Below are 57,671 nucleotides of genomic sequence, written 5' to 3' on the forward strand. Positions count from 1 at the left end.
CGCTGGCGCCGCTCAATGTCACAGCGCTGCCGGAGGCGATGTAATAGTCGCCACCATAGTTCAGCACCAGCCCGGCACTGGTCCCGGTGGCATTGATGGATGAATTGATGTTGATGTCGTTGGTGGCAGTCAGCGTCAGCGACGTATTTGCCGACCAGCTGACTGCGGCATTGACGTTGATGTCGCCGTCGGTGCCGCTGCCGTTGGTGGATTCGATGACCACGTTGGTGGTGTTGAGCAGCGTGCTCAGTTTCTTTGCGCTGATGTCGCCGCCGTTGAAGCCGGACCATGTGCCCAGCGCTCCCAGCGAGAAGCCGTATTTGCCAATGGTGAAGCCATCGGGATCGATCAGCCACGTGCCGGTGCTGCCGGCGCTGGCAAGGGTGGTGATGGTGGCCCTGTCGTCGATCTTCACCGTGTTGCCGGAAGTTTCGATGGTGCCGCCGTCGCCGCCATTGGGGGCCGAGGCGTCCAGCGTGCCGGAGACCCTGGTGGTTCCCCCCGTGGCCTTCAGCGTGATGGAGCCCTTCTTGTAGGTGGTCGCGCCGCCGCCGGTGAGCGAGGCCAGGGTGCGGGCCTGGATGATGCCGGAATTGTTCACCTGGGCCGACAGCACGCTGTCCGCCGCCTTGGCGGTCATGATCACCTTGCCGCCGTCGGCCTTGATGAGCTGCCTGTTCTCCACCAGGGCGTTCAGCACGCCCTCGTCGATGCTCACGTCCACGAGGGAATTGCCCTCGAAGTTGAGCGTCATCCTGGAGCCGGCATTGAGCGAGACGGTGCCCAGGGTCGCGGTGATGACGCCCTGGTTGGACACGGTCTTGCCCATCAGCGAGACATAGCCCCCGCTTGCCGCCGTGAGCGCCCCCTTGTTCACCACCGAAGCGGTGGAGGAGCCGGAGAAGACGTAGTTCCCGGCGAGAAAGTCCGCGTTGGAGATGTCGAGCGTGGAGGCAACGAGGCCGCCGACATTCACCTGCGAGGTGCCGGTGAAGAGAATGCCCGCGGAATTGACGATGAACACCTGCCCGTTGGCGTTGATGGCGCCGGCGATGATCGAGCTCTCGTTCCCGATGACGCGGTTCAGCGTCACCGAGGAGCTCGATGGCTGGTTGAAGTTCACGGTCTCGTTGGAGCTGACCGAGAAGCTCGTCCAGTTGATGATGGCCTTGTTGCTGGACTGATCAATATTCGTGACGGTGCCTGATGTGGAGATGGAGGCCGAGCCGGAGACCACCGAGCCGCCCTTGGGCGCGGCAAGGGCTGGATGCAGGTGGAGCAGCATCGCGAGGGCGGTAGAGGTGGCGAGGACCGCCCCAAGGCCAGCAAGGGTCCCGCGCCCCTGCCCGGGTACTCCGGCCTTCTGCGACGATGTGCTGGAAATGCAAGCAACAGAACGCCTCCGCCTCCCGGGGGCGGTGCCGGCAATGGTCATCGGAGCAATCCTTAGGTAAGCAACATAAAAGCTATATCCATTTGGATATAACATGATGCAGCAACGCTCTACCGCCGGCGTCACGGTTCAATCAAAAATGGGCAAAAGAGACAAAAAAGTCACACTCAGCCGTCCAGCCGGTAAGCGCGGCGTGGCAGGCAAGGATCGAACTCGCGGGCTTTGCGCCGAAACGCACCGCCGCATCGGTCCACATGCACCATTCGTCCGGATGGGCCATGGTGTGAAGCAGCCGCGCATGGCGCAGGCCCGAAAGCTCCCTGAGCCCGTTCTCTAGGGCCTAGGTCTCGGGCCCAGAGAACGTCATGATCCGCGCGGTTGAAAAGGCTTTGGCGATCTTCGATGCGTTCGACACGCCACCGAACAGCGGCTTCCTGGTCCGTCTCGGAGACCAGGGCTACGGCCTCTGGCTGAAGATCCTGCGGCTGGCCGGGCGGGTGAAACGCGCGCGCGACATTCGCGACTCCGCACGACACGTCATGCACGAGGAGTGTCGCGCCACCGGCCCCAGCGTTCGCATGGATGCGCGTCTGTCACCGCAGCGAAAGCGGGCCGTCCGCCACCGTGATGCCGCGCAGGGTCAATGCGGTGAGGAAGTGTTGCAACCACTCCGCTGATCTGCTGGCGGGCCATCCGCCCGGGTACATCCAGATGAATGTAGACCGTCAATGTTCGCGAATGAGGTCCGGAGAGCGGCCGCGCTTTCGCGCGACAGCGCAAGAGTCGGCGGGCGACGACCGCCTTTTGCATGGCGGGCGCCACCTGCCTGCGACAGGATATGTGAAGCGGAGGAAGGTGGCGCCTCAGGCGGCGCAGGTCGGATGCGCCCGGTGCCGCGCGTGGAGCTGCTCGATCTCCGCAACGAAACGCTCGCCTGCCGGGGGCTCGGCCCGCAGGGCCTCGGCCATTCGACGGGCGTTGATCGTGAAGTCCGGCTCGTGGATCAGGCGGGCGATGGCAGCGGCGAGGGCTGCTTCTTCGCTTGCCAGATCAAGCCGGAGGCCGGCGCCGTGATAGGCCACCCGCGCGGCATTCTCGTTCTGGTCACGCCCCATGGGCAGGATCAGGAGTGGCACCCCGTGCCAGAGCGCGCGCAAGGTCGTGCCGTGGCCGCCGTGGGTGATGGCCAGGGCGGCATGGGGCAGGATCGCCTCGTGCGACGCCGAATCCACGATCCGCACATTGGCCGGGACCGGGACGTCGAAGCCGTCCAGCACGTTGCCGAGCGTCACCACGGCCTCGACGGGCAGTCGGCCGAGCGCCTCGACGACGCCGCGCAGCACGGCGCTCTGCCCCTGGTCCGTGGTGCTGAACGACACCAGCACGAGAGGGCGGTCCGGGCTGCCGGGGCGCGCCCCGCCTGCGTCGATCCAACTCGGCTCGCCGAGCAGGGGGCCCACATAGCGCACGCCCTCGGGGAGGCCGGCGGTGGGATAGTCGAAGACGCGGCTCGTCGCCAGGAGGTGAAGATCCCCCGCATGCAGCTGGTCGAGCACGCGCGCGAGCGGCTTTCGTCCCAGCGCCTGCCGGGCGGCATTGAGGTTCGGCAGGAAGCCGTTCCACATCTCCTCCGCCCAGGCCGCCGTCGAGCGGTCGCGCTCGTGGTCCGCCGCGCTCACGGCCGGCAGGAAGCCCGGGCCGAACGGCGGATGCCCCGGCAGCGGACAGATGGAGACGTTGGTCGCGAGAATCGCGGTCGGAAGCCCCGCCACCTCTCCTGCCAGCACGCTGCCGAACAGCAGGTCGCTCGCCACCAGGACATCGGTGGGCTCAACCGTCATCACGTCGATGAGATCGCGCGCATAGGCCTCGGACGGGCCGACGAAGATGCGCTCGCACCAGGCCGCGAAGGCGGTGAAGGGATCGGCCAACTCCGCATCGCGGACGAAGCAGCTCGCCGCCGAGCGGTCGGGACGGTTCGGCGCGCGCTTCCATCCCACGAAGCGCGCCCCGACGGCGCGGGCATCGCGGGCGACGGAATCGTCCGCGACCACCGTCACCTCGTGGCCGCGCGCGCAGAGCGCCGCGACAGCGGAAATCGTCGGCGGCACGTTGCCGCCGCCCTCCCATCCGGCCACGACGATGCGCAGCCGGCCCGCGTGAGCCGGTTTCGGTTCCATCACCATTCTCCTCATGTGCCGGTGTTCGGGCGCCGGCGCCCTTCAATCCTCGCGGAGCAGCCGCTCCACGATCTCGGTCATCAGGCGCGCGGTACGCTCGGCCGTGTGGCCCTGCCGGCGACGCATCAGGTGCCAGACCCAGACGTCCGTCGTCGCCAGGAGCTCGGCGAGGAGATCATCCCGCCGCGCGCCCGCGCGCCGCTCCAGCCAGGGGCGGAACATGTCCTCGATCCATTCCCGGTGGCCGCGCCGGCCCTGCTCCAGGACCGCGCCGAACTCGGGGATGCGGTCCTCCTGGTTCAAGGTGCGCACCACCAGGTCGCCGCTGCGCTCATAATCGGCCATTAGGACGGCGATGATCCCGGAAACGTCGGCGGGCCGGCCTTGCCAGCGCTGGGCGCGGATGGCGCTGTCCTGTCGCGCCGCCATGGCGCTCAGCACCCCGGCCTTGTTGCCGAACCGGCGGATGACCGTCTGCCGCGTGGTGCCGGCCGCGGCGGCGATCTCGTCGAGGGTCACCTCGTCGAACCACCGCGTCTCCATCAGCGTGACGAGCGCATCGACGATCTGCTGCTCGGTGTCGCGCACTGCACTTTCGCGCGCCACCTGTCGATACGGCCTCGCCGCCATAGTCACCTCCAATTTGACGTTACAGATAGTAACTCTAAATTGGAGCGTGTCAACGGCCTCGGCCTGCGACGGGCCCTGCCGAGGTGGAGAGCCCATCGCCCGGAGCATGCGAAATGGCGGCGGCCGGTGTGAGCCGGCGCGGGGCAGGATACCGGATTGCCATCAAAGCTCCTCCCTCGCGGACAGGCGAAGTCGAGCGGGTGGCGTTCGGCGCCACCTCGTTACGGGTTCCGGCGGGCGCGGCAGGGGCGCGAAGCTCAGGAGCCGATGCCGGGGTCCGGCGCGTGGCTGCCGATCTCCTTCAGGATGATCTCGCGGATCGCCTTCTTGGAAAGCTTGCCAGTGGCAGTGTGGGGCAGTTCCTGGACGACGATGACATCATCGGGAACGCACCATTTGGAGGTCTTGCCCTCATAGTGGCCGCGCATGTCGGCGCGGGAGAAGCTGGCGCCCGGCTTCAGCACCACCACCAGCACCGGGCGCTCGCCCCAGCGCTGGTCCGGACGGGCGACGATGGCTGCCTCCTTGATGGCCGGGTGGGCCTGCGCGATGTTCTCCAGCTCGATGGAGGAGATCCACTCGCCGCCGGACTTCACCACGTCCTTGGTGCGATCCACGATCTGGATGAAGCCCTCGGCGTCCATGGTCACCACGTCGCCGGTGTCGAACCAGCCGGGGTTGTCCGCATGGGCGGGACCGGTGGGGGTGTTGAAATAGCCGCTCGCCACCCACGGCCCGCGCACCAGCATGGAGCCGAAGCTCCTGCCGTCGTGCGGCATCTCGCGGCCCTCGGCGCCGGCGATGCGGAACTCCATGCCGAACAGGGGCCGGCCCTGCTTGCATTCGAGCGCGAGGCGGGCCTCGGGATCGAGCGCGCGGTGCTTGGGCTTGAGGGCCGCGGAGAGGCCCACCGGGCTCGTCTCCGTCATGCCCCAGGCCTGGCGCACCTCCACCCCCTTGTGGTGGAACCGGCTGACCATGACGGGAGGCACGGCCGAACCGCCGATGACCACCCGCTTCAGGCGGCTGAACTCGCGCGCGTGGCCGTCCATCCAGTCGAGCAGGCCCAGCCACACGGTGGGCACGCCGGCCGTGAAGGAGACGCCCTCGCCCTCGAACAGGGCATGCAGGCTCGCGCCGTCGAGATTGGCGCCGGGCAGCACCAGCTTGGCCCCCACCATGGGGGCGGCGAACGGCAGGCCCCAGGCGTTCACATGGAACATGGGCACAATGGGGCAGATCACGTCGTTGGAGGACAGCCCCAGCGCGTCGGGCATGGCGATGGCCAGCGCATGGAGCACGCAGGAGCGGTGCGAGTAGAGCACGCCCTTGGGATCGCCCGTAGTGCCGGAGGTATAGCACAGGCCCGAGGCGGTGTTCTCGTCGAAGGTCGGCCAGTCGAAGCTGTCCGGCTCGCCGGCGATCAGCGTCTCATAGCACAGGAGGCCGGGCAGCTTCTCGGCGAGGATGTCGGACTTGGGCATGTGCGCCGCGTCCGTCATGGCCACCACCGCCTTCAGCCCCTTCAGCTGGTCCGCCAGTTCCTCCACGATGGGCAGGAAGGTGAGGTCGAAGAACAGCGCGCTGTCGCCGGCATGCGCGACGATGTAGGCGATCTGCTCGCGGAACAGACGCGGGTTGATGGTGTGGCACACGAGGCCCGAGCCCGAGACCCCGTAGTACAGCTCCATGTGCCGGTAGCCGTTCCACGCCAGCGTGCCGACCCGGTCGCCGGCCTTGAGGCCGAGGCGGGCGAGCGCGTTGGCGAGCTTCTGGCTGCGCTGCGACATGTCGGCATAGGTGTAGCGGTGAAGGCCGCCTTCCACCGTGGCCGACACCACCTCCCCGTCGCCGTGGTAGGCGGCGGCATGCCTCAGGATCGAGGACAACAGCAGCGGGACATCCATCATCGTGCCGAGCATCGCTTTCCTCCGTCTTTGCTTTTGTGTTGGGCGCAAATTTCCAGTCGGACAGAACTTCAGAAGGCTTCGGCGTCGAGCGCCATGAGCGCGGGCGCGCTGGAGGCGAGGGCGGCGTCGAGGCCCAGCGTCTGCGGCAGCATGCGCTGGACGAAGAACGCAGCAAGGGCGCCCTTGCGCCGCTCCACCGGCGTCGCCTCCGCCGCCGGCACGGCCGCCGCCATGCGCGCCCACATCCAGCCGAAGGCGACGAGGGCGAACAGGCGCAGGTAGTCGGTGGCGGCGGCGCCGGCCTCGACGGCCCCGCCCTGGGCGGTGAGGCGCACCGTCGCCCCTTCGAGGCGCGCGAGCGCCTCGGCCACAGGCGTCACCAGCGCCGCGCCGGCCACGGGCAAGGCGGCGTCGAGATCCGCCTGGATGAGGGCGAAGAAGCGCGCGGGCAGGCGCCCGCCGTCCAGGGCAAGCTTGCGGCCCACGAGGTCCATGGCCTGCACGCCGTTGGTGCCCTCGTAGATCTGGGCGATGCGCGCGTCGCGCACATACTGCTCCATGCCCCATTCGCGAATGTAGCCGTGCCCGCCCAGCACCTGCTGGGAGGCCACCGCCGTCTCGAAGCCGAAATCGGTGAAGGCGGCCTTCACCACCGGGGTCAGGAGCGCCACCAGCAGGTCCGCCTCCTTGCGGACCGCCTCGTCCGGATGCCGGTCGGCGATGTCCATCTGGAGCGCCGTCCACACCGCGAGCGCCCGCGCCGCCTCGGCGAAGGCGCGTCCCGTGAGCAGCATCTTGCGCACGTCCGGATGGTGGATGATGGCGACAGGGCCGGGCGTGCCGTCCGCGCCGTGGCCCTGGAGGCGCTCCTTGGCGTAGGCGACGGCCTTCTGGTTGGCCGCCTCGGCGATGCCGAGGCCCTGGATGCCGACGAACAGGCGTTCCGCGTTCATCATGGTGAACATGGCGTTGAGCCCCCGGCCCGGCTCGCCCACCAGCCAGCCGGTGGCGCCATCATAGTTCATCACGCAGGTGGGCTGGGCATGGATGCCCATCTTGTGCTCCAGCGCGCCGACGCTCATGCCGTTGCGCGCGCCGAGGCTGCCGTCCGCGTTCACCAGGACCTTCGGCGACAGGAACAGGCTGATGCCCTTCACGCCCTTCGGCGCATCCGGCAGGCGGGCGAGCACGAGATGGATGATGTTGCCGCCGAAATCCTGGTCGCCGGAGGAAATGAAGATCTTGGTGCCGGTGATGGCATAGCTCCCGTCGCCGTTCGGCACGGCGCGGGTGGAGAGCAGGCCGAGGTCGGTGCCGGCGGAGGCCTCGGTGAGGGCCATGGCGCCGGTCCATTCGCCGGAGATCATCTTCGGCAGATAGGCGGCCTTCAGCTCGGCCGAGGCATGGTTGCCGATGGCCTCCACCGCGCCGCGGGTGAGGCCGGGGAACAGGCCGAAGGAGAGGTTCGCCGAGGACAGCATCTCGTCCAGCAGGATCTGCAACGCCCGCGGCAGGCCCTGGCCGCCATGCTCCGGATCACCGGAAAGGGAGCACCAGCCGGCGTCAGCGAACGCGCGGTAGGCCTCGGCCACGCCCTTGGGCGTGGTGACGACGCCGTTCTCCAGGGTGCACCCCGCCTCGTCGCCGGGGCGGTTGAGGGGCTCCAGCACGCCGGAGGCGAACTTGCCGGCTTCCTCGAGCACGCTCACGGCGAGCTCGGCGTTCACGTCCTCGAAGCCCGGCAGGCCGGCCATGATGGCGTCGAAGTCGAACACCCGCTTGAGCAGGAAGGCAATGTCGTCAACGGGAGCCGCATAGGTGGCCATGGGTGTTTCCTCGACAATTAGTTTCGCAGGGGCTTGCCCGTGGCGAGCATGTGGCGGATGCGCTCCAGCGTAGCCGGCTCGCCCAGCAGGGCAATGAAGGCGGCCCGCTCCACCGCCGTCACGTCGTCCTCGGTGACGGGGCGGGCGGGATCGGCATCGGGGCCGCCCGTGAGCACAGTGACGAGGGCCTCGCCGACCACCCGGTCATGGGGGGAGATGCGGCCGGCGAGCGTCTCGGTGTCCAGCACGTTGCGCAGCGCCGACGCGCCGGAGGGGCCGGAGAGGGTCACGGCCGGCGGGGCGGGCGGCGCGTAGCCCTCCGCGAGAGCGAGCGCCTTCGCCTTGGCGTCGGCCAGCAGGCGGTCGCGGTTCATGGTGATGCCGTCGGTGGGACGCAGATAGCCGAGCCGCCGCGCATCGAACGCGCTGGCGGAGACCTTCGCCGGAGCGATGAGGCCGAACGCGGCGAGCGCCGGCGCGACCGGCCCCTTCGCCCCCGCATGGCCTTCGGCGAACCGCAGCAGCATCTCCTTGCAGCCGCCCCACCCGGGCACCACGCCGATGCGCGTCTCCACGAGGCCGATGGACAGCTCCGCGTGGGCCTGGATGGCGGCGCAGTGCAACAAAATTTCGCAGCCGCCGCCGTAAGCGAGGCCGTTCGCCGCGCCCACCACCGGGAAGGGGGCATATTTCACCGCCCTGAACAACCGATGGCCGCGGTCGATGTTGGCGCCGAAACCTGCGGGACCTTCCTTCTCCACGGTTTCGAGGAACACCCGGATGTCCGCGCCGGCGCTGAACAGCAACGCGTCGGAGCCGATGACGAGGCCTTTGAAGTCCTGCGCCACCCGGGCGAGCGCCGCCTCCAGCGCATCCAGCACCGGGGTGCCGAAGGTGTTCATCTTGCTGCGGATCTCGAAGCAGGCGATGCCGTCGCCCAGATCCCAGAGGGTGGCAGCGCCCCAATCCTCCACGGGCTTGGAGGCGAGACGCACCGCGGCGAGGGTGATGATGCCTTCCGGCTGCGCCACCTTGCGGCGTGTGCCATCCGGCAGCAGGCACAGGCGTGCGCCGTCCGCGACGCTGTAGAAGCCGCCGGCCTCCGCCGCCTGCGCCAGATAGTCCGGCACCGGCAGGCCGCGCTGCTCCAGCCGGCCGGCGAGCCAGCCGGCGCCCAGCTGGTCGATCAACTCGAACGGCCCTTTGGCCCAGCCATAACCGCCGCGCATGGCGGCATCCACCGCATCCGGTCCGTCGGCGATTTCCGGTGCGACGCGGGCGGCATAAGCGAGGGACTTCTCCATCACCGCAGCGGCATAGCACCCGGCGGCGCCCGCATGCTCCATCAGCGCGCGGGCGTCGCCCTTGGCGTCGTCGAGGCTGTCGCTGGAAACCTGCTTCTGCGGCCGGTATTCGCCGGTGATAAGATCGGTTACCGCGCGGCTCCTGCGGTCGGCAGAGAGCTTCACGAAGCCCGCCCCGCTTTTGCGCCCGAGCCGCTTCTCGCCGACCATGCGGGCAAGGAGCGGCGGCTCCACGGGATAGTCCTGCATCGCATCGCTGGCCGGCAGGGCGTCGTGCATGGAGCGCAGCACCATGGCCATCAGGTCGATGCCCACGAGGTCCATCAGGCCGAAGATACCGGTCCTGGGAATGCCGAAGGGCTTGGAGATGGCGGCATCCGCCACTTCCACGTCGAGGCCGAGGGCGATGGCCTCGTTCACCGCGGCGGCCATCCAGTAGTTACCGATGCGGTTGGCGATGAAGCCGGGCGTGTCGCGGCACACCACCACGCTCTTGCCCAGCTGCCGGTCGCCGAAATCGCGGATCGCCGCCAGCGCCTGCGGCCGCGTCGCCGGGCCGGCCACCAGCTCCAGCAGCGGCATGGTGCGGGGCGGATTGAAGAAGTGGGTGACGAGGAAGTCCGCAGCGAACGCCTCCGGCAGCCCGGTCACCAGATCGGCGAGGGGAATGGTGGAGGTGTTGGAGCTGACGATGGAGCCCGGCTTGCGCACGGATTCAATGCGCGCGTAAAGCCCCTGCTTGATGTCGAGGCGCTCGGCCACCGCCTCGATGATCCAGTCCGCGTCGGCCAGCAGCGGCATCTCGTCATCGACCGAGCCGGTGGCGATGCGCCCGGCGAAGGCGGGATCCATGAAGCCGCCGGCCTTCAGCTGGCGCGCCACGGCGGCGGTGGCGGTGGCCGCCTCCACGTCGAGGAGCACCACCTCCAGGCCGGCATTGGCGAGATGGGCGGCGATGCCGGAGCCCATGACCCCGGCGCCGATGACGCCGGCCTTGCGGAAATGGGCCATCACGCGGCCTCCACCACGAGGGCGATGCCCTGACCGCCGCCGATGCACTGGGTGGCGAGGCCGTAGCGCCCGCCGTCGCGCCTCAACAGTTGCGCCGCCTTGCCCACGAGGCGGGCCCCCGTGGCGCCCAGGGGATGGCCCAGCGCGATGGCGCCACCGTCACGATTGAGGCGGGCGGGATCGATATCGAGGTCGGCGCAGCAGGCCAGCACCTGCACCGCGAACGCCTCGTTCATCTCGATGACGTCGAGGTCGGCGCTGGTGATGCCGGCGCGCTTCAGCGCCTTGCGGGTGGCCTCCACCGGGCCGATGCCCATGATCTCCGGCGCGCAGCCGGACACTGCATAGCCGGCCACCCGCGCCAGTGGGGTCAGGTCGTGGCGGCGAACGAAATCCTCGGAGACCACGAGGGTGGCGGAGGCGCCGTCGGTGAGGGGGGAGGAGTTGCCGGCTGTCACCGAGCCCCCTGCCCGGAACACCGCCTTCAGCGCGCCGAGCTTCTCGACGCTGGTGCCGCCGCGCACGCAGCCGTCCTGCCCCACCGTGCCGGCCGGCGTTTCCACCGGGACGATCTCGGCGGCGAGGCGCCCGTCCGCCTGGGCGGCGGCGGCCTTGTCCTGACTGGCAGCGGCATAGGCGTCCTGCGCCTCGCGACTGATGCCGTAGCGGGCGACAAGGTTCTCCGCGGTGAGGCCCATGTTGAGGAAGGCGGCGCGCCGGCCGTCGTCCCAGCGCGGGTTGGGCATGGGGTTGAAGCCCATCATGGGCACGCGGGTCATGCACTCGACGCCGCCGGCCACGAACGCCTCGCCGGCACCCATGGCGATGGCGCCGGCCGCCATCTGCACCGCCTGCATGGAGGAGCCGCACCAGCGGTTCACCGTGGAGCCGCCCACGCCGAGCGGCAGGCCGGCGATGACGGAGACGCAGCGGGCGATGTTCAGCCCCTGCTCGCCCTCGGCGAAGGCGCAGCCGAGGATCACGTCCTCCAGCGCGGCCGGATCAAGGCCGGAGCGGCCGACCAGCGCGGCGACGACCCCGGCGGCGAGGTCGTCCGGGCGAGTGCCGGACAAGGCGCCCTTGTAGGCCGGAGCGAAGGGGCTGCGCGCATAATCGACGATAAAGGCTTCGGGCATGCTTCTTCCTTCACCGGCCAGGGCCGGCACGGGTTCTGAGGCGGCGACGCGAAACAAGCTCATCCGACGAGAGGTGGCCGTCCGGCGGCATCCGGCGGCGGGTCGAAGGCCGCCCTCCAGTTTCCGTCGCCCTCCCCGGCGATTTATGTATCAAACGATCGATACAATTTGCAACCCGGCGGCGGCTCCCTCATACAGGGACAGGCGCTCCGCTTCCCTCGAAGGGATCGCCGCTCTAAGAGAAGAAGAGGAAAGAAGGCGCCGCCGGTCGCCTTTTCTCCGCTCAGGCTCGGCCGTCAGGCCCTAGAGATCGGACAGCAGGACGACACGGATGGCGCGCAAGGCCGCCGCAAGGGGCGAGGAGACGCAGCGGAACAAGGTCGCCAGCGAGATCTTCAAGGGCGAGATCAGCCCGCGCCACAGGGAGGTGCTGGAAGCTGCGGCCGCCCTGTTCGCCGAACGCGGCTATGCCGGCACCTCCGTGCGCGACATCGGCGAGCGGGTCGGCCTGCTCGGCGGATCGCTCTACCACTACATCAAATCGAAGGAAGCCCTCTTCGCCAAGATCCACAACACGGCGCTGGAGGTGTCCGGAGCACGCATCCGTGCTGCGATTGAGGTCCAGGACGACCCGTGGGCGCGGCTCGAGGCCGCGTGCGTGACCATGCTTGGCATCCAGCTCGATCCCCAGTCCATCACCATGCCATTGATGAGGGATCTGCAGTCGGTGCCGCCGGAGGTGCGCGCGGAGCTCATCGCGAACCGCGACGCCTTCGAGAAGATCTTCGTCGACCTCGTCGCCGACCTGCCCCTGGACCCCCGCGTCGATCGCAGCATCTATCGGCTTCTTCTCCTCACGCTGCTCAACAATGTGAGCCAGTGGTACCGCGAGGGCCGCCTGACGCCCGAGGATATCGCCCGGCAAATGGTCTTCATTTTTCGCCAGCACGGGCGGTGACGCGAAGACAGCGGTGGCGCGAGGAACACGGAGACGACAATCTCGCCTTCCGAACGCCGCTTATTTCACGCGAAGGCTGTTCCCTGGCAAGGGTCCGCACGACCGCGGCCACGATGGACGAACCGATCGCCTCCGACTTCTTTTAGGCGGCGAAGCCGCGGAACGCGGCTCCGCGCCTTGTCGGCATGGCAGACACCCTCGACGGCAAGGTGACGGCTGCACGCTCTCCCCGGCATGGCGCATGTGAGCCGAAGGGGGTACAATACCTCGGAGATCTCCAGCGGCTTCGATTACAGCATCGATACGCATAACGCCGTGTCCCTGATGATCGAACGTGACTGGTCGAACGGCAAGGCGAGCTTCACAGGCATCGAGATCGGTTACCGCTATCGCTTGTGAGACCGCTTGCGGACCTGCTCGACGGTGCCGCGGACATTGTCGCTTTGGCGTGCTCGGGCGCAAGCGCGGTTGCTCCGTCGTGGCCCACCGCACGCTGACCGGAAGGCAAATCCGCTCGCCTGACGCAAAATGATAATTGGAATCGAGAGCCGTTGGGTATCATGATCATGATGAAAGATGCCGGGCAGATTACTAAAAATATATATGCCATGATGTTGTGCGGATACTTGGGTCGCGAAAAGCGGGAAAATTGACAAATACGTGCGATTCCAATGTATAAATCGCACGTATTGGCACAATTTAGATGGTCCGAGAGCGCTCCAATCGGTCGTCCATTGGGCCGACAAATGGAAAGAAGATCCCCGGATGCCCCGTGGTATCCAGGCGGGGAGCGTAGGAGGGCGAGATGCGCATTCCACTGAATGTCGCGCGCTATGCTGTCTCGGTAATCGCGGCCGTCGCCCTTGCATTTCCGGTCTTGGCCCAGAACGTCCTGGCTCAGGAGGTCGTGGCCCAGAACGTGGTGGCCCAGGACGATCCGTTGCCGTCTTGGAACGCAGGGGTCAATAAGAGCGCGATCATCGCGTTCGTCAGATCCGCGACGGATGCCTCCAACTCGAATTACGTGCCACCTGCCGAGCGCATCGCGACCTTCGACAACGACGGGACGCTTTGGGTCGAGCACCCGATGTACACGCAGCTCGCCTTCGCGCTCGATCGTTTGAAAACGCTCGCGCCCGAGCACCCCGAATGGAAGACAGCCCAACCCTTCAAGGCCGCCCTTGAAGGCGATATGAGAACCCTCGGGGCGCTGGGTGAGGAGGGTCTTCTGAAGATCGTCATGGAAACCCATGCCGGCATGAGCACGGCAGATTTCGAGAAGATTGTCAGCGGGTGGATCGCCGAGGCGCGGCACCCCAGATTTGATCGCCCCTATACGGATCTGACCTATCAACCGATGGTCGAGGTCATTCACTACCTGCAGGAGAATGAATTCAAGACGTTCATCGTCTCAGGGGGTGGAATTGAATTCATGCGCCCCTGGACGGCGCGCGTCTACAACATCCCGCCCGAGAATGTCGTCGGCTCCTCCATCAAAACCGAATACAAGATCATCAATGGCAAGCACGAGCTGATGCGGCTGGGCGAGATTTCTTTCATCGATGACAAGGCGGGCAAGCCCGTCGGCATCAACGCCCATATCGGGCTACGACCCATCGCGGCATTCGGCAATTCCGACGGCGATGCGCAAATGCTGCAATGGACCGCAGAGGGTCCGCGACCTCATCTCATGATGCTCGTTTTTCATGACGATTCCGCTCGGGAGTACGCCTACGGGCCGGCAGGTGGCCTGCCGGACACCGCTTTCGGGACATTCTCTCCGTGGCTGATGGAGGAGGCGCAAAAGGGAGGGTGGCACGTGATCAGCATGAAGAATGACTGGTCCACCATCTTCTCTCCTCCCTGAACGCGCAACAGGCAAGACCGTCGCGAAAGCGGAACGCGGGAGGGAACGGCACGTGTGGTATCGCGCGGAGCACAGGCTGTGCGCGCGAAGCGGAGCAAGGTGGGACGGATAGACATGTTCCGCGCGCGGAAGACCGACAGCGGCCCTCGAAAGCCATCACAGGACGATGTCCGTGCCCAGCTTGAGCGCATTCTCGCGAGCCCCGGATTTACCGCAAGCGCGCAACGGCGGAATTTGCTCCGCTACCTGGTGGACGAGGCCCTGGCTGGACAGGGCGACCGCCTGAAGGGGTTTGTGATTGCGGTCGCTGTCTTCGGACGCGACGAAAGCTTCGATGCCCAGGCCGATCCCCTGGTCCGCGTCGAAGCCATGCGGCTACGTCGCGAGCTCGACATGTATTACGGGACCTCCGGAACAGGCGATCCGGTGCGGATCAGTATTCCCAAGGGCGCGTATGTGCCGGCCTTCGCATGGTGCGAGGGCCATGGAAAGCCCGCCGCAGGCATGACGGAGACGGAGGCCGCGACAGCCGAGGCCAAGCCACCCGCCGGCCCCTCCGGGACGCCGCCGGGCCCGTCGGCCCCGGAACAGCGGCATGCTCGCTCGTGGCTTGGCCTTGCCCTTGCCGGCTTCGCCCTTGCACTGGCGCTGATGGCCGGAGGCGTCGTGGCTCAGCATCTGCCGCAGCACTGGATGGCACCCTTTTCATCGGGCGCGGTAAAGCAGAAGCATGGGATCACCGTGGTCGTGCTGCCGTTCCGGCCGTCCGGCGGCTCCAAGGAAGAGGAATATCTCGCGTTCGGCTTCGCCCAGCAGCTCACCACCGCATTGACGCGCTTTGCGGGGCTGGACCTTTATTCGGCCCCCCTCGACCTCCAGCACGGCACAGCGGTGGATCCGGTGAAGGCGAGCCAAGGCCTGCCCATCGCATATCTGGTCGAGGGCAGAGTCAGATCCGGGGAAGGCCGCACGCAGGTCGACGTCGAGCTCCTGGACGCCAAGACCGGCCGCGTCCTGTGGGGTAACACCTTTGATCGCCAGCTCGCATCGGACGGACTGCTGGAAATGCGGGAAGGCCTGGCCGGCCTCATCTCCACAGAGCTCGGTCAGCCCTACGGTATCATCCGCGGCGTTGCGATGGAGCAACTCGCCGATCATCTGCCCCCGTCGATGGTGGCTTATGGCTGCGTGCTGCGCGCCTATGCCTATCGCCGAACCTTCTCGCACCAGGCGCGCGCTCAGGTGCGCGGCTGCCTGGAGGAGACGGTGCGGCTGGACCCGCGCTATGCCGACGCTTTCGCTCTCCTGTCCCTGGTGCAGATCGACACGGCCCGCTTCGAGAATCTCGCACCGGATGAGATGGCGCGGGAGCTTCAACTGGCCTTTGAGGACGCGCGAAGAAGCGTCGAGCTTGCGCCGCGAAGCGCTCTGGGTCTCCAGGCGTTGGGCGCGGCGGCGCGCTACCGCGGACGGCACGACGAGGCGGAACGGCGTCTGAGGCAGGCGGTGGAATTGAGCCCCGACGACCCGGAGGCGTTGGCGCAGCTGGGCTGGCACCTCGTCCTCCGTGGCAAGGGCGATGAAGGACGGGCCCATCTCGCCCGCGCGATCGGGCGCAGTCTCGATCCGCCGCCGTGGTACTATTTTGCGCTTGCGCTGGAAGACTACATGCGCGGGGAGTTCGACGCGGCCCTCGATGCCGCTGGCAGAGCGAGGGCAGACGACTTCGGCGGCGGGTGGTCGCTGTATACGATCATCCAGGCTGCCCGCGGGAATCGCGATGAAGCCGCCAATGCGCTCTCCATGATGACCGCCCGCGCGCCCGATCTGGCCCGCGATGCCGATGCTTGGTGCGTGAAGCACGGCTTCAGCGATGCAACCCGCGAGCGTTTCGTGGCCGGCTTGCGGCAGGCCGGCTGGAAGAGCGAGCCGGATCGCCAGGCCCGAGCCGAATGAGGCGGGACAGCGGTGCCGGAAACCTTGAGGAACCGACGTCCGATGACGAAGTCTGCTCCCCTGTGGAGGCTCACGGTGCACTCGGCGTGGTGGAGGAAGCGAGCTTGAGCCGGATCCATGGTACCCTTGCCCCGCTGGCCATCGGGCTCGCGTCGGCGCTCGCGATCCTGGCGGGCGGATTCCTGAGCGCGGGCGCGAACACCCCTCCGGCCATGGCCGGCTCGCAGTCCTGCGCGGGCTGCCACGCGGCCGAAGCCGAGAGCTGGCGCAAGTCCCAGCACGCTGCAGCCATGCAGCACGCCCGCGAAGACACCGTTCTCGGGGACTTCGGCGGCGTCGACGTCGACTATTTCGGGATCCGCTCCCGGTTTTTCCGCGAGGACGGAAAATTCCTGGTGACGACGGACGGCCCGGACGGCGCCATGGGGACCTTCGAGGTCAAATATACCTTCGGCGTGGACCCGCTCCAGCAATATCTGGTCGAGTTTCCCGACGGCCGCATTCAGGCCCTGCCCTTCGCGTGGGACAGCCGGCCGAAGGCGAAGGGCGGGCAGCGCTGGTTCCATCTTTATCCCGGCGAGCAGGTTCGCCACGACGATTCCCTGCACTGGACCAAGCTCGGCCAGAACTGGAACTTCATGTGCGCGGAATGCCATTCGACCGGCGTGCGCAAGAATTACGAAGCGGCCTCGGACACGTTCCACACCACCTTCTCGGAAATCAGCGTGGGGTGCGAATCCTGCCACGGCGCGGCATCCGGGCACATCGCCTGGGCCAAGGGGGGCGCCGACCCCAGGCTCGCCGGGAAAGGCTTCGCGTCGATGGCGCCCAGGCGTCCGCCACCGGACTGGACCATCAATCCTGCGACCGGCAGCCCCGCCCATGGCACGTCGCGGCCGGCGGGGGATGAGGTGGAGACCTGCGCCCGTTGCCACGGCCGGCGCGGGGCCATATCCGAGAACTGGCAGCCCGGGCACCCGATCACGGACACGCATATGCCGGCCCTCCTGTCGGCCGACCTGTTCGAGGACGACGGGCAGATGCGGGACGAGGTCTTCAACGACCAGAGCTTCAAGCAGAGCCTGATGTATGCCAAAGGCGTGGTTTGCAGCGACTGCCACGATCCTCACTCGGGCAAGCTTAAGGCCGAGGGGGCCGAGGTGTGCGGGCAGTGCCACGCGCCAGAGCGTTTCGCGAGCACGGCCCACACCGGCCACGCGCCCGGGCCGGGCGCTCCGGACTGCATCTCGTGCCACATGCCTGCGCGGACTTATATGGGGGTGGACGCGCGCCACGACCATTCCTTCCGCGTGCCCCGCCCGGACCTCTCCGAGACGTTCAACACCCCCAACGCCTGTACCGGTTGCCACGCCGACAAGCCGCCGCGTTGGGCCGCCGAGGCGGTGGAGCGCTGGCACGGCCCCGTGCGCAAGGGCTTCCAGAGCTGGACCGAGGCCTTCCACAAGGCGCGGGCGGCCGAGCCGGCCGCGCGGGAGTTGCTGCTGAAGCTTGCAGCCAATCCCGAAATACCCGGCATCGCCCGCGCGACCGCTCTGTCGGAGGCGCAGCGCTTCCCCTCGAACGCCACGTCAGAGGCGACGGCCAAGGCCCTGTCGGATGCCGATCCCATGGTGCGCGTCGTGGCCCTTCGGGCCCTTGCGGGCGCGCCGCTGCCGCGCCGATGGGAGCTGGCGGCGCCGCTTCTCGGCGATCCGGTCCTGGCCGTGCGCACGGAGGCTGCGCTGCTGCTGGCGGATCAGCCGCTGGGCGATCTGGCCGAGGCGGACAGGATACGCCTCACCGCAGCCATGGCGGAATACGAGGCGGCCCAGCGGTTGAACGCAGACCGGCCCGACGCGCGCGCGAACCTGGCGCGCTTCCTCGCCAGCCGGGGCGATCCCGTTGCCGCGGAGGCCGAGCTGCTCGCCGGTCTGCGCCTTTATCCCGGATCGACAACCCTTTCGGTGAACCTGGCCGATATCTATCGGGCGCTCGGGCGGGAGGCCGATGCCGAGGCGGTGTTGCGCGAAGCCATCGCCAGAGCGCCGGAAGCGGGCGCGGCTCACCATGCGCTCGGCCTTTCCCTGGTGCGCCAGAAACGCTACGCGGAAGCGTTGGCCGAGCTCAGGCGCGGGACGGAACTCGCTCCGGACGAGCCGCGCTTCGCCTACGTCTATGCCGTCGCGCTGCAGTCGACTGGTCAGAGCGATCAGGTCAAGGCAGTGGTGGCGGAGGCATTGCGCCGGCATCCCTATGACGGCGCGCTGCTGACCCTTGCCCTGAAGGATGCGCTGCGCCAGTCGAACGTCGAAACCGCGGCGGATCTCGCCGGCCGCCTGTCCCAGATGCAGCCGGATGATGCCAGCCTTTCGCGGCTCGCCGACCGGCTGAAGGGGCGCTGATGCGCACGCAACCTCGCCCCTTGGGATTGACCCAAGTCCGCCGAACCAGCGGACCTGCAGGAGGCGTTGCCTAAACAGGTTCAAACCCGTTGGCACCTCACCTCCGGTCTTCGTCCAGGCAAGTCTGGGCGGCGGGATTGAGACGTCCAGGGCCATGAAGAGTGGGACGCGCAACACCATGACCACTGGATTTACAGGCGCCATCCCGTCTACACCCAGGTGGTGTTCTGTCTCGACCGCGTGCCCGCGCTGGTCGCCCAGCGGCCGGACCTGAAGGAGCGCGCGCCCTTCAAGGCGGTCCTGTCCGGCGGCCGCGAGGCGATCGCGCATCTGTCGATGCGGGAACTGTTCGAGATCGTCATCGCGTGCAGAGTGGAATGACCATGGAGGTCTTTCGCGCGGAGGTCCTAAATGGCTCGCCACCGCCAAAGACCCGCACTGGGGCCGGCCCTATACGGATCTCGTCTATCAGCCCATGCTCGAGGTGCTGAGCCATCTGCGCGCCAACGGCTACAGGACCTTCATCGCCACGGGCGGCAGTGCCGGCTTCATGCGGGAATACTCCGACAAGGTGTACGGATTCCCCCCCCGGAGCAGGTGCGCGGCACCGAGCAGGCCTTCAAATTCGAGCATGACAACCAGCAGCGCCCGGTGCTCATCCGCGAGCCGAAGCTGGTGCTGGACAATCTCGGCGCCGGCAAGATCGAGAACTTCTGGCTGCTGTACGGACGCCGGCCCCAGGCCGCCTTCGGCAACTCCTCCGACGACGATCAGCAGATGCTGGAATATGTGAAGGCGGGCGGCGCGGGGCGCCTGTCCGTCGCTGTGCTGCACGACGATGCCGCGCGCGAATATGCCTACGGCCCGGCGACCGGCCTGCCCGCGACCTCCGTGGGGACGTTCAGCCAGGAGATGCACGATCTCGCGGTCCGCCAGCACTGGACCATCATCAGCATGAAGAACGACTGGCGGTGGATTTTTCCCTTCGAGGGGTGAGCGGCCGGCGAAGGCGAGCTCCAAGCGCGCCATCTCGTCGGTACCGACGGTATGCGAACGGCCGTCCGGTCCGGCTCCGTCATCGGGTGCCCCGGCTTCGCAGGTCCCGTCGCCGGCATGAATCGTGAGGTTCGAACAGGTGCGAACCCGTTGGAACCTCACACGTGGATCGAAGCGCGATTAGCTTTGATCAACCGCCAACGCGGCGGGGCCTGCCAGGGCAATATCCGATGCGAGGGGCGTAGATGGACCTCAGGCCGCAACGAAGACAAGCCGCCGTCCCACCCCTTCCTTGACCAGCTTTGCGCGCAACGGAGGCCGAGTTCATGAAGCCACTCTCGTTAATATCCATGTGCGCGCTGGGGGTCGTTACATCCCTGGCGTCAGGCGGGCTTGCCTTCGCGCAGGACGCCAAGCGGCCGAACATTGTCATGCTGATGACCGACGACACTGGCTGGAACGATTTCGGCGCCTATTCGGGCGGTGGGACCGCGCTCGGCCATCCGACGCCGAACGTCGATCAGCTGGCGCAGGAGGGCGCGGTCTTCACCAACTGGTATGGTCAGGCGAGTTGCACCGCCGGCCGCGCCTCCTTCATCACGGGGCGGATTCCGATCCGTTCGGCGCTGTCGATCGTGGTGGCGCCTGGCGACGAGAACCGGCTGCGCAAGGAGACGCCGACGATCGCCCAGTTCTTCAAGAAGAACGGCTACACGACCTATTTCTCCGGTAAGTGGCACCTCGGCGACAAGCCCGACTCGTACCCCATCGAGCACGGTTTCGACGAGATGAAGAACTTCGCCGCCTACTATCCCGGCGTCTACGCCTATAACGACACCAGCAAGTGGTTCCACCCCTGGTTCCCGTCGTACAATGCACCGTTCAACAAGATGTACAACGAGGTGGTGAATCTGAGCGAATGGGAGGGCAAGGCCGGGGAGCCGGCCAAGCGCATCGCCACCATCACCTATGATTACCTCGCCGATTTCGACGTGCGGCAGGCGAAGAACGCGGTCGATTACATCAAGTCGCATGCGAAGTCCGACAAGCCATTCTTCATGGACGTCAACTTCATGAAGATGCACAACCCCACCAATGCAGCGGCTGCGTTCCGCGGCCGCTCGCACCTCGGGGACTATTCCGACTCGCTGATGGAGCTGGACGACAATATCGGCCAGATCATGAAGACGATCCGCGAGGAGGCGCCGAACACCATCGTCATCCTGACCGCCGACAACGGCGCGTGGCTCGATGCCTATCCAGATGCTGGCACGACACCGTTCCGCGGCGAGAAGGGCTCGGCCTTCGAAGGCGGCTGGCGCGTGCCCGGCATCATGTGGTGGCCCGGCAAGATTCCGGCCGGCGCGAAATATCATGAGATGATGTCGCACATCGATGCCTGGTCGACGCTGGCGGGCATGGTGGGAGTGACGCCGCCGCCGCAGGAATGGACCGGAAACGACGGCAAGCCGATCTACTTCGACAGCATCGACAACAGCGCCTACATCCTCGGAAAGTCCCAGCACTCCGCCCGCAAGTCGTGGGTCTATATCGACGGTGAGGTCTTCCAGGGGGCCCGGGCCGACGTTGGGGATGACCCGAAGGAGCCATGGGTCAATATTGCGTGGAAGTACCTTTACACGGCGAAGGATTCCTGGCTCGGCCCGAACCAGAACCTTGGCAGCATCGGCGCGACCTACAACCTCACCATGGATCCGTACGAAAAGTACGACATGACCTTCAACGGTGCAGCGCCGATGCGCGTGATGACCACCTCGCCCGGCCGGTATGCCGGACAGGACAATGGCTGGGTTCTGGCACTGATCGAGCCGGTCATCGCGGAGTTCGACAAGACGATCATCAAGTTCCCGAGCATCCCGCGGTATCTCGGCGGGGCGTCCAACGATCTGGTTCCGAATCTGCAGCAGCCCAACAATCCGATCCCGCTGCTGAATAACCAGCAGCTCGACAAGATCCGCACCGGCGGCAGCGGGGGCTGATTGCGGACGCGTTACAACGCAGGGTGCGGGGCGGCTTCGGCCGCCCCGTTCAATTGCAGGAGAGCCCGGAGTGAGGCGTTTCACGATACGACTGCTTCTAGCCTTGGCCATGGCCTGCAGCACGGCTGCGCAGGCCGACCCCGTCCCTGCCGCCACTGCGGCCACGGGCGAGCCGATCGCCAAGCTCGCCCTTGAATGGTTCGGGCGCATGAAGACCGGCCAGATCAATCGCTCCGAGCTCAGCGCCGAATATAGCGCGCAGCTGACCGCTGAAGCGGTGCAGACGTTGTCGCAATATCTGAATTTTCGCGATTACGGCGCGGCGCCGGAAAAGGCGGAAATCATGGAACAGCGCAGCGGCGAAGGTCAGATTGTATATTTGGTACGACTAACATTTCCGCGCGGCGATACAGGCAGCATGCTGCTCGGTCTAAGTACGAATGGCCAGATTACGGGCATCATGATCCTGGCTTTGCCCGGAGATTAGACCACTTTGACTGGCGCGCGACCATGGGCTGGCAGAACGGCGTGCTGCTTGGGCAACCACGGGGCCGAAACGAGGTGCATGCGTGTGATGGTCTGGCCGAGCGCTGATCTGTGACACTCCGGCCTCGCGTCGCCGCAATCGGAGATGGAAACAGGGCCCTCGGCCCGGATCGACATGCGATGCGGTTCTGCTACGGCAGGTCCTGGCCGTTCATCCTGCGAAACTCCGACGGCGAACATTGCTGCCAGCGCCCGAAGGCGCGCGTGAAATTCGCATGCTCCTCATAGCCCAGGGAGGCGGCGATATCGGCGATGGACATATGGGTCCTAGTCAAAAGGTAAACCGCCCGTTTGCGCCGCGCAATTTCCAGGAGTTCCCTGTAGAAATAACCGGCTCTCCGAAGGCAAATGCAAGCTCTTTCTGATGGTCGAGGGTGTCGTAAAAAACGAGTGAAACCAAGCGATTGGCGAAACTCGAAGGAAGCACGAAAATCGCATTCGAGGTCGCGGAAGCACCACGGAAGCAAACCGAAAGGAGGTTGTGGAGTACGAATGGCGATGATCGGCGAGGCTTTAGCCCGCGTCGTTTGAGCCATGTCGATTCTAGAATTCGCGATTGACCGTGGTCGATCTCGGACACTATCTGAATATCGATGCGCCCGTAGCTCAGCTGGATAGAGCGCCACCCTCCGAAGGTGGAGGCCACACGTTCGAATCGTGTCGGGCGCGCCAACTTAATATTAGGTTGATATCTTGCATATTTGCGGAGCGCCGTTGCAGAGCAATTCGCCGTATTGACCTCCAGATATTTCAGAGGTCATTCAAGTTGGCAGCGCCGCAGAGCGCGATGTTCAATTCTTGCAGGACGATTTCTTCCGGATAGCGGCTCCTCGTTGCCCTCCCGTGACCGAGTCCGGATCCATCCCGTCCCGTCGATTGCCGCTGCTAGTACATCAAACACCGCTGATGTCTTCATGCTACCAGACTGAGGCTTAGTCCGGGAGTCTTGGATCTGTCCCTGTCGGATGGCACGCACGGCGCTCGCTTGGTAATCTCTATAGCACTCGACGGGTGTACTCTCGTTCGGGAAGCGACCAGATCGGATGTCTCAAACGTCGATTGTCAGGGAAAATTCAGACAGGATTGTTAGAGAACAAACTGGGAATAATATAATGCACGTACTTGAGGCTACTCTTTGCTCATTTGCATTACGCCGCTGTATACGAGAACACGAACTGCATCGATCCTAGCGCGAACCACCCGCTGGAAGCGTTGTGCTCTTACGTTATTGAGCACAACGATATTTATTGCGTACTTTGCAATTAACTCGTCGCCCACATCAGCTTTGAGCGACGAGGATTGGGACTCGTGCGTGCATGCGGCCGAAATCGTACCCGATCGCTCGATCCGGGGATGCACAGCGGTTATCCAGGCAGGCGAGCGGATGATCACCCAGTTGGCGGCGGCTTATAACAATCGCGGTGTCGCGCTGCGGTCGAGTGGAGATATCGACCGTGCCATGGAGGATTACGATCGAGCACTTCGTTTGTCCCCCGACTACTATGTCGCGCTCAACAACCGAGGCGTTGCTTTAATGAGCAAGGGAGAGCTTGATCGCGCGATTTCTGATTTCGATCGCGCCGTACAACTGAGGACTGACTACCTCGGTGCCTATTATAATCGCGGGAAGGCACTCGGGCGTAAAGGACTCTTTGATCGTGCCATCGCGGATTATGATCTGGTCATCAAGGCTGATCCGAAGAATCCGACCTTCTTGTTCGAACGCGGAACGATGAAAGCGAACGCTGGAGATCAGAGCGGCGCGGATGCTGATTTCGAGCGCGCCGAATCGCTCAGGTCGAATGGTGCGCGGACGACGCGGCCACGATGAAACTCGCCCAACCTAGACGCCGTTGAACTTGTCAGGCTGATGGGAGCCGCAACTCCGCGTGAAGGCCTCCATTTCTGCCATTGGATAGTTCGACAGAGCCGCCGTGCAGTGTGGCGAGATCGCGGACGATTGCGAGTCCGAGCCCGCTTCCCGGTTTGGCCTCGTCGAGCCGCTCGCCTGGGGCGAACGCGCGGTTTAGTGCATCAGCCGGGATGCCTGGCCCGTCATCAACGATCGTAATAAGGAGCTGCCCCGTCGGGGTATCGCGCGTAGCCTTGATCGAGACAACACCACGAGCCCACTTGCAGGCATTATCGACCAGGTTGGCGACCATCTCGTCAAGGTCGTTGGGATCGACGGCGGCAAGCAATTCCGTCTCGGCTGTATGGACGATCGTCAGCTCACGATGAGCATAGAGCCGCCGCATCGCCGCGGCTATTGATGCGAAGGCAGGTTCGACCTGCGTGATGACGCCAGGCAGGCCGGCGTTGGCTGCGGCACGGGCTCGGGCAAGCTGGAAATCAATCTGGCGCTGCATCCGCCCTGTTTGCTGAGTCAGGACCGCGGCGCCCTCGGTATCACCTCTCGCGAGCAGCCGGCGCGCTTCGTCCGTCAGCACGGCCAATGGTGTCTTCAGGCCATGCGCGAGATTGCCCGCCTGCGTGCGGGCGCGGCGAACCATCTGGGTATTGGCGTCGATCAGAGCGTTGAGATCATCGACCAGCGGCCGAACTTCGGACGGGAAGTCACCAGGCAGGGTTTCTGCTTTGCCCGCGCGAATGTCGCCCAGCGCGTCGCGCAGACGGCGCATGGGACGCAGACCAAACCAGGCCTGCAACGTGCCGGCCCCAATTAGGGCTATTGCCAGTGTGCCGAGTGACAGGGCCAGCGCCTGATTAAAATGTCTCAGTACATCATCGACGATCCGCTGGTCGGCGCCAATTTGAAGCACGTAACCGTTTTCAGCGGTCTGCCACGGTCGCTCATATGCGATCATCGGCTCACCAGCCGGGCCAGCTTCGACTGAGCGAGTAAGCTGCCGATCCGCCCCCCGCGCGGGTGGCGGAAAACGCCGTTGCGGTTCGAGGGAGGCTGATTGTAGGACGATGCCGTTGCGATCGCTCACCTGCCAGTAATAGCCAGTCCCGGGCTGCGCGAAGCGCGGATCACTGAGCCTTTGTGCCAGAGCGAAATGTCCGTCGGCCGTGCGGGCCAACAGACCTTCGAGCTCGTCGAGATGACCGATCAGCTCGGCATTGACAAGCTCCGTGACGTGCGCCCGGAACAGCGCGGAAATCGAAACGCCAGCGACAGCGATACCTGTCACGGTCGTGAGAATAACGCCAACCAGCAGCCGGGCGCGCAGACTTCTGACCATCAGCCGAACCTGTAGCCCAGACCGCGCAGGGTCCTGATGGTATCGCGGCCGATTTTGCGTCGCAGCCGACCGACATAGACCTCGATCGTATTCGAGCTGCGTTCCTCATTCAGGCCGTAGAGATGGTCGAGCAACTCGGCTTGCGTCACGACGCGGCCGACGCGATGCAGGAAGAGGTGGAGCAGGCGAAATTCCTGTGCCGTCAATTCGATCGGCTGGCCCGCAACATTGGCGGTGCCGGCAACGGGGTCAAGCACGATATCTCCGTGGCGCAATTCGGAGGTGGCTTGGCCCGCGACGCGCCGCATCAGCGCGCGCAGGCGAGCTGCGACTTCGTCGACGTGAAACGGCTTCGCCACATAGTCATCAGCCCCTGCATTGAGACCTTCCACCTTCTCAGTCCAGCTGCTGCGCGCCGTCAGGATCAGGACCGGTGTGGCGGCCCCGGTACGTCGCAACCTCCGTAAGACCTCGATGCCTGACAGGCCGGGTAAACCGAGATCGAGAACGATCGCGTCGAATTCTTCTTGCAGCGCGAAGGAAAGGGCGTGCTCACCATCTTCCACATGCTCAACGACAAAGCCAAAGCTGGCCAACCCTTCCTTCAGGCGGGCGCCAATGTCCTGATCGTCTTCGACAAGAAGAATGCGAATGGTCATGTCTCCTGATTGCTGCAGTCCGATACTGGATCAACCTGCATTTACGCTGACAGCTTGTGTTCAGACTAGCGTGGCAATCAGGCGTCTAGAAGTCAGTGTTGAGACTCGTGCCAATGTTAAAATTGCTCCTGATAATCGTTCGCATATCAACAATTATCTTGGTGACCCCAGCCTTCGCTCAGCAGGCCGCCGTGCTGTCGATTGATGCACTTGCCAATTCCGTCGTGGCAAGTAACCCCGAACGACGCTTTTATTTCCAGCAGATCGGGCTTGCAGGTGTTGAGCGCGACGCGGCTGATCGCCTGCCGGACCCTGAAGCTGCATTCGAGTTAGGCGAACGCCGGATGGCCGACGGCCTGACAGGTGCACCGAAAGGCGCCGGGCCGACATATGGCTTGTCGATTATGCAGCCGCTCGACTTTGCCGGACGCGGGGCGCTCCGTCGCGCCATCGCCGAGCATCAGATCGCGCTGGCGCGGCTCGGTCTTGCGCAATTCGACGCAACGCTCGCAAGCCGGGCACGCTCTTTGGGATATGCCTTGTTCGCGGCCGAGCGGAAAGCCGCCGCGGCACGCGACGTTGCCGCGCGGATGCGCGAGCTTGCACGCGTTGTGGAGCAGCGGGATCCGGCGGGCATCGCCACCACGCTGGACACGGCCATTCTGGATGCGGGTGCCATCACGGCGGAGCGAAATGCCGCGATGGCTGATTCCGAGACCAGCACGATCGTCTACGAACTGAATCAACTTCGCGGCGCGCCGCTCAAAGCGCGGCTCCGCATTGCTCCGCCCGATATCACGCTGCCCGGCCTTCCGTCGGTCGAGCGCATGGCGCAACAAGCTGGCATCAACAATTTCGAGATTCAGTCGCTGCGCGCGCAATTGCAGCAGCAAGGGTTGCGCGTTGACCTCGCACAAGCAGCGCGTGTGCCGAACGTCTCAGTCGGTCCCTACTTCAATCGCGCGAAGTCAGACAGCCGCGAGACCAATTTCGGCATACGGCTGACGACGACGTTGCCGCTTTGGAATAGCCAGGCTGCTGGCCTCGCACAGGAGTTGAGCCGTCAATCCCAGGGCGATGCGGCCCTGCTCGCCGCCAACCGACGGATCGCGAGGCAGGTTTACGAACAGGCAGCCTACTACGAGGCGAAGCGTCGAGCCCTTGCGGGCTGGCCAGCCGGGGCCACCGAGAAATTTGCGGCCGCAGCTACCGCCGCCGCCGATAGTTATCGCCAGGGAGCGATCCCGATCGCAACTTACGTCGAGATGCAGCGCCAGTATCTGGACGCGCTGTCGGCTCTGCTCGACACGCGACGTGAGGCTATGGAAGCGATGCTTCAACTTCGGGCGCTCAATGGCGGCCGCAGCTTCGACGGCGTGTCCCGATGACGCGGCGGATTCTGGAATGGACAACCGGTCGACCAGCCACGGTGATGATCATCGCTTTGCTGATCGCTGGTCTTGGAATCTGGTCTTTCGTGAATCTGCAAATCGATGTCATTCCCGACATCACAGGCGTGCAGGTGCAGATCAACACGACTGTTCCTGCCCTGGCGCCAGAGGAAATCGAGCGTCTTGTGACGCTGCCCATCGAGCGCAGCATGGGTGGTCAGCCGGGCCTGCGGGAAATGCGATCGCTCACCAAGACCGGACTGTCACAGGTCACGCTCATCTATCAGGACGGCACGGACCAGCTTCGCGCACGCCAATTCGTCAACGAGCGGCTTTCCGCAGTGCGCGACATGCTGCCAGCCGGATCATCGCCGCGCCTCGCTCCGATCACCACCGGGCTTGGCGAAATCTGGTACTACACACTCGAATGGGCGCAACCGCCGTCCGATTTGGACGAGCGGCAACAACTGATGGAGTTGTTCGAGGCTCAGGAATATATCGTGCGCCCGATGCTGCGCGCGATCGAGGGGGTCGCCGACGTCAATTCCAACGGCGGCCTCGAACGTCAGTTTGTCATCGAGCCTGATCTGAAGAAGCTCACGACAGCGGGCATCACGCCGAGCGAGCTTGCCCAGGCTGTTGGCGCCAACGTCGCCAATGCCGGCGGCGGGACCATCACCAAGAACGGCCAACGCTTCACCGTCCGAACCGAAGCGCGTGTCACGACGGCGGAGATGATCCGCGCATTACCCGTGAAATTCGCAGGTGGCGTGCGGCCGCTGACTGTAGCGGATCTGGCGACCGTGACCATCGGCCATGCTCCACGCGATGGCGCCGCGACCACCAACGGCAAGGAAACCGTGCTCGGCACAGTGATGATGCTGGTCGGGCAGAACAGCCGGGACGTTGCCCGGCGCGTCGATGCGCAATTGCCGAACCTGCGCGCCGCGCTGCCCAAAGGCATGATCCTTCAGGTTCAGTACGATCGTTCAGAATTGGTGGATCGCACCATCGCGACGGTCGAGCGCAACCTTGGCGAGGGAGCGTTGCTGGTCGCCGTCGTATTGCTGATCGTGGTCGGCAACTGGCGCGCGGCATTTATCGTCGCGTCGGTCATCCCGCTGGCCTTTCTCATGATGATCTCGGGCATGCATGCGCTCGGTATATCGGGCAATCTGATGAGCCTCGGCGCGCTCGACTTCGGCCTGGTCGTAGATGGCGCGATCGTCGTCGTGGAAAACACATTGCGTCTGATGGGCGAGGCACAGCGCCTCAAGGGGCGCGAGCTGACGGCCGATGAACGCCGTCGCATCGTCATCAACGCTGCGGGGGGCGTGGCGCGGCCCGTGTTCTTCGGCATGGCCATCATCGCGCTGGTTTATGTGCCGGTACTCAGCCTGGGCGGCGTCGAGGGGAAGCTGTTTCAGCCGATGGCGCAAGCCGTGATGCTGGCGCTGGCAGCGGCGCTGATCGTTACCTTTACGCTAGTGCCGGCGCTGTGCGCCCGGCTGCTACGAGGCGAGAAGGTGCGTCAGCCGAGCGTCAGTGAAAAGGAAGATTCTCTCCCGGAGATAACCGCCGACAACCACATCACGCATAACGGTGGCTTCGCCGGCCTCGTGATCCGGGGCTACCGTCCCGTCCTGGACTTCGCCCTCCGTCATCCCGCTGCCCTTCTCGTTCCATCGGCAGTCCTGTTGGCCGTGGCATTGAGGATATTCCTGACCCTTGGCTCGCAGTTTACGCCACGCCTCGATGAGGGCTCCATCACGGCGATGGTCTACAAGCCCGTGGGGATGTCGCTCGACCGTAGCCTTGAGATCGAGCAGCAAACCGAGCGTGAAATTTTGCGTCGCTTTCCGCAAGTGACCCGAACCTTCTCCCGCATCGGCACCAGCGCGGTTGCGACCGACCCGATGCCGCCGAATGAGAACGACCTCTACATCTTCTACAAGCCGCTCGACCAATGGCCGCAAGGTCCGGACATGCCGCGCAACAAGAGCGAGCTGGTTGCGGCGATCGAAAAGGCTGCCACTGCGCTGGCGCCGGAGCAGTCATTCCTTTTCGCGCAGCCTATCGAGATGCGCTTCAACGAAATGTTGGAGGGCACGCGGGCGGATCTGTCGGTCAAGATATTCGGAGACGACTACGACGTGCTTGAGCGGCTCGCCGCGCAGGCGCGAGAGGAATTGCAAGGCGTGCCCGGCACCGCCAATGCCGCATTCGAAGCGGCCAGCCGCACCCACAGTGTGGTGGTCGAGATCAATCACGACGCGATGGTGCGGTTGGGGCTGGGAACCGCCGAGGTCAACCGTGCCATTGCGTCAGCGATCGGTGGGGACGAGGTCGGCTTCATCGCGGACGGAGAGCATCGACACGCGATCGTCGTTCGTATGCCCGAGTCCTTACGCGCGGACACAAAATCGATCCTCTCCCTTCCATTGCGCGTCGGCGCGTCCGGCCTTGTGCCGCTGGACCGCGTTGCAAGTCTGCGCGAGATGAGAACGGTCGAACCGATCCTGCACGACAATGGTAAGCGCCGCGCCGCCTTGATGGTCAATCTCAACACCAGCGACATCGAAGGTTATGTGACCGCAGCGCGTGCACGCCTCGACGGCAAGCTTGCGCTGCCTGAATCCTATCGCATCGAGTTCGGAGGCCAGTTCCGTCAGCTAGAAGCGGCCCGAGCCCGTCTGATGATCGTCGTGCCGGCGGCGCTGCTGATGATCTTCTTGCTCGTTTATTCGGCGTTGGGGAGCGTCCGTCATGCCGCCGTCGTCTATACCGGTATTCCGTTTGCGATCACCGGTGGCGTGCTGGCACTCTGGCTACGTGACATGCCATTCTCGATCACCGCCGCGATCGGCTTTATCGCGGTCTCCGGCATCGCGATGCTGAATGGTCTCGTTCTGATCGATCATATCAATGCGTTGCGGCGGAAGCTGCCTGTTATCGAGGCAGTCCGGCAAGCCGCCACGGATCGGCTCCGTCCGGTATTGTCGACCGCCATGGTCGCGGGAATCGGCTTCGTACCGATGGCGATTTCACAGGGCGCGGGAGCGGAGGTGCAACGACCGCTCGCCACTGTCGTCATCGGCGGCGTCCTGTCGTCCACCGTTCTGACGCTGCTGCTGTTGCCGGCGATCTACCGATGGATGGAGCGCCGCTCCGCAGCCGTCGTCGAACGAGAGAAACAGCCGTTGGAAGTGGAGGTTTCAGCATGAAAAGATCGAATCGGCTCCGTGACGTGGCAATCTTAGCCGCTATGACGTCACTTTTCTTTGTCTCGCCGGCCCTCTCGCTCGCAAGTTCTCCTGTCCATGACAATCAACCCAGTCCTTTCTACGTGCAAAACCTGCCGGCGGAAGTGCGGGCAGGCCTTCAAAAATACAGGAAGGTATGTGGCGATGAATTGACAACAACGCGTGGCTTCAGCCGCTTCATTGACGTTGGGAACGTTCGTCTCATCGCTCTTCATCTTCATGAACTCAGATGTGGCGACCGCCTTACGTTTTGTAGCAGCGGAAAATGCCTCCATCAGGTCTACATGTCGCACCACGGACGATATCATCTGGTGATGAGTGTCAGGGCAAATGAAGTCACGTTGAGAGGCCTGGACAACACTCCGGCGATTGAAGTTGAATGCGGCTTTGGACTACAGCGTATGTGGCGATGGAACGGTAGGCGTTTCATCGGAAGATAGCATCATTGATCAGCCTGACCGGCCAAGTTTCCAGATCGATCTCGAAGGCAAGGCGCCTTTTCCTATGTGCTCAGCGCCGCGTTACAAAGCCTTAGAAATGTAATTCAGGACCATGTTCCATGCGAGCCCTTCATAAAGAGAACCATCTGATCGAACGAATAGGTTGGCTTCGCGCAGCGGTGCTAGGCGCCAATGACGGGCTGATTTCAACATCGAGTCTGATCGTCGGTGTTGCCGCCGCGACCGCCGCTTCCCACGAAATTCTGGTTGCTGGCGTAGCGGGGCTCGTCGCCGGAGCAATGTCGATGGCTGCAGGCGAATATGTGTCGGTCAGTTCCCAGGCCGATACGGAAGAAGCCGACATGGCGCGTGAGCGCCGCGAACTTGCCACGCAACCTGAAGCGGAGCTGGCCGAACTCGCCGCGATCTACGAGCAGCGTGGTGTAACGCCCGAACTGGCGCGACAGGTCGCCGAGCAGATGATGGCAAAGGACGCCTTCGGGGCCCATGCGCGGGATGAACTCGGACTGACCAGTCATGTGATGGCGAAGCCAGTTCAAGCGGCTTTCACTTCGGCGGTCACCTTCGCATCTGGCGCGACTTTGCCGCTGGCCGTCGCTCTCCTGTCGCCGGCCTGGACCGCCACCTGGACCGTCTCCATTGCCTGCCTCATCGGACTTGGCGTTCTCGGAGCGATCGGCGCTCGCGCTGGCGGCGCCAGCATATGGAAACCCACTCTTCGGGTCGTGTTTTGGGGAGCAGTCGCCATGGCCTCAACTGCGACCATTGGTGCCCTCATCGGTCGAGCCGTCTAGTTCGCGGAGCTCTCTATTTTTTAATCGATTTTGCACTCGATATTTGCATCGCTGCAGAATGGGATTTTCTGCGATGTATTCCAGCGGTACCCAATCACACATGCCGCGGACTTCAGGACTAGGAGAGAGCCACTGCGTACGCGGCCCAGATTTGGAAAGAGCTAGTCATTTCCTCATAGACCCGGGAGAAGCAAAATACCGGATACCTTGTACTTGGTCCGATATCAGCTCCGCGTTCGGTTCGGCGCACCCGTTTGGGTGGGGCTATTGGCGGCAGCCGGCGAACGCTGAAAGATGAGAGGATCACGATGCCCCAAAATAAATTAATCGCAGATTCAATCACATATGCGTTCGCACTTTTATCCAGTACGGCGCGCCATTCTCCTTGTGAGATTGGCTCTTTCCCCCACACATTGTCCTTGTTATTTCTGTAGCCTGCCGTCCGGCCATATCAGCCGTCACGCCTGCAGCGCCGTGCGCGCGGCCAGTATCTCGGGCCAGCGCCTTTACACTCGCCCTTGAAAGTGAAGGCGCGTTCTAGCTTTGTGTCAATCGAACGCCACGCCGATGCGCGTAGCGCTCCGCCAGACTATTCGACACTGTGAGCAAGCGCCGCCAGGTTCTATTTTCAGCTCGAAGGCATCCGGAATGTTCAGGGCAGCAGGAACTTCGAGGCAGGCGCCTGTGTCCGACAAGTTTCGGACGACGCAACTTATCACGGACGATCGCTGATTGAGAATGATCTTCCCCGTCAACAGCGTGCGGCGACGGCGAGTGGTGCGACGCTCCGTCATAACCAATACCAAACGACGCCGCAGGCGGTTGTCGCTGCCCCGCGTCTCGCCTCGACGGCCACCTTCGCGATTCCCGTATCGCGTGGCAGGTTATTGGCGAGTATTTTGAAGACGAGAGCCCCCGGCATAGCGCACTCGCAATACTTCAACGTAGAAACACCATCCGCGCGGTTTGGCCGAGCAGGACAAAGGCCAAAGATTCGTCCCAGTAGCTCAAGACTCCCAATCTGAATCGTTGGTGGTTCATGAGGGCCAAGGCACAGCTGATAGCCGCGCTCATAAACAGCATCATCGTAAGCGCTTTCCCGAATCCCCAGGGCAGCGGGCTTTGAGCACCGGCAAAGATCAGCACGATCAAAAGTTTGAGAGAAAGGCGACGGAGCACAAAGCGCGAGTCCGACGTCATTTTCGGCTCGGCTGCATAACGACGTCGTATCCGCGAAGAGGCAGTACGAAAGAGACACTGCGATAAACGCAATGTCGGTCGGGCAAAGGCATCCAAGCCCGTGCGGCGAAACCGAAACGCCGCTTTCAGAAAGGTTAAGGACAACGAATAAAGCAATCGCCGAAGACGAGGGCTTCGCGCGACGATGCGCTCGACAAGAACCATATCGATACCCACACTAGACCTCGGATCGAAATAAATCAGAGCGATCACATCGCTAGTGAAGTCGACGCGCCCGTGTCCGGTGAGTCTAAGCGGCTTGATATTGCGCAGGTAGTTATCGCCGAAGACCTTACAATATACGATGGTATATCCCGGATATTGTTTTGTATATCGGATCAACCCCGCAAGACACTGTCACTCAAGGAATGACGGTGATATCCAGCCAATGTCATCTAGCGGCTCCAACCCGCTGCCGACGCATGAGGATCAACGAGCAATGCCAAGCGACAGTAGTCGAGCAAGCGTGCCGCTCAGGTCGTTCTCGCGAGTCTGAATCATCAGTCTCGCCTGTGACGGCCGAGCGGCTCGTCACGGAGGTGAGACATGACTCTCCAATTTTTTACTCTGCCGGCTTCGCTCCGCGTTTCGCGGATCGCCTCGCCGAAACGCAATCCCGCATTCGCCGACCCGCGATGCGAGCGTGACCGTCCTTTCACGAAGTCTCCCCGCACGAACCGGACTCGACTGGTCGCGGCGTGGCGTGTCAATGGCGAGACCGGTCGGCTCGAATGCATCTGGATGCTTGACGCCGAACCAGACACGGGCGGCGGGTTGCGCCGATTGATCGAGCGCGCCGGACTCCTTCTTGCAGTTTACCAGCATGGTCGCTTTGCGGCGTGAGGCGTGTGATGCATTCCCTCACGCTGCATAAGGCCAGCACGGCGATGGTTCTGGTGTCCGCCGGCCTGGACGGGCTTCACCCCCGCCGGGGCGGCAATCCGTACTCGCGCAGAATCGCACGGTCGCGCGAAGGTGCGGACCCTCCCTGGTGAAGAGCGGCTGCGCTGCTCAAGCGCGGTCCGAATGCCGAGCGTCGTGAAGATGCATCGGTTTCATTATCCCCTCAGCCGACCAAGACCCCAAGCGCCGAAGACCGTGCCGAGAGGCGCATGGTCTCGGCGCTTGCGGCAGGAGATTCATCCAATGAATGCCCCCATCCTCAAGGCGGCTCTCAAGCCGCGCGGAAAAGACGAACGCAAGCTGTCGATGAAGGCGGTCCGTGAAGCCCAGAATGGGTTGGATGACACCTTCGAAAACGTCAAAGGCGACCGCAACGGCCTGATTGCCCGAGATGCGATCGAACGGCTGGCAAAAGACGGCCCCAATGAGGTTGCGCAAGAGCGACGCCTGCCAGCGGTTGTTCAGTTTTTTGGCGCTTTCAAGAATCCGTTCATTGCAGTGCTGCTGATCCTGGCTGGGATCAGCGCTGTAACGGACATCTGGCTTCGGCTTCAACATGGCGAGGATGCGGATCCGACAAAAGTCACCATCATCATCGTGATGGTGCTTGCCAGCGCCTTGATGCGCTTCGTTCAGGAGTACCGATCGAGCGCTGCGGCCGAAGCTCTGAAGGCGATGGTCCGCACGACGGCGACGGTTCTTCGTCGAGGATCGGCAACGTCAAATCCCGAAGCATTCGAAATCCCGATGCGAGAGATCGTCGCCGGCGACATCGTGCGTCTTTCAGCAGGGGATATGATCCCGGCAGACGTGAGGCTGATCGAATCCCGCGATCTGTTTGTGAGCCAGGCAGTGCTCACCGGTGAGGCCATCCCTGTTGAGAAGTATGACACGCTCGGGTCTGTCGCCGAGAAGTCCGCGGCGAGCGTAGCGTCCAGCGAAATGAACGCGCTCGACATGCCCAACGTCTGCTTCATGGGCACCAACGTCGTGAGCGGCACGGCGACCGCGCTTGTCGTTGCCACGGGTGCTCGCACCTATTTCGGATCGTTAGCCAAGGCGATCGTCGGATCGCGCGCTCAAACGGCGTTCGATCGCGGCATCAACAGTGTGAGCTGGCTGCTCATCCGCTTCATGCTCGTCATGGTTCCTGTCGTCTTTGTCATCAACGGCCTGACCAAAGGCGACTGGGTGGAAGCGCTGTTGTTCGGCCTTGCCGTCGCCGTCGGACTTACCCCCGAAATGCTGCCGATGATCGTTTCCTCGAACCTCGCGAAGGGCGCCGTAGCGATGGCGCGGCGCAAAGTCGTCGTGAAGCGACTCAACGCCATTCAGAACTTCGGCGCGATGGATGTTCTCTGCACGGACAAGACCGGCACGCTGACTCAGGACAAGATCATTCTGGAGCACCACGTCGACGTTACCGGGCAACCCAACGCTGACGTTCTCCGGTTGGGCTGGTTGAACAGCTACCACCAGAGCGGCGTGAAGAACCTGATGGATCAGGCCGTCGTGCGATTCGCCGGGGCGGAGCCAGCCATCACGAACACGGCCGCGAGCTACCGAAAAGTCGATGAACTTCCGTTCGACTTCGTGCGCCGCCGACTCTCAGTGGTCGTCGAGGGCGAGGACGGAGATCACTTGCTCATCTGCAAGGGCGCGGTTGAGGAGATGCTGTCGATCTCTACGCACGTCAGAAGAGGCAAAGATCTGATCCGCCTTGGTGACGTTGAGCGCAAGAATCTGGCTGCGATGGCTCGGGCGTACAACGAGGACGGATTCCGTGTGCTGGTCGTCGCCACCCGAGGGTTTGTGGCGTCCGAGGCCAAGACGCATTATGCCATCGCGGACGAAGCCGATCTCACGATTCAGGGGTTCCTTACTTTTCTCGACCCGCCAAAGGAGACGGCTGGACCAGCAATCGCTGCGCTCGCGGAGCATGGCGTCAAGGTCAAGGTTCTTACGGGCGACAATGCGGTCGTGAGTGCCAAGATCTGCCGTGAAGTAGGACTTGAACCGGGCCAAGCCGTACTCGGGCGCGACATAGAAAAATTGGACGACACCGCGCTTCGCGTTTTGGTCGAGGAGCGGACGATCTTCGCGAAGCTCACTCCGCTCCAGAAGTCGCGTGTATTGCAGGCGCTTCAGGCTAACGGTCATACCGTCGGATTTCTCGGTGACGGCATCAATGACGCCCCGGCGCTGCGCGATGCCGATGTCGGCATTTCCGTCGATAGCGGCGCCGATATTGCGAAGGAGTCGGCCGATATCATCCTGCTCGAGAAGAGCCTGATGGTTCTTGAGGAGGGTGTGCTGAAGGGGCGCGAAACCTTCGGCAACATCATGAAATACCTCAACATGACCGCCAGCTCGAACTTCGGAAACGTGTTTTCAGTGCTGGTGGCGAGCGCATTCATTCCGTTCCTGCCGATGCTGTCGATCCATTTGCTCGTGCAAAACCTGATGTACGACATTTCCCAATTGGCGCTGCCTTGGGATCACATGGACAAGGAGTTTCTCAGCAAACCGCGGAAGTGGGATGCCAAGAATATCGGTCGTTTCATGATCTGGATCGGGCCGACGTCCTCGATCTTCGACATCACGACGTTCGCTCTGATGTGGTTCGTCTTTGCCGCCAATAGCCCGGAGCATCAATCGCTCTTTCAGTCGGGCTGGTTCATCGAGGGCCTGCTTTCTCAAACGCTCGTGGTCCATATGCTGCGTACCCAGAAGATTCCCTTCGTCAACAGCACAGCGGCTTTGCCGGTCTTGCTGATGTCGAGCGTCATCTGCGTACTGGGGATCTATTTGCCGTTCTCTCCGCTGGGAGCAGCCATCGGATTGCAGCCCCTGCCTATCGCCTACTTCCCGTGGCTGGCCGGAACGCTGCTCTGCTACTGCCTCGTCGCTCAACTGATGAAGACCGTCTACATCCGCCGGTTCGGACAATGGTTCTGACGGCCAAGCGCATGAGAGGTCCTGATCATGTCCACATCACCGTTGATCCTGAGATTTGCGCCGCCGCAGGCTGGAGACTGCCCGCGACAAGGGCCGCCACCGCCGAGGCGACAAGCGCCGCGTCCGCCCCACAATCGCGAGCCGGGCGATGCCAGGTCGTCGCTTCGGAATCGGTTGGACAGACGTTTGTGTTGGGCTTTGGCGGTTTTGGCGATGTTCGTGACGCATGCGGCCGTTCACCTTGCTCGTCGCCGTCTGCTGGACGGTTTCAAGCTCAGATTCCTGCTGCGTTGCGGCGCACGGTTGAACAGAGCGGCGATATCGCGAATGCGGCGTTGCCGCTGGTGAGCCACACAAGCGCAAAACGATCGCTTGCATGGAACCAAAGCACGAGGCCCGGACCTGAACCGGACTTCGATCAGCAAGGAGCTTCAAATGGACGACCCATCTAGTCGCGGCGCGACCAACAACTCGCGCCGCTTGAATTCACGAGAAAACTAGGAGGGCAGCTCGCGGCTATTGGCGCCGGGCGCTCTCGCAACCCGACGCCAGGAGTAGCCCATGACTTATTTTACGACCCACGGACTTCCCAATTTCACTATCACCACCGGACTGAAGGTTTTCAGGCGTCGTCGGGTTCTTTTTTGCCGACTGATGGTGATCGCTTTCTACTTGCTGGCGCTCGGTCTTGTAGCGGTTCTTCAGGTAACCAAAGCGCACGCGCAAGAACTTCAAACGACTCCCGGCCATCCGGATGCGGCACGGCTCAACACTAGTGGACCGCAACCCATCCTGGCGATGCCAACGAAGGCACCGGGGGCCTCGCGTGACAATAAGGTGGAATCGGGCGGGCCCGACTGGTCGGGCGTCTATTTTGGCGGACACACCGGTTTCGGGGCTGGCAGCCTTGGCCCGGGAACGAACCCCGTCTTGAATCAGTCCGTTGGCCTGCCGCCTACGGTGACAGGAATGATCGGCGGCTTTCAGGGAGGCTACAACTTTCAGGCCAGCGATCGTTGGGTGCTCGGCGCGGAAGCCGATGTCACTTTTGTGAGCCCGCCCGATGAGACGCGACGGATACCGGCTCCCTTCAACACATCCCTGGATGTCGTGGGGACGGTGCGTGGCAGGATCGGCTATGCTTTTGGCCCATTCCTCCCCTATGCAACGGGAGGCCTCGCTTGGACACGAACGAACGTCGACATCAATGGCGATGACGGCAGCGTTTTGTCAAAACTGGGGCGCTGGCACGCTGGGTGGACGGCAGGCGCAGGTGTCGAAATGGCCTTGGGCGGACCATGGACGGCACGCGTCCAGTACGACTACCTCGATCTGGCTTCCTCGACCTATCGACTCGATGGTGCCGGACTGCGCGATGTGTCCGTCCGCCCCCGAACCCAGAGGTTCACGCTTGGCCTGAACTACCGACTGGGCGATGTGGCCTCGACACTCCCAAGACCACCGGCAACTGTCGAAATGTCGCCGGACTGGAATATTCATGGCCAGACCACATTCATCGCCCAAGGCTATCCCGCGATTCGTTCCCCCTACGCTTCCAGCGCCAGCCTGCCCGGTGGTGGGCAAGTTCGTGAGACGTGGACCGCGGACGCATTTCTTGGCGTGAGGCTTTGGGACGGTGGTGCGTTCTATTTCAATCCCGAGCTAGCCCAAGGCTTCGGGCTGAACGGGACGCTCGGACTCGCAGGCTTTCCAAATGGAGAAGCGCAAAAAGGCGGCGCTGAATTTCCGAAATTTCGGCCACAGCGCTACTATCTTCAGCAGACATTCGGTCTTGGTGGCGAGCAGGAGGATGTCGCAGACGGCCCCCTGCAACTGGCGGGGCGACGCGATATCGATCGCGTCACTGTCACGGTTGGTCGTTTCGCGGTTGGCGATTTCTTCGACGCGAATGCCTATGCCAAGGATCCGCGCGCGGATTTCATGAATTGGGCAATCTGGTCGTCGGGGGCCTATGACTTCCCCGCCGACCTTCCCGGCATGACGCGCGGTGCGGTCATCGAGCTGAATCGTAAGGATTGGGCTGTGCGAGCCGGGGCCTTCCAAGTGCCCAGGGAGCCGAACAGTGATGTTTTGGTCTTCAATGGGGGCGGCGGTGGCGCCGTCGAGTTCGAGGAACGGCACAGCCTGTTCGGGCAGCCGGGTAAGGTTCGGATCGGCGCTTTCATCAACCGTGGTTACACCGGCGCGTATCGCGACGCTATCAACCTCGCGCAAGCGAGCCCTCAAACAGATATCAACGATGCGATGACGGCCCTGCGCCGCAATCAGAATAAGTATGGCTTTTATGGAAATATCGAACAGGCTTTGACAGCTGACCTCGGGCTTTTCGCCCGTGCAAGCTGGAACGACGGCCGCACCGAAATCCTCTCCTTCACGGACATCGACCGCAGCATTTCCGGTGGTTTCTCCCTAAAGGGTTCTGCATGGGGACGGCCTGCGGACACGATCGGAGTCGGTGCTGCGGTCAACGGCCTCTCGAGTGCACATCGTAACTTCCTCGCCGCCGGAGGCACGGGGTTGCTGATCGGTGATGGGAGACTGCGCTACGGCCACGAGTCGATCGTCGAGGCGTATTACGCCTTGCGGGTCAACGGCTGGAGCACCGTCACCTTCGACTATCAGTTTGTTGCAAACCCCGCCTACAACGCCGACCGCGGACCAGCCTCGATTCTGTCGCTTCGCGCCCACGCCGAATTCTGACAGCGAGTGGAGTGGCAATTCCAGCAATAGCGCGGGCTTGCGCCTCGGGAGGGCGCGACCGACGCAACGAGATGGGAACACATTCAGATGGATTGGCAAAGCCTTGGCCACACCGCACTCACGCTCGGGGGCGCATTCCTTCTTGGCGGCTTGATCGGCTTCGAACGGCAATGGCGCCAGCGCCTGGCCGGGCTGCGAACCAATACCCTCGTCGCGCTCGGCGCGGCCATCTTCGTCCTCTTTGCCGGGCTGTTCCCCGGCGAGGCGAGCCCGACGCGCGTTGCGGCCCAGATTGTTTCCGGCATCGGCTTTATGGGCGCCGGCATCATCTTCAAGGAAGGGTTGAATGTGCGCGGGCTCAACACCGCCGCGACGCTGTGGTGCTCCGCCGCGATCGGCGCGCTGTGTGGGGCCGGATTTTTCTTTCATGCATTGATTGCGACGACGTTCGTCATCGCCGTCAACGCAGTTCTGCGCCCGCTCGTGCGCCTCGTTGAGCGCCAGTCATTCGCCGCAAGCCCGTTGGACAGCGCATATGCGATCAGCATCATCTGCCATGGAGAGGCTGAGGCGCATGTTCGGGCGCTTCTTCTTCGCGATCTCGCCGGTGCGCTGCACATCCGCGACCTCGAAAGCACGAATATCGAGGACACAAACCGAGTCCAGGTGAGCGCGACAGTGCGAGCCGACACTCGGCAGGATCGCCTTTTGGAACAGATTATCGGTCGTCTCAGTCTGGAGCCGCTGGTAACATCTGCTCGGTGGCGGTTCGAGCCAGGCGAGTGACCGAGAAGCAATAGTTATCTAGGTACACGGCGGAGTAGATTCTCCAGGGAAGAATATTGAAAGTAGGTAAGTTGATCGAGAAGGTGAACAATGCTCAAGATCGCCAATGATATACGTCCCGGATCGGCGCTGACGTTGATCGCGATGGGCGTTGCGATGGCCGGCATTTTTATCGCCGATACGGTCACGGACTACGCCATCGCAGCGGCCGTATTCTACACAGCGGTCATTCTCGTTGCGACACGCATCTTGTCTGGCACGGCTGTAGTGGCCCTCGCTTGCATTTGTGTCGCGCTGACCCTGATCAGTTTTTTCTTGACCCACTCCGGTGCGTATGAGGTCGGCATCGTCAATACCGGGATTAGTATCGTTGCGATCGGCGTTACAACCTATCTCAGTTTAAGGATGGTGGCTGCGAAGGCCGAGGCGCTGGAGGCGCGCGATCGGCTTTTGCGAATTGCGCGGGTCACGACGCTCGGTCAACTGTCGGCGTCGATCGCGCACGAAGTCAACCAGCCCCTGGCTGCCGTCGTCGCCAGCGGCGGCGCGTGCACCCGATGGCTTGCCCAGGAGCCGCCAAATCTCGACAAGGCCCGCCTCGCGCTCGACCGCATCGTCAGCGATGCCAACCGGGCAAGCCAGGTCATCGCGCGCATTCGCGCCCTTTCGAAGGGCGAGGCGCCGCGCCGACAACCATTCGACCTCAGGGAAGCTGTCATGGAAATCGCGACCTTGTCGCGCGGCGAGATCGAGCGTGGCGGCGTCGCCTTGCAACTGGACCTGCATGACGGCCTACCTCGCGTTTTTGCCGATCGGGTCCAGATCCAGCAGGTCATCAGCAATCTCGTCCTCAATGCGACCGAGGCGATGTCGGACCGCGCATTGCCCGAGCGTCGTCTGCGAATTGCCGCCTCGCAGGATGGACGGGATGCGATCGTTCTCGCGGTGGCCGATTCCGGCACCGGTCTGGCGCCGGGAGCTCGTGAGCACCTCTTTGACGCCTTCTGGACGACGAAAGAGGGAGGCATGGGTCTTGGCCTTACCATCAGTCAGACGATCGTTGAAGCGAATGGCGGACAGATTTCCGCGGCTCCAGTCCCTGGAGGCGGGACCGTATTTGAGGTGCGCCTGCCGCGCCACATGGAGGCAGCCTGATGAAAAATGAACCGACGGCGGATTCGCGGCCGCAGCCCATCGTCTATGTCATCGATGACGATCGGTCCGTTCGCGCCGCGCTCGAAGATTTGCTCGCATCCGTTGGGCTACAGGTGCGCTCGTATAGCTCGGTTGCCGAATTTCTGGAAAGCTCCATGCCGGACGCGCCCGGCTGCCTGCTGCTCGATGTGAGAATGCCCGGACAAAGCGGGATCGATTTTCATCGGCAAATGCCTGAATACGGCATTCATCTGCCGACGATATTCATCACGGGACATGGGGACATCACGATGGGCGTGAACGCCATCAAGAATGGCGCCTTCGAGTTCTTGACCAAGCCGTTTCGCGACCAAGACCTGCTGGATGCTATCCAACAAGCGATCGAAAAAGACCGGCGAAGGCGCGAGAGCGAAGCGCGTTCGCTGGATTTGAATGCGCGTTGGGAGACATTGACGCCCGGCGAACGAGACGTTTTCAAGCTCGTTGTAAAGGGCCTCCTCAATAAACAAATCGCCGCCGACCTGAATGTTAGCGAGATCACGGTGAAGGTTCGCCGTAGCCATCTCATGCAGAAGATGCAGGCCAAGACGATTATTGACCTTGTTAGAATGTCGGACAGTTTGAGCGTTTGAATCTCGACTGAGAGGAGAGCCCCTGCACCGCGAACTGGTGCGCGATCTGCGCGGGCGTGCCACCCCCCCCCTTTCAGAACACGGTATATTTCGAAGATACGTTGGTATATCGAATCTATATAAGATCATCGGCCAATGAGCGTCTGTAGCCGTCTATTCTAGGGTGAGAATCGGGAGGTCTTGCCTTAGCTGCGGTCGGGGCGCGATGGTCGTGGTAGATGGTGCTTACAGAGCGATGCTCGCAACGAGCGGACGATGGACCGTCGCGAGGCCAGGAATCATTTCGAATAGATCTCGGTCGCAATTGACCGATGCTTGAATTCCGCCAGATCCGGTATTTTCTTGCGGCGGCCGAATATGGCAGCTTCCGAAAGGCGGCCTTGGCCTTGGGAATACAGGAATCGGCGATCAGCCGTCGCGTTCGCGATCTCGAAGACGAACTCGGCGCTTCCCTATTTCAGAGGCACAACGGCGGCGTCTGCCTGACGTTGGCAGGACAGCAGTTTGTGCGTCGAGCACGCAAAGCACTTCAACAGATCGACTGCGGCGCGAAGGATGTGGCCGCCATAGGTCGCTCCGAGCGGGGGCATATCAAGGTCGGCATCTTTTCGTCGCTCGCGTCTGGATTCCTGTCCGATCTGCTGGGAGCCTACGGCAAGGAGCATGCAAGTGTACGGGTCGAATTTTTTGACGGCGATCCTGCGGATCACGTTGCCTCGATCCGGCGACTTCAACTCGATGTGGCTTTTATCACGGGAACCACACAGTGGTCGGACTGTGAAACAGAGCAACTTTGGTCCGAGCGAGTATTCGCCGTACTTCCCAGCGATCATCCTCTCTCTGAGAAATCGGAGCTTGGCTGGCGTGATCTTGTGGACGAGAGATTCATTGTAAGTGACGGTGCCCCTGGATCGGAAATTCACGACTATTTGGTTCAACGCCTCGCCGATCTTGGGCGTCACCCAGAAATCGATACCCAATACGTCGGGAGGGACAATCTCCTGTCGCTTGTGGCGATCGGCCAAGGCGTCACGGTCATGAGCGAGGCCGGGACGGCGGCTCAGTTTCCGGGAACTGCCTATCGGCAGCTTGCCGGCGAGGTTCTGCCGTTCTGCGCGGTGTGGTCGCCGCGGAATGATAACCCGGCCTGGCGCCGCCTCCTCAGTCTTGCGCGTTCAATGTCGCGCTCGGCTGCCGCCACAATCATTCAGACGGTTTCGGCAGTTCTTTTGACTTCCTCGCTTTCGCAAATCCCCGATCCGTGGCTATGAACCGCTCCAGCATCGGAGCGATGAGGCGAACGGGATCGGCCGGCGGTTGCCTCGCTTCGCGGCCGAGAATTTCTGCGTAGGCCGTTAGGTCGCGATGCAGGCTTGCCGGTAACTCCACCGTGACCTTCACCGGTTTGTCGTCGACGATCGCTCCCAATTTCAGCTTGGTCATGTCAGCCTCCGTAGGGTTCGAGAACGAGATCGCGGGTGACGATGACGCGGACGGGCAAGCCTGGCCGGATGGTGAGGGTCGGTGCGATGTTGAGCTGGCGCTGGACGATCTGCTGGCCGGTTTGACTGACGCTATTGGAGGCACCCTGTCGCAGCGCCCGCACAATATCGCTGTCCTGGCCAGACGAGCCCGCCTCCGCACCGATGCTCAGAATCGTGGAAAGTGCAGCGGCCTTGAACAGTTCGCCCCAGTGATAGTCGACGCCATCCTCAAGGCCCGCATAGCCCTCGGCGTCCGCACCAGGCTGACGCTCCAGAACGATGGAGCGGCCATTGGGGAAGATCAGCCGGTTCCAGACGAGAAGTATGCGCCTCTGACCGAAGCCGACGCCACTGTCATACTGGCCGATAACGCGCGTGCCCTGTGGCACAAGCAGGATCTTGCCGGTCGGGCTGTCATAGATGTTCTCCGTCACCTGTGCGGTGATCTGACCCGGCAGGTCGGAGCGGATGCCGGTGATGAGCGCGGCCGCGATGACGGCGCCGGCCTGCAGGACGTTCTTCGACGCTGGCGCGGCAACGCGATCCGGCGAGACAGTGCGCTTGTCGGGCGTCTGATTGAGGAATGCGAGCTGACGATCCTGCGCGGAGGGTGTCGCTGGCTGCGGCGCAAGGCCGAGGCTGGCGAGATCGGCCGACGGCGTGGCGGTCGCAGTCGGCTGTGTCGAAGCTCCAGCCGTAGCGGGCCGAGTCTCGGTGGATGCGAACAGCCGTGCGGTCCGAGCCGCCTCCAGTTCCTGCGCCCGGCGCTGTTCCTCGGGGCTCGGTCCCGTCGGACCTGATGCCGGTGCGCCGATCGGCGGCACTGTGCCACCGTTCTGCGCGTTGAGGATCGGGCGACCGAGGTCGCCGGGCAGCGGCGGGCCGAGCTTCGGGACGCCGGAATAATCCTTCGGCAATCCAGCCAGACCGTCCGGTGTCGAGCGGTTGTCCGTAGAGTAAAGCTCCTGACCCTGGCCGCTGTGACGAGTCTGGAGCGCATAGATCAGCGCCCCACCGACACCGAGGCTTGCCGCAAGACCCAGACCGGCCAGCACCTTGCGGGACAGGCGGGTCACACGCGGCGGCTCGGCGCGCAGCCGCATGGTCGCGGCCGGCTCGCCGGTCAGCGGCCGAGCGTCGTCGTCGGTCGGCTGAGGCTGGGGCGCCGAACCGGGCGTCCGGCCTTCCTCCTTTTCGGGATCGCGTTCGTCGCTCACGATGCCGGCCTCCCGTCGGTGCGGGAGATGCGGACACGCTTCTGGTTCTTGCCCGCGCCGAACCGCAGTTCGGCGGCGGCGAACAGTCGATCGACGATCATGTAGTTGCCGCGCACGCGATAGTTCACCAGCTCGGAGGTGTCGCCCTCCGGTCCGACCACGAACAAGGGCGGCATCTCGCCCTGTCCGATGCCGCGGGGGAATTCGATGAACACCTGCTTGCCGTCATCGAAGGCGCGCAGCGGCCGCCACGGTGCGCGGTCGCCGGTCACCTCGTAGCGGAAATTGACACGGGCGAGATCGATGCCGCCCGACACCGGCTGCGCGGCCTCGGCTTGGCTGTTCTGGCGGCGCAGCGCGATGAGCTGGTCCTGCGGATATTGCCAAGACACCGATGCCATATAGGTCGATGGCGTCGCGCGCAGCTCCATGTGATAGGTGCGCCGGTCGGTGTTGATGACGAGATTGGTCATCAGCTCGGCCCGCGTTGGCTTCACGAGGATATGGACCTGCTTGGCCGCGCCAACGCCGCTCTCGGTATCGCCGATGATCCAGCGCACTGTGTCGCCAGCGGCGACAGGACCGGAGCCGACGAGCTGCTCGCCGGGCTGAAGCGCGATGTCGGTGATCTGCCCCGGCGAGGCGTAGACCTGATAGAGCGCGCCATCGACGAAGGGATAGACCTGCATCGAGTTGATGAAGCCGTTGCGGACGGGCTGGACGCGCGCTGCGGCATTGGCCTGGTTGACGCGCGCGGCGGGATCGGACGGTTCCGGCTCGGGCTTGCCGTCCTTGCCGATGGGCTTCAACTGACCAGGCAGCGGGAGCGGTTTGGGAAGCTCCACCACCCGGACGGGCGCTGGCGGATCGGAGGTCTGCACAGCCGGCACCGCATTGTCGTAGGAAATCTCCGGCGGCGGGGTGTGAGTGGCGCACCCTGCCAGCGCCGAACCGGCGAGCAAGATTCCCGGCAAAGCGGATTTGCGGAAAACCGGAACTACGTGGATGAGCAAAGCCGGGAGCCCTGCACTCCAAGGGGCGGCTTTGCGGAGTGCGGGCGTCATTGTCCAAGCTCCTTCGACCAGTTGATGGCGTTGATGTAGATTCCGAGTGGGTTCTTCCGCAGCGTGTCGGCGTCGCGTGGGGGCTGCACGACGACGGTGAGGATCGCGGACCAGCGTTCGGTGGAGGCCAGTGAGCCGTCCTGATAGCGTCGCTCGATCCAGGCGATGCGGAAGCTCGACGGCGAGGCGCGGATCACCGACGACACTTCGATCGCGATCTGCTGCTTGCCGACCTTGGTGAAGGGGTCGTTGGCGCGCGCATAATCGTTCAGCGCGAGCGCGCCACCCTGTGTCGTGAAGTCGTAGGCGCGCAGCCAGTTCTGCCGCACGATGATGGCGTCGGACGGGATCGAGCGGACCTGCTCGATGAAGCGCGCGAGGTAGAAGGCGATTTGCGGATCGTTTGGCTGATAGTCGGCGGTCGCCGGCGCGATCGCCTGCGCCTGGCCGAGCCGGTCGACCTGCACTACCCAAGGCACGATCGAGCCGTTGGCGGACTGCCAGACCAGCGCGGCCGAAAGGCCGCCCGCGAGGGCCAATGATCCGAAGGCCATGTAGCGCCAGTTACGGGCCTGCACGCGGGCGGAGCCGATGCGATCGTCCCAGACCTGAGCGGCGCGCTGATAGGGAGTCTCGGGCTGAGGGGCTTTGCCGTAGTGGGTGGATGGTCGCTTGAACATGGTCAGTCGCTTTCGGAGAGGTTGACGGAGGAGCCGCCGCCATGGCTGTCGCCGCTACGCACGGCGTGGGCGGCGGCCTGAACGCCATGGGACATCTGCTGCGAGCGCTTCATGCGTTTCGCCCAGGCCGGCGGCCCGTCGCTGGTGGAAGACGCAGCTCCGGGAGATGCGGCCTCCGCGGTGGCGGTCGTCGCAGCACCGGATGCGCCGGTGGCGATCTCCGTCGCGGCCTGGCCACCGGCCTGATAGCTCTGCTTCAGGCTGTCGGCGGCACGACCGGCTGCGCGCTTCAGCGGTGAGACGGCCGCCTTCGCGCCGGTGCTGGCAACACTGCCAAGACCCGACGCGACGCCGGATGCGCCGGCCTGGCCGGCCGCGCCGAGGCTGTAGGCGGTGGAGGCGCCACCGGCGAGGGCTGCACCGCCACGCGCGGCGGCGGCAGCGCCGCCAGCAAGTGCAGCGCCGCCTGTCACGACGGCGCCGGCAGCGGCCGCGCCTGCTGCGACAACGCCGCCGGCGGCAAGACCAGTGCCAATGGCCGCGCCGGCGCCGAGCTGCGGGCCACCGGAGATGAGGCCGTTAGCGATGCCGGGACCGAAGATGCCGAGACCAAGCAGCGACAGCGCGGCAAGCACGATCGCCATGGCATCGTCGATCGATGGCGTTGCGCCGTTGAAGCCCGAGGTGAACTCGGAGAACAGCGTCGAGCCGATGCCGATGATGACGGCGAGCACCAGCACCTTGATGCCGGAGGAGATGACGTTGCCGAGCACGCGCTCGGCCATGAACGCCGATTTGCCGAACAGGCCGAAGGGAATGAGGACGAAGCCGGCGAGCGTGGTCAGCTTGAACTCGATCAGGGTGACGAAGAGCTGGATCGCCAGGATGAAGAACGCCAGCAGCACCAGCGCCCAGGCGAAAAACATGCAGGCGATCTGGATGAAGTTCTCGAAGAACGACCAGTAGCCCATCAGGCTGGAGATGGAGTCGAGCAGCGGCCGGCCGGCATCGAGACCAGTCTGCGCCACCTTGCCGGGGCGCATGAGATCGCTCACGGCAAAGCCCGTTCCCGAAGCCTTCAGGCCGAGGCCCGCGAAGCTCTCGAAGACGATGCGGGCGAGATTGTTCCAGTTGGAGATCAGGTAGGCGAAGACACCGACGAAGAGCGTCTTCTTGACCAGCCTCGCCATGATGTCGTCGTCGGCGCCCCATGACCAGAAAAGCGCGGCGAGCGTGACGTCGATGACGATCAAGGTGGTGGCGATGAAACCGACTTCGCCGCCGAGCAGCCCGAATCCTCCGTCGATGTAGCGAGTGAAGACCTCGAGGAAATGGTCGATGACACCGGTGCCGCCCATGTCAGCGAACCTCTGGCTGAGCGGGCTCGGCCTGCATCGCAGGCCCGGTCACGTCCGCTGGCGCACTGTCTTTGTGGATGGGAGCGGCCGACGCGGGCGCGCTTGGAAACAGCGTGGTCGGCGCAACCGGCGATGGTGATGAAACGGGGGCCGGCTGGCCGAGGAAGCGGCGCCGGTTCTCTGCCCATGCCTTCAGGCAATTGGGATCGCGCGTGCCGGCCTCGCCGATCTCGGAACAACGAAGCAATTCGGCGGCGAGAGGATCCGATGTTGTGACCGGACGGCCCTGCGTCGCGAGGACGTCCGTCGAAACGTCCTTGCGGTTCATCTCGATCGCGGTCGCCGTGATGGCGACCGCGACGAAGACGATGGCGCCGACGCGAGCGAGGGTCTTGCCGTCCATCGTGCCAGCCTCAGTTGCCGCTGTTCGGGAACATGCGGGCATTGCCGGGCTGGTAGCCCGAGCCCGGCGTCAGGAAACGCCGGCGCTGCTCGCGGCCCTGTTCGGCGGCGGCGGCCTGCTCGGCCGACTGCAAGGCCTGCGCCCGGCCGTTGGCCGCCACGACGGCGGTGAGATCCGCGAGTTGCTGCGCCTGGAGCGCAAGGAGTTGGTTGCCGGCCTGCGTCGCCTGCAGCGCGCCGGTCGCGCCCTGGCTCTGGCCGATCAGCGCCGACATCTGCGTGCGATTGGTGTCGATGTTGCCGACGACGCCCGCCTGCACCCGCATTGCGTCCTGCAGGCCGCCGACCGTGTTCTGCCAGCGCGAGCGGGCATCGGTGACGAGTTGCTGATCCGAAGCGGACAGCGAGACGTTCCCGTACTTCTGCTGGAACATCCGGTCGATCTGCTGGACGTCGTAGGCGATATTCTGCGCCTGGTTGAGAAGCTGCTGCGTGCGCTGGACGGACTGCTGAAGCTGTTGCAGCGACGAGAACGGCAGGCTCGCAAGGTTGCGTGCCTGGTTGATCAGCATTTGCGCTTCGTTCTGAAGCGAGGTGATCTGGTTGGTGATCTGCTGAAGCGATCGCGCCGCCGTGAGCACGTTCTGCGCATAGTTCGAGGGATCGAATACGATGATGGCGTGAGCGGGCGTCGCCAGCATGGGCGCGAGCGCGACGGGAGCGGTCAGCAGCGCGGCAGCAAAACGCGCTGCGCGGGAATTGCGCAGTTTCATTGGGACGTCTCCTTGTTGGTGAGCGTGGGGATGAGATCGGCGGCCCAACCGACCTCACGGTGATCGAGCCATGCGGCGAGGAAGCCGTCGCGGCCGTGTTCGGCGACGATGCGGGCAATGGCCGCCTGGTCGGTCTTCGATGACGCGGCGCACAGAGCGAGCGCGACATCGGACAGACCGAGCTCGAAGAGGCGGTTGCCGCGCCGCGACTGGCAGTAATAGTCGCGCTTGGGCATTGCCCGCGCGATGATCTCGATCTGGCGGTCGTTGAGGCCGAAGCGCCGATAGATCGCCGTGATCTGCGGCTCGATCGCGCGCTCGTTCGGCAGCAGAAGCCGGGTCTGGCAGCTTTCGATGATGGCAGGCGCGATGGCCGAGCCGTCGATGTCGCTGAGCGATTGCGTGGCGAAGATGACGCTGGCGTTCTTCTTGCGCAGCGTCTTCAGCCATTCGCGGAGCTGGCCGGCGAAACCGTCATCGTCCAGCGCCAGCCAGCCTTCGTCGATAATGAGAAGAGTCGGCGAACCGTCGAGCCGATCTTCGATCCGATGGAAGAGATAGGAGAGAACCGCCGGCGCCGCGCCGGTGCCGATCAGCCCCTCAGTCTCGAACGCTTGAACGAACGCCGAGCCAAGATACTCGCGTTCAGCGTCGAGCAGCCGGCCGTAGGGACCGCCGACGCAATAGGGCCTGAGCGCCTGTTTGAGATCGTTCGACTGGAGCAGCACGACCAGGCCGGTGATCGTGCGCTCCTCGACGGGCGCCGATGCCAGCGAGGTCAGCGCCGTCCAGATATGCTCCTTCACCTCGGGCGTGATCGCCACGCCCTCGCGGGTCAGGATCGATACGATCCAGTCGCCCGCCCAGGCGCGCTCGGGCACGTCGTGAACGCGGGCGAGCGGTTGAAGGCTGACGTTATCGGTCGCGCCGTCACTGAGATCGCCGCCGAGGTCATGCCAATCGCCGCCCATGCCGAGCGCCGCCGCGCGGATCGAGCCGCCGAAGTCGAAGGCGAAGACTTGGGCGCGAGCATAGCGTCGGAACTGCAGCGCCATCAGCGCCAGCAGGACCGACTTGCCCGCGCCGGTCGGGCCAACGATCAGCGTGTGGCCGACGTCGCCGACGTGAAGCGAAAGCCGGAACGGGGTGGAGCCTTCGGTCTTGCCGAAGAGCAGTGGGGGCGCTGCAAAATGCTCGTCCCGTTCCGGCCCCGCCCACACCGCCGACAGCGGGATCATGTGGGCGAGATTGAGCGTGGAGATCGGCGGCTGGCGGACGTTCGCATAGACGTGGCCGGGCAATGATCCGAGCCAGGCGTCCACCGCGTTGATCGTCTCGGCCATGGCAGTGAAGTCGCGGCCCTGAATGACCTTCTCGACGAGGCGCAGCTTCTCGTCGGCAGCGCGCGGATCCTCGTCCCACACCGTCACCGTCGCGGTGACGTAGGCCATCCCGGCATAGTCGGCGCCGAGTTCCTGGAGCGCCATGTCGGCATCGGCGGCCTTGTTCGCGGCGTCGGTGTCCACGAGGACGGACGCCTCGTTGGTCATTACCTCCTTGAGGATCGCGGCGATCGACTTGCGCTTGGCGAACCATTGCCGGCGGATCTTGGTCAGCAGCTTGGTCGCGTCGGTCTTGTCGAGCAGGATCGCCCGCGTCGACCAACGATACGGAAATGCGAGACGGTTCAGCTCGTCGAGCAGGCCAGGTGTCGTCGCCGTTGGAAAGCCTGTGACGGTGAGGATGCGCAGATGCGACGCGCCAAGGCGCGGCTCGAGCCCGCCGGTGAGCGGCTGGTCGGCGAGCAGCGCGTCGAGATAGATCGGCGTTTCGGGGACGCGGACACGGTGCCGTTTGGTCGAGACGCAGCCGTGGAGATAGGTGAGCGTCTCCGCGTCATCAAGCCAGCGGCATTCGGGCATGAAGGCTTCGACCAGGCGCAGGATGCGATCGGTGCGATCGGCGAACCCGGTCATCACCTCGTTGGGGTCGAGGCCCGACTTTTCCCGGCCTTCATAGAGCCAGGATTCCGCGCGCGCGGCGTCCTCGGCCGGCGGCAGATAGGTGAAGGTCAGGAAATAGCTCGACTCGAAATGTGCGCCAGCTTCCTCGAAATCCGCTTTGCGCTCGGCGTCGACCAGCGCCGAGGCGGGATCGGGAAAGCGGCTGTCGGGATAGAGGTTCGAAGCTTGCCGCTGCGCCTCGACGAAGATTGCCCAGCCTGATCCAAGGCGACGGAACGCATTGTTGAGGCGGCCGGCGATGGCGACTAGCTCAGCCTGTACGGCGCTGTCGAGATCGGGGCCGCGAAACCGCGCGGTGCGCTGAAAGCTGCCGTCCTTGTTGAGGACGATGCCGGAGCCCACCAGCGCGACCCAGGGGAGGAAGTCGGCCAGGCGGCTGTTGCGATTGCGATATTCGGCAAGGTTCATCATGGCCGCGCTCCCCTCAGACCGAAAGGTGTGCGGGGACGCGCAGATGGCGGCGCACAACGTCGACGAAGAGCGGATCGCGCTTGGCAGCCCACACCGCGGTGACGTGGCCGATCGCCCAGATCGCGATCCCCACCAGCCAGAGGCGAAGCCCTAGGCCGACCGCGCCAGCGAGCGTCCCGTTCATGATGGCGATAGCCCGTGGGGCGCCGCCGAGCAGGATCGGCTCGGTCAGTGCCCGGTGAACGGGGACGGTATAGCCTGGGACGTCGCCGCCCTGATCGACAGCGCCCGTCATCAGACCAGCGCCCCGCCGCCGAACGAGAAGAACGACAGGAAGAAGCTCGACGCGGCGAAGGCAATCGAGAGACCAAACACGATCTGGATCAACCTGCGGAAGCCGCCGGAGGTATCGCCGAAGGCCAGCGTCAGGCCGGTAACGATGATGATGATCACCGCCATGATTTTCGCCACGGGACCTTCAATCGACTGCAGGATCTGTTGGAGAGGCTGTTCCCACGGCATCGACGAACCGGAAGCGTGAGCGGGGGCTGCCATCACCGCCGACAGAGTGGCGATGGAAACGGTCAAGACGAGATGATGGCGCGCGCGCCGCAGGCGTTGGATCACAGGCTTTCTCCTTCAGGTGCTGGGACGAACAAGCTCGAGCTGCCGTCGCCATCCGTGGTGGCCGGCGCGATGCGGTAGTCGCCGTCGAGACCGAGGCCTTCGACGCGCGAGAGTTCGGAGAGTCGCCGCGCGGACCCGCGACCGGAGAGGACGGCAACGAGGTCGATCGTTTCCGCGATCAATGCGCGCGGGACCGTGACGACTGCCTCCTGAATGAGCTGCTCCATGCGGCGCAGTGCGCCGATCGCGCTGCCGGCGTGGATGGTGCCGACCCCGCCAGGATGGCCGGTGCCCCAGGCCTTGAGCAGTTCGAGCGCTTCGGCGCCGCGCACTTCGCCAACGGGTATGCGATCGGGCCGCAGACGCAGCGAAGAGCGAACGAGATCGGAAAGTGAGGCAACGCCATCTTTTGTTCGCATCGCCACGAGGTTCGGCGCGGCGCATTGCAGTTCGCGGGTGTCTTCGATGAGGACGACGCGATCGGCGGTCTTCGCAACTTCGGCGAGCAACGCGTTTGTCAGCGTCGTCTTGCCGGTGGATGTCCCGCCGGCGACGAGGATGTTGGCGCGTGAGGAGACACTCCGGCGGAGTATCTCGGCCTGCGTCGCTGACATGATGCCGGCCGCGACGTAGTCGTCGAGCGTGAACACCGCGACAGCGGGCTTACGGATCGCGAATGCGGGGGCAGCGACGACGGGTGGCAGCAGGCCTTCGAACCGCTCGCCGGTTTCAGGCAACTCTGCGGATACCCGAGGAGCACCAGCATGAACCTCGGCTCCGACATGGTGCGCAACCAAGCGAACGATACGTTCGCCGTCCGCTGGTGACAGCCGCTCACCGGTATCGGAAAGTCCTTCGGAGAGTCGGTCGATCCAGAGGCGCCCATCGGGATTGAGCATCACCTCGACGATGCTGGCGTCATCAAGATAGCGCGCGATTGCAGGACCGAGCGCAGTGCGCAGCATCCTTGCGCCGCGCGCGAGGCCTTCCGAATTGTGGTGTGATGCTGTCATAGTGCCCCGTTTCTATCGGGGCCGATACAGTCCTTCCCCAGACGGGGATGATTAAAGGGGCCAGATTTCGGGGCGATTCAACAAAGATTCATCGACGTAGTAGTGTAGCGTGCAAATACAGGAGAACGGCGGTGTCGGACGCACGATACGCCAATACGCTCGCGGAGCTTGACCGGCTCTGCGCAAGCGTCTGATCCTCGCACAATGACCGCTCAATGCATTTGTTGTGGAGGTGATGGACATCCTCGATCGCGGAGATCATCCGGGGGGTGAGATCCTTCTTAATCGGGATCATGCACGGCGTTAGGCTGAACGGGACGGTACGTACGATAGCATCTTTGCAGCCATGAACCCCAGCCGAGTAGAGTAGCCTATGTTTCTTAGATCGGTTTTGGCCGCCGCCGCATTTGCTGCGGCGGTACTCCCCGCGGAATCGGTGTTCGCCGAGGGCGCCCGAAAAGCCAATCAAGGGCAACAGCGCGAGATCGGCAGCAAGGTAATTGAGAAGGCCAACGCCCTCCTTGACAGTTTAACACCGGCGCGGCGCAATGAAGCCCTCGTCGATTATAGATCACGGTGACGGACCGATCGGCGCGGAAAGAGATTTGTAGGCTTCCTCACCATTCAGCGCTGATTCAAGGCTATTTGACGCGCGATCGAACGCGGAAGAAACATCAACGCGTTTCGGGTAGCTCTGCACGGCTGAGCTTTTTGCGCACGCGCGCATGAATCTGGTCGACCCAAGCCAATCCCAATCGCCTGATGCGACCTTTCGGACACCTTAAGAGGAGAAAGTGTTCGATGCGAGACACCACAAAAAGCAGAAGGCGGATCCGAAGTGGCGGAGGCCAATGCGATAGTTGATTACTCATTGTTTTGCGTCTCCTTTGAGAAAATCTGCCACGGCTTTTTTTTGTTCGATGAATCTCAGGCGCTGGCACGCTATCCTGGCGTGCGCTTCGGCGGCCAGATCAACATGTTTGGAAGTGTCGGATAAAGGCGCAGACGCTCAAACGCCGCGGCTAAAGCCATCTCTCGGCGTCGAGCCGTCCAGCGGATATAATTTGCGATGAGCGCATAGGCGACAACGGGCAGCCTTTCGCCGCGTTGGACAAGGATAGCGATGCAACGTTCTAGTCCGTCATGGAGAGCACGCGTTGCAAAATAATGAAACGTGAACGGATCGCTGCGCGCTTTGGCAAAAGCGATCAGCATAGCGGCGATCAATCCGCAAGCATCGATCTCGCATTGAGAATCGCCGAAACAGCTGTCGACAAAAGCGATAATCTGAAAGCCCTTGGTCTGCTCGACTGAGGTCAGCGAAAAAGAACTACAAGAAGTTGCATCGGAAAGCGCCTGGATGCGTTCGGGAAGAGTCTTGAATTGTTCAGACATGAGGCGCCCCCATCAGCTAGTTAGAACAAAAGAGTTTTGTCTATTCAGATTGTTTCCTTTTCGTTTTGGTTGGCAGGCGACGACGCGGGGTATAGCAACGTCCGCGAGGCTATTGCGGACATGTCGGTGCTCGCGCCCGTGCGTCAACGTCGTCACCCGCCTTCTTGCGTGCTACTTCGAGCCGGTATTGCTTGTAGCAGCGTCGTTGCTGGTTGGCGTTCCGCCGATCTGGGGGATGCTGACCTCGACGCCGGTCGCGGCGACGAAGACCTTGAAGCCGATCAGCGCGACAGCAATCAGAAGATAGCCGCGTAGCACGCCCATCCAGACCTTCGTCATCAACGTCATATGCAGGGCAGGCAGCCGATTAAGCGGCGGCATGCGCCAGTTCCGGCGCTCGAGCATCGTCATCTTGGCGAAGCGGTGATCTTGATCGTTGCCATATGCGGCAGCGGGCACGTCATAACTACGCTTGCGTGCTGCGAACGAAAAGACGAACCCGCAAAGCCCCAGCAAAGAGCCGCCAATCAGTATTTTCAGAATTGTGCTGTCAGCCACATCTGGGAAGACGGTCGCCACGGTGAGGATGATCGAGAGCAACACAAGGGACCAGATTATTGCTCCGGTGAATACATTGAGCTTAGGACCGTTGGACCAGGGGCCGACAACCGCCTTGTCGTTGCAAAGGAGGAGCAGGAAGACCGTGGCACTTGGTAGCAGCACGCCAGCGAGAGCCTGCACGGCACTGACAAAGAGGCCCAGCAGCGCATCACTTGCGAAGGCAACAAGGCCTGCGGCAATGAATATGAGAATCCCGTAAGCAACGTAGAATCCGATGGCATCCGTGACTTTGCGATGCAATGAGTGCCTCACCCTGAGGACGTCGGCGATCGCATAAGACGTCGAGAGCGAGACGGCTGCTGCGCCGATGAGGCAAGCATCCAAAAGAGCGATTGCAAAAATCGTCGCCGAATATGGACCCACATATTTGTCCAGCGCCGTAAGCACCGCACCTGTATCCGTGAAATTGCCGAATTCCGGCCGTCCGGCAAACAATGCGGCACAGAACGCCATCATGGCAACGGCGCCGATTACTACCAGGAGGATCCCGAGGCAAAGATCGACTTTCTCGTAGCCGTTGAAGGCGGGCGTGATCCGCTTATCGACAACATAGCTTTGTTGGAAAAAGAGCTGCCAAGGTGCGACGGTCGTGCCAACGATGCCAATGACAAGCAGCATGACTGCCGCCATGTCGGAGTGAGCGGGCCATTGCGGCACGAGCAGTCCATGGGCGATCTCACCGATTGGTGGATGGATGGCGAGGAGCACAGGTATTAGCAACAGACTGCCAAAGACCAAAACCATCGCGAAGCGTTCAAACCGCTTGAAACTTCCGGTGCTGACGGCGGCCACTATGAGCACCGCCGCGACAATCAGTCCCGGAACTCTTGGCAAACCAAAATATTGGAGTGCGAATACGATGCCGATGAACTCGGTTACAATGGTTAGTCCGTTGAGAAGAACTAGGTCTATAAGGCTGAAGGCACCCCAGAACTTTCCGAAACGTTCGAATATCAGTCGTGCATGGCCAACGCCCGTCACAGCACCTAGCCGTGACACCATCTCCTGATTCACGTAAATCACCGGGATCAAGAGCATCAACGTCCACAGCAGAGAGGTGCCGTAGTTCTGACCTGCCTGCGTATAGGTTCCAAAAGCGCCGGCATCATTGTCGCCGACCATGACAATCAGTCCCGGGCCGACGATTGCCATCAAGGTCGCCAGCCTAGCCCGCCAAGTCTTTCGTACACCGGTGTCGTGCTGCCGGATGGTGCCGAACGCGCCGTGGATGTCGCCAATATGCGCGCTATCCAGGACAGCGGGCGCGCTTGAGGCCAATTCGATTTGTTCAAGCGATGTCGCAGAGGTATCGGACATTTCAAACTCCGTTGAGTTTTGCTCGTTTTTGGGTGAATTCACTGGATCAGAGCGAAGCGGTTGTTGGCTGGCCCCGCTGCGGCGGATGCTTTGCGACTGGGCAAGCTCCAGCCGTGTTGGGCGGAATGGCGAGCACGGCGAGCCCGACGTTGATTGCCCGTTGGACGAGATCGGCGGTGTGGCGCCCCCCTGGGAAAGCCACGACAAAGTCGGGTCGGCTGTCTGTCAGCATGAAATCGCTGCGCAGCCCTTCGGCCTTCTTGCCGTAAAACTCCCAATTTGGCGGGTAACGCACCACAGCGATCCCATGGCGACGCGCCCACGCCTCAGCGATGATGCCGACGCCTGCAATGCTGCCGTGGACCACAACGCTGATTGGCTTTCGCCAATGCAGTGCAGTTAGTTCGTGATGCACCATCTCGGCGTCCTCGAAGTGACGTCCTCCACAGACTAGGAGGCGCATGGCCGTGTCCTTTCGGGCTGCTCTTCGGGACACGGTGCTGGTGCGCGCGAGTTGGCGGTGATGCAGGGCGCAGGTACGCGATTTCCTTCCGAGCTGTCGTTGACCGGGGCGGGATCAGTCGTTCCCCGACGCGGCTTAGGAAGCTTTTCGGCAATGCCCATGCTTTCCACGCGGCGCCGCATCTCGGCCCAGACTTCGCTGGGTTCAATATTGAGTGCGTGCCACAGAACGACCAAGTGATAGAGAAGATCGGCACTTTCGCTGACCGTCTTTTGGGTCCGCTTCCTCACCGCCTCGAGAGCGACCTCGGCAGCCTCCTCGACAACCTTCTGCGAGATCTTCCGCAATCCGGCATTCATCAGCTCTGCCGTGCGAGCATGCTCCGTCAATGTCACATCATTCAGCGCGTTGTAGAGCTGCTCTAAATCGTTGGCGAAGATAGTATTCGCGCAAGTCGTATTAGTGCCTGCGGGGCGCGCAGGCAGCAAAGCCACCACTGCATTCATTAGTTAATCCCTTCGTTTGAACTTTGCTGC

Annotated in this window: 48 protein-coding genes and 1 tRNA gene (1 of these 49 running past the window's edge); 22 read left to right on the plus strand and 27 right to left on the minus strand. The window is 63.4% G+C overall.

Annotated features, from left to right (window positions below):
- On the minus strand, positions 1 to 1,285 hold the start of the coding sequence (locus V5F59_RS18440; RefSeq protein ID WP_393976630.1) for a beta strand repeat-containing protein. 1,799 nt of this gene lie to the left of the window's left edge; only the first 1,285 of its 3,084 coding nucleotides appear in the window; it begins with the start codon at positions 1,283 to 1,285; its stop codon lies beyond the left edge, outside the window.
- 473 nt (positions 1,286 to 1,758) lie between these two features.
- On the opposite strand from V5F59_RS18440, the gene V5F59_RS18445 reads away from it, so the two are divergent.
- Complete coding sequence (locus V5F59_RS18445; RefSeq protein WP_393976631.1) at positions 1,759 to 2,070, plus strand: hypothetical protein; 312 nt, start codon at positions 1,759 to 1,761, stop codon at positions 2,068 to 2,070.
- A 186-nt stretch (positions 2,071 to 2,256) separates the two neighbouring features.
- On the opposite strand, the gene V5F59_RS18450 is transcribed toward V5F59_RS18445, so the two are convergent.
- The 6 genes from V5F59_RS18450 to V5F59_RS18475 form a co-directional block, all read right to left on the minus strand.
- On the minus strand, positions 2,257 to 3,573 hold the full coding sequence (locus tag V5F59_RS18450; RefSeq protein ID WP_393976632.1) for a glycosyltransferase: 1,317 nt from the start codon (positions 3,571 to 3,573) through the stop codon (positions 2,257 to 2,259).
- Positions 3,574 to 3,615: 42 nt separating this feature from the next.
- Positions 3,616 to 4,203 carry a TetR/AcrR family transcriptional regulator gene (locus tag V5F59_RS18455; RefSeq protein WP_393976633.1) on the minus strand — a complete coding sequence of 196 codons (588 nt, stop codon included), beginning with the start codon at positions 4,201 to 4,203 and terminating at the stop codon, positions 3,616 to 3,618.
- A 257-nt stretch (positions 4,204 to 4,460) separates the two neighbouring features.
- A complete protein-coding gene (locus tag V5F59_RS18460) occupies positions 4,461 to 6,125 on the minus strand; it encodes a long-chain-fatty-acid--CoA ligase (RefSeq protein WP_393976634.1) in 1,665 nt (554 codons plus the stop codon).
- A gap of 56 nt (positions 6,126 to 6,181) precedes the next feature.
- Positions 6,182 to 7,939, minus strand: a complete 1,758-nt coding sequence (locus V5F59_RS18465; protein WP_393976635.1) for an acyl-CoA dehydrogenase — start codon at positions 7,937 to 7,939, stop codon at positions 6,182 to 6,184.
- A 17-nt stretch (positions 7,940 to 7,956) separates the two neighbouring features.
- Positions 7,957 to 10,254 carry a 3-hydroxyacyl-CoA dehydrogenase/enoyl-CoA hydratase family protein gene (locus V5F59_RS18470; RefSeq protein WP_393976636.1) on the minus strand — a complete coding sequence of 766 codons (2,298 nt, stop codon included), beginning with the start codon at positions 10,252 to 10,254 and terminating at the stop codon, positions 7,957 to 7,959.
- A complete protein-coding gene (locus V5F59_RS18475) occupies positions 10,254 to 11,390 on the minus strand; it encodes a thiolase family protein (protein WP_393976637.1) in 1,137 nt (378 codons plus the stop codon). Before V5F59_RS18475 ends, V5F59_RS18470 begins: the two co-directional genes overlap by 1 nt.
- Before the next feature lie 331 nt (positions 11,391 to 11,721).
- Here V5F59_RS18475 and V5F59_RS18480 point away from each other — a divergent pair, with 331 nt between their 5' ends.
- From V5F59_RS18480 to V5F59_RS18520, 9 genes are all read left to right on the plus strand, one after another.
- Positions 11,722 to 12,348 (plus strand): TetR/AcrR family transcriptional regulator, encoded by a 627-nt coding sequence (locus V5F59_RS18480; RefSeq protein WP_393976638.1) that lies wholly within the window; start codon positions 11,722 to 11,724, stop codon positions 12,346 to 12,348.
- Positions 12,349 to 12,582: 234 nt separating this feature from the next.
- Complete coding sequence (locus V5F59_RS18485; protein ID WP_393976639.1) at positions 12,583 to 12,747, plus strand: hypothetical protein; 165 nt, start codon at positions 12,583 to 12,585, stop codon at positions 12,745 to 12,747.
- Positions 12,748 to 13,153: 406 nt separating this feature from the next.
- Positions 13,154 to 14,215, plus strand: coding sequence for an HAD family hydrolase (locus tag V5F59_RS18490; RefSeq protein WP_393976640.1), 1,062 nt, complete (start codon positions 13,154 to 13,156; stop codon positions 14,213 to 14,215).
- A 114-nt stretch (positions 14,216 to 14,329) separates the two neighbouring features.
- Positions 14,330 to 16,171, plus strand: a complete 1,842-nt coding sequence (locus V5F59_RS18495; RefSeq protein WP_393976641.1) for a tetratricopeptide repeat protein — start codon at positions 14,330 to 14,332, stop codon at positions 16,169 to 16,171.
- A gap of 86 nt (positions 16,172 to 16,257) precedes the next feature.
- Complete coding sequence (locus V5F59_RS18500) at positions 16,258 to 18,573, plus strand: cytochrome c3 family protein (RefSeq protein WP_393976642.1); 2,316 nt, start codon at positions 16,258 to 16,260, stop codon at positions 18,571 to 18,573.
- 240 nt (positions 18,574 to 18,813) lie between these two features.
- A complete protein-coding gene (locus V5F59_RS18505; protein ID WP_393976643.1) occupies positions 18,814 to 18,954 on the plus strand; it encodes a hypothetical protein in 141 nt (46 codons plus the stop codon).
- A 216-nt stretch (positions 18,955 to 19,170) separates the two neighbouring features.
- Positions 19,171 to 19,569 carry a hypothetical protein gene (locus tag V5F59_RS18510; RefSeq protein ID WP_393976644.1) on the plus strand — a complete coding sequence of 133 codons (399 nt, stop codon included), beginning with the start codon at positions 19,171 to 19,173 and terminating at the stop codon, positions 19,567 to 19,569.
- A gap of 326 nt (positions 19,570 to 19,895) precedes the next feature.
- The gene (locus V5F59_RS18515; RefSeq protein WP_393976645.1) at positions 19,896 to 21,569 is read left to right on the plus strand and encodes an arylsulfatase; all 1,674 of its coding nucleotides are present in this window, start codon (positions 19,896 to 19,898) and stop codon (positions 21,567 to 21,569) included.
- A 70-nt stretch (positions 21,570 to 21,639) separates the two neighbouring features.
- Positions 21,640 to 22,056 (plus strand): hypothetical protein, encoded by a 417-nt coding sequence (locus tag V5F59_RS18520; protein ID WP_393976646.1) that lies wholly within the window; start codon positions 21,640 to 21,642, stop codon positions 22,054 to 22,056.
- A gap of 190 nt (positions 22,057 to 22,246) precedes the next feature.
- On the opposite strand, the gene V5F59_RS18525 is transcribed toward V5F59_RS18520, so the two are convergent.
- Entirely contained in the window at positions 22,247 to 22,651 is a 405-nt protein-coding gene (locus tag V5F59_RS18525; RefSeq protein ID WP_393976647.1) for a helix-turn-helix domain-containing protein, read from the minus strand.
- 59 nt (positions 22,652 to 22,710) lie between these two features.
- On the opposite strand from V5F59_RS18525, the gene V5F59_RS18530 reads away from it, so the two are divergent.
- Together V5F59_RS18530 and V5F59_RS18535 are read left to right on the plus strand one after the other, a co-directional pair.
- Positions 22,711 to 22,787, plus strand: a tRNA-Arg gene (locus tag V5F59_RS18530).
- Between the two features lie 712 nt (positions 22,788 to 23,499).
- Entirely contained in the window at positions 23,500 to 23,946 is a 447-nt protein-coding gene (locus V5F59_RS18535) for a tetratricopeptide repeat protein (protein WP_209612057.1), read from the plus strand.
- A gap of 31 nt (positions 23,947 to 23,977) precedes the next feature.
- Here the strand turns inward: V5F59_RS18535 and V5F59_RS18540 are convergent, their stop codons facing one another.
- Positions 23,978 to 25,324, minus strand: coding sequence for a sensor histidine kinase (locus V5F59_RS18540; protein ID WP_393976648.1), 1,347 nt, complete (start codon positions 25,322 to 25,324; stop codon positions 23,978 to 23,980).
- Positions 25,324 to 25,977, minus strand: coding sequence for a response regulator transcription factor (locus V5F59_RS18545; RefSeq protein ID WP_024343199.1), 654 nt, complete (start codon positions 25,975 to 25,977; stop codon positions 25,324 to 25,326). The genes V5F59_RS18540 and V5F59_RS18545 overlap by 1 nt, the downstream gene beginning before the upstream one ends.
- Before the next feature lie 197 nt (positions 25,978 to 26,174).
- On the opposite strand from V5F59_RS18545, the gene V5F59_RS18550 reads away from it, so the two are divergent.
- The 3 genes from V5F59_RS18550 (at position 26,175) to V5F59_RS18560 (ending at position 31,892) form a co-directional block, all read left to right on the plus strand.
- On the plus strand, positions 26,175 to 27,371 hold the full coding sequence (locus V5F59_RS18550; RefSeq protein ID WP_332119274.1) for a TolC family protein: 1,197 nt from the start codon (positions 26,175 to 26,177) through the stop codon (positions 27,369 to 27,371).
- Between the two features lie 44 nt (positions 27,372 to 27,415).
- Complete coding sequence (locus V5F59_RS18555) at positions 27,416 to 30,598, plus strand: efflux RND transporter permease subunit (protein ID WP_230646591.1); 3,183 nt, start codon at positions 27,416 to 27,418, stop codon at positions 30,596 to 30,598.
- A 598-nt stretch (positions 30,599 to 31,196) separates the two neighbouring features.
- Entirely contained in the window at positions 31,197 to 31,892 is a 696-nt protein-coding gene (locus tag V5F59_RS18560; RefSeq protein ID WP_006022566.1) for a VIT1/CCC1 transporter family protein, read from the plus strand.
- Between the two features lie 548 nt (positions 31,893 to 32,440).
- On the opposite strand, the gene V5F59_RS18565 is transcribed toward V5F59_RS18560, so the two are convergent.
- Both V5F59_RS18565 and V5F59_RS18570 read right to left on the minus strand, forming a co-directional pair.
- On the minus strand, positions 32,441 to 32,686 hold the full coding sequence (locus tag V5F59_RS18565; RefSeq protein ID WP_080655009.1) for a PilZ domain-containing protein: 246 nt from the start codon (positions 32,684 to 32,686) through the stop codon (positions 32,441 to 32,443).
- A gap of 145 nt (positions 32,687 to 32,831) precedes the next feature.
- A complete protein-coding gene (locus V5F59_RS18570) occupies positions 32,832 to 33,308 on the minus strand; it encodes a hypothetical protein (RefSeq protein WP_124810153.1) in 477 nt (158 codons plus the stop codon).
- A 369-nt stretch (positions 33,309 to 33,677) separates the two neighbouring features.
- Here V5F59_RS18570 and V5F59_RS18575 point away from each other — a divergent pair, with 369 nt between their 5' ends.
- The 7 genes from V5F59_RS18575 (at position 33,678) to V5F59_RS18605 (ending at position 43,557) form a co-directional block, all read left to right on the plus strand.
- Positions 33,678 to 33,974: a hypothetical protein gene (locus tag V5F59_RS18575; RefSeq protein ID WP_006022569.1), complete on the plus strand. Its 297-nt coding sequence runs from the start codon at positions 33,678 to 33,680 to the stop codon at positions 33,972 to 33,974.
- 303 nt (positions 33,975 to 34,277) lie between these two features.
- A complete protein-coding gene (gene mgtA / locus V5F59_RS18580) occupies positions 34,278 to 36,992 on the plus strand; it encodes a magnesium-translocating P-type ATPase (RefSeq protein ID WP_006022571.1) in 2,715 nt (904 codons plus the stop codon).
- A 561-nt stretch (positions 36,993 to 37,553) separates the two neighbouring features.
- On the plus strand, positions 37,554 to 39,713 hold the full coding sequence (locus V5F59_RS18585; protein WP_006022572.1) for a carbohydrate porin: 2,160 nt from the start codon (positions 37,554 to 37,556) through the stop codon (positions 39,711 to 39,713).
- Positions 39,714 to 39,800: 87 nt separating this feature from the next.
- The gene (locus tag V5F59_RS18590; protein WP_006022573.1) at positions 39,801 to 40,499 is read left to right on the plus strand and encodes an MgtC/SapB family protein; all 699 of its coding nucleotides are present in this window, start codon (positions 39,801 to 39,803) and stop codon (positions 40,497 to 40,499) included.
- Positions 40,500 to 40,589: 90 nt separating this feature from the next.
- Complete coding sequence (locus tag V5F59_RS18595) at positions 40,590 to 41,654, plus strand: sensor histidine kinase (protein WP_006022574.1); 1,065 nt, start codon at positions 40,590 to 40,592, stop codon at positions 41,652 to 41,654.
- Entirely contained in the window at positions 41,654 to 42,286 is a 633-nt protein-coding gene (locus tag V5F59_RS18600; RefSeq protein WP_006022575.1) for a response regulator transcription factor, read from the plus strand. The genes V5F59_RS18595 and V5F59_RS18600 overlap by 1 nt, the downstream gene beginning before the upstream one ends.
- A 311-nt stretch (positions 42,287 to 42,597) precedes the next feature.
- Positions 42,598 to 43,557, plus strand: a complete 960-nt coding sequence (locus V5F59_RS18605; protein WP_024343196.1) for a LysR family transcriptional regulator — start codon at positions 42,598 to 42,600, stop codon at positions 43,555 to 43,557.
- Here the strand turns inward: V5F59_RS18605 and V5F59_RS18610 are convergent.
- The 15 genes from V5F59_RS18610 to hisE form a co-directional block, all read right to left on the minus strand.
- Positions 43,490 to 43,729 carry a DUF2274 domain-containing protein gene (locus V5F59_RS18610; protein ID WP_006022577.1) on the minus strand — a complete coding sequence of 80 codons (240 nt, stop codon included), beginning with the start codon at positions 43,727 to 43,729 and terminating at the stop codon, positions 43,490 to 43,492. The genes V5F59_RS18605 and V5F59_RS18610 overlap by 68 nt on opposite strands.
- Before the next feature lies 1 nt (position 43,730).
- Entirely contained in the window at positions 43,731 to 44,987 is a 1,257-nt protein-coding gene (locus V5F59_RS18615; protein ID WP_006022578.1) for a TraB/TrbI/VirB10 family type IV secretion system protein, read from the minus strand.
- A complete protein-coding gene (gene trbG, locus V5F59_RS18620; protein ID WP_006022579.1) occupies positions 44,984 to 46,051 on the minus strand; it encodes a P-type conjugative transfer protein TrbG in 1,068 nt (355 codons plus the stop codon). Before trbG ends, V5F59_RS18615 begins: the two co-directional genes overlap by 4 nt.
- Positions 46,048 to 46,731, minus strand: coding sequence for a conjugal transfer protein TrbF (gene trbF, locus V5F59_RS18625; protein ID WP_006022580.1), 684 nt, complete (start codon positions 46,729 to 46,731; stop codon positions 46,048 to 46,050). Before trbF ends, trbG begins: the two co-directional genes overlap by 4 nt.
- Before the next feature lie 2 nt (positions 46,732 to 46,733).
- A complete protein-coding gene (gene trbL / locus V5F59_RS18630) occupies positions 46,734 to 48,089 on the minus strand; it encodes a P-type conjugative transfer protein TrbL (RefSeq protein ID WP_006022581.1) in 1,356 nt (451 codons plus the stop codon).
- Between the two features lies 1 nt (position 48,090).
- Positions 48,091 to 48,492 (minus strand): putative entry exclusion protein TrbK-alt, encoded by a 402-nt coding sequence (gene trbK-alt, locus V5F59_RS18635; protein ID WP_006022582.1) that lies wholly within the window; start codon positions 48,490 to 48,492, stop codon positions 48,091 to 48,093.
- 10 nt (positions 48,493 to 48,502) lie between these two features.
- On the minus strand, positions 48,503 to 49,264 hold the full coding sequence (trbJ, locus tag V5F59_RS18640) for a P-type conjugative transfer protein TrbJ (protein ID WP_006022583.1): 762 nt from the start codon (positions 49,262 to 49,264) through the stop codon (positions 48,503 to 48,505).
- Positions 49,261 to 51,699, minus strand: coding sequence for a conjugal transfer protein TrbE (gene trbE / locus V5F59_RS18645; protein ID WP_006022584.1), 2,439 nt, complete (start codon positions 51,697 to 51,699; stop codon positions 49,261 to 49,263). Before trbE ends, trbJ begins: the two co-directional genes overlap by 4 nt.
- A gap of 13 nt (positions 51,700 to 51,712) precedes the next feature.
- Positions 51,713 to 51,994, minus strand: a complete 282-nt coding sequence (locus V5F59_RS18650; protein ID WP_006022585.1) for a VirB3 family type IV secretion system protein — start codon at positions 51,992 to 51,994, stop codon at positions 51,713 to 51,715.
- The gene (locus V5F59_RS18655; RefSeq protein WP_006022586.1) at positions 51,994 to 52,326 is read right to left on the minus strand and encodes a TrbC/VirB2 family type IV secretion system protein; all 333 of its coding nucleotides are present in this window, start codon (positions 52,324 to 52,326) and stop codon (positions 51,994 to 51,996) included. Before V5F59_RS18655 ends, V5F59_RS18650 begins: the two co-directional genes overlap by 1 nt.
- A complete protein-coding gene (trbB, locus tag V5F59_RS18660) occupies positions 52,323 to 53,339 on the minus strand; it encodes a P-type conjugative transfer ATPase TrbB (RefSeq protein WP_024343194.1) in 1,017 nt (338 codons plus the stop codon). Before trbB ends, V5F59_RS18655 begins: the two co-directional genes overlap by 4 nt.
- A 942-nt stretch (positions 53,340 to 54,281) precedes the next feature.
- Entirely contained in the window at positions 54,282 to 54,734 is a 453-nt protein-coding gene (locus tag V5F59_RS18665; protein WP_006022590.1) for a hypothetical protein, read from the minus strand.
- Positions 54,735 to 54,905: 171 nt separating this feature from the next.
- Complete coding sequence (locus V5F59_RS18670; protein ID WP_006022591.1) at positions 54,906 to 56,672, minus strand: NRAMP family divalent metal transporter; 1,767 nt, start codon at positions 56,670 to 56,672, stop codon at positions 54,906 to 54,908.
- A gap of 46 nt (positions 56,673 to 56,718) precedes the next feature.
- Positions 56,719 to 57,090, minus strand: coding sequence for an SLOG family protein (locus V5F59_RS18675; protein ID WP_242443339.1), 372 nt, complete (start codon positions 57,088 to 57,090; stop codon positions 56,719 to 56,721).
- A 32-nt stretch (positions 57,091 to 57,122) separates the two neighbouring features.
- Entirely contained in the window at positions 57,123 to 57,641 is a 519-nt protein-coding gene (gene hisE / locus V5F59_RS18680; protein ID WP_006022593.1) for a phosphoribosyl-ATP diphosphatase, read from the minus strand.
- Positions 57,642 to 57,671: the final 30 nt, after the last annotated feature.

It is taken from the genome of Xanthobacter nonsaccharivorans (assembly GCF_043194755.2).
Classification (GTDB): Bacteria; Pseudomonadota; Alphaproteobacteria; order Rhizobiales; family Xanthobacteraceae; genus Xanthobacter; species Xanthobacter autotrophicus_G.

Excerpts from the sequence above, each read along its gene's own strand:
- trbE (WP_006022584.1), bottom strand. The coding sequence starts at position 51,699 with ATGATGAACCTTGCCGAATATCGCAATCGCAACAGCCGCCTGGCCGAC.
- trbK-alt (WP_006022582.1), bottom strand. The coding sequence starts at position 48,492 with ATGGACGGCAAGACCCTCGCTCGCGTCGGCGCCATCGTCTTCGTCGCG.
- trbJ (WP_006022583.1), bottom strand. The coding sequence starts at position 49,264 with ATGAAACTGCGCAATTCCCGCGCAGCGCGTTTTGCTGCCGCGCTGCTG.
- mgtA (WP_006022571.1), top strand. The coding sequence starts at position 34,278 with ATGAATGCCCCCATCCTCAAGGCGGCTCTCAAGCCGCGCGGAAAAGAC.
- hisE (WP_006022593.1), bottom strand. The coding sequence starts at position 57,641 with ATGAATGCAGTGGTGGCTTTGCTGCCTGCGCGCCCCGCAGGCACTAAT.
- V5F59_RS18525 (WP_393976647.1), bottom strand. The coding sequence starts at position 22,651 with ATGGCTCAAACGACGCGGGCTAAAGCCTCGCCGATCATCGCCATTCGT.
- V5F59_RS18565 (WP_080655009.1), bottom strand. The coding sequence starts at position 32,686 with ATGACGGAGCGTCGCACCACTCGCCGTCGCCGCACGCTGTTGACGGGG.
- trbB (WP_024343194.1), bottom strand. The coding sequence starts at position 53,339 with ATGACAGCATCACACCACAATTCGGAAGGCCTCGCGCGCGGCGCAAGG.
- V5F59_RS18610 (WP_006022577.1), bottom strand. The coding sequence starts at position 43,729 with ATGACCAAGCTGAAATTGGGAGCGATCGTCGACGACAAACCGGTGAAG.
- V5F59_RS18450 (WP_393976632.1), bottom strand. The coding sequence starts at position 3,573 with ATGGAACCGAAACCGGCTCACGCGGGCCGGCTGCGCATCGTCGTGGCC.
- V5F59_RS18445 (WP_393976631.1), top strand. The coding sequence starts at position 1,759 with ATGATCCGCGCGGTTGAAAAGGCTTTGGCGATCTTCGATGCGTTCGAC.
- V5F59_RS18585 (WP_006022572.1), top strand. The coding sequence starts at position 37,554 with ATGACTTATTTTACGACCCACGGACTTCCCAATTTCACTATCACCACC.
- trbG (WP_006022579.1), bottom strand. The coding sequence starts at position 46,051 with ATGACGCCCGCACTCCGCAAAGCCGCCCCTTGGAGTGCAGGGCTCCCG.
- V5F59_RS18590 (WP_006022573.1), top strand. The coding sequence starts at position 39,801 with ATGGATTGGCAAAGCCTTGGCCACACCGCACTCACGCTCGGGGGCGCA.
- V5F59_RS18475 (WP_393976637.1), bottom strand. The coding sequence starts at position 11,390 with ATGCCCGAAGCCTTTATCGTCGATTATGCGCGCAGCCCCTTCGCTCCG.
- V5F59_RS18675 (WP_242443339.1), bottom strand. The coding sequence starts at position 57,090 with ATGGTGCATCACGAACTAACTGCACTGCATTGGCGAAAGCCAATCAGC.
- trbL (WP_006022581.1), bottom strand. The coding sequence starts at position 48,089 with ATGGGCGGCACCGGTGTCATCGACCATTTCCTCGAGGTCTTCACTCGC.
- V5F59_RS18455 (WP_393976633.1), bottom strand. The coding sequence starts at position 4,203 with ATGGCGGCGAGGCCGTATCGACAGGTGGCGCGCGAAAGTGCAGTGCGC.
- V5F59_RS18490 (WP_393976640.1), top strand. The coding sequence starts at position 13,154 with ATGCGCATTCCACTGAATGTCGCGCGCTATGCTGTCTCGGTAATCGCG.
- V5F59_RS18535 (WP_209612057.1), top strand. The coding sequence starts at position 23,500 with ATGATCACCCAGTTGGCGGCGGCTTATAACAATCGCGGTGTCGCGCTG.
- V5F59_RS18495 (WP_393976641.1), top strand. The coding sequence starts at position 14,330 with ATGTTCCGCGCGCGGAAGACCGACAGCGGCCCTCGAAAGCCATCACAG.
- trbF (WP_006022580.1), bottom strand. The coding sequence starts at position 46,731 with ATGTTCAAGCGACCATCCACCCACTACGGCAAAGCCCCTCAGCCCGAG.
- V5F59_RS18515 (WP_393976645.1), top strand. The coding sequence starts at position 19,896 with ATGAAGCCACTCTCGTTAATATCCATGTGCGCGCTGGGGGTCGTTACA.
- V5F59_RS18480 (WP_393976638.1), top strand. The coding sequence starts at position 11,722 with ATGGCGCGCAAGGCCGCCGCAAGGGGCGAGGAGACGCAGCGGAACAAG.
- V5F59_RS18460 (WP_393976634.1), bottom strand. The coding sequence starts at position 6,125 with ATGCTCGGCACGATGATGGATGTCCCGCTGCTGTTGTCCTCGATCCTG.
- V5F59_RS18465 (WP_393976635.1), bottom strand. The coding sequence starts at position 7,939 with ATGGCCACCTATGCGGCTCCCGTTGACGACATTGCCTTCCTGCTCAAG.
- V5F59_RS18575 (WP_006022569.1), top strand. The coding sequence starts at position 33,678 with ATGACTCTCCAATTTTTTACTCTGCCGGCTTCGCTCCGCGTTTCGCGG.
- V5F59_RS18540 (WP_393976648.1), bottom strand. The coding sequence starts at position 25,324 with ATGGTCAGAAGTCTGCGCGCCCGGCTGCTGGTTGGCGTTATTCTCACG.
- V5F59_RS18605 (WP_024343196.1), top strand. The coding sequence starts at position 42,598 with ATGCTTGAATTCCGCCAGATCCGGTATTTTCTTGCGGCGGCCGAATAT.
- V5F59_RS18600 (WP_006022575.1), top strand. The coding sequence starts at position 41,654 with ATGAAAAATGAACCGACGGCGGATTCGCGGCCGCAGCCCATCGTCTAT.
- V5F59_RS18485 (WP_393976639.1), top strand. The coding sequence starts at position 12,583 with ATGGCGCATGTGAGCCGAAGGGGGTACAATACCTCGGAGATCTCCAGC.
- V5F59_RS18555 (WP_230646591.1), top strand. The coding sequence starts at position 27,416 with ATGATCATCGCTTTGCTGATCGCTGGTCTTGGAATCTGGTCTTTCGTG.
- V5F59_RS18470 (WP_393976636.1), bottom strand. The coding sequence starts at position 10,254 with ATGGCCCATTTCCGCAAGGCCGGCGTCATCGGCGCCGGGGTCATGGGC.
- V5F59_RS18670 (WP_006022591.1), bottom strand. The coding sequence starts at position 56,672 with ATGTCCGATACCTCTGCGACATCGCTTGAACAAATCGAATTGGCCTCA.
- V5F59_RS18650 (WP_006022585.1), bottom strand. The coding sequence starts at position 51,994 with ATGACGGGCGCTGTCGATCAGGGCGGCGACGTCCCAGGCTATACCGTC.
- V5F59_RS18560 (WP_006022566.1), top strand. The coding sequence starts at position 31,197 with ATGCGAGCCCTTCATAAAGAGAACCATCTGATCGAACGAATAGGTTGG.
- V5F59_RS18595 (WP_006022574.1), top strand. The coding sequence starts at position 40,590 with ATGCTCAAGATCGCCAATGATATACGTCCCGGATCGGCGCTGACGTTG.
- V5F59_RS18665 (WP_006022590.1), bottom strand. The coding sequence starts at position 54,734 with ATGTCTGAACAATTCAAGACTCTTCCCGAACGCATCCAGGCGCTTTCC.